Raw genomic sequence first — 56,621 nt, forward strand, 5'->3', positions numbered from 1 at the left:
CCTCTAAACCAGCCGCAACAAAGTCGAATGCTTTTCGGCCGCCGCAAAGAAGTCCGCGGTTTTGCCACACACCACGAGAAATGGCCCCCACAAGTGGCATCGACCTGATACAAGCGGGAGCAAAAAACCCGCTGTAAACACATGGTTTACAGCGGGTTTTTATACCTATGAGCCCCCTGCCGGGATCGAACCAGCGACCTACTGATTACAAGTCAGTTGCTCTACCAGCTGAGCTAAGGAGGCGAAATAGTGGCACAAACCTAATGCATCAGGGCCACATGCACAACCCCGGCGAGGGCATTTTCCCCGAATCCGGGCTTCATACTGGCTTCATGGATTCCGCGGCAGCTTTATGCTAAAGTCGCCGCATCACTCCGCTGTCGGGCTGATGCGGCGGCTCATCTTGCTGACAGATAGCGGTCCGGTCGTTGCGCGACCGGCTTGGCAAGGGCCCGGTTCCGGGTGTGCGCAATGAGGTTGGAACACTAGCGCACGTCGGGCCGGACACCCCAGCGCGGGGTCGGGCTGCACGGGCGTGGCGAAGGTCGTTGAGTGCCAATGACACCGTCGCAACGTCGGCAGCACGGCCCCGCGCGCTTGTCGCGGATGGCCGGATTCATTATCCCTTCACAGCGTCCGCGGGAGGTTTGCGGCGTTAATCCACGCCCTACCCTTCGCATTCCCGCATGGAAGTTCCCAAACCGGATGTACCCGCTGGCGGCCTGCTGGCTGGCCTGCGCAAGCACCTCAGGTCGGACCAGCGCGCCGACCTACTGCCGGGTATCGGCGCCTGCATCGCGGCGAAGGTCGGGTTTCACCTGCTGCGGGGCCTGCCGCTGCGCAGCGTGTTCCGGGCCCGCACCGAGCGCCTGGACCTGCCCGACGGCGGCTCCCTGGTGCGGGTGCAGGACGCGGCCGTGTTCAGCAACTTCGGCAGCCTGAAGCGCCAGCTCGACAGGCTGCCCCGGGGCCGGCACGTGGTCATCGACCTCGCCGACACCCGGCTGGTGGACCACACCGCGTTGGAAAACCTGGAACGCTTCCGCGCCGCTTACGTGCGGGAGGGCGGACAGCTGGAAATAACCGGGCTGGAGCGCCACACGCCCGTATCGGGCTACCCCACGGCGGCCCGGGTGCGCGCCGAAGCCGTGAGCCTGGCCCGCGCGTAGCCGACTTGCCGGGGAGGTGGAATAAGTACGGCAGAACCGCGACCAAGCGCGTTTTTCCGTGCTCATGGTTTGTTCAGGTACGCCGTACTAACTCGCAGCCCGGGCCCCGCCGGGCCTATTTGCTGGTCGGCCCAGCTATTTTCGGCCCGATGGCCGTACTTGCTCATTGTTCACCGCTCACTGTTCATTCTCCCACATGAACGTTCTCATCATTGAAGACGACAAGGCCCTGGCCCGCGAGCTGGGCTTATACCTGCACAACGAACGGTTTCACTGCGACTTTGCCCGCACTGGCCGCGAAGCCTCGGAAAAGCTGTTCGTGAACGAGTACGACTTCGTGCTGCTCGACCTGGGCCTGCCCGACCAGGACGGACTGCAGCTGCTGGCCGAGGCCCGCAAGGAGCGCAACCAGCAGGCCAGCATCATCATCCTGAGCGCCCGCGGCACGGTGGATGACCGCATCAAGGGCCTGGACCTGGGCGCCGACGACTACCTGGCCAAGCCCTACTCGCTGCTGGAGCTGGTGTCGAGGATGCAGGCCATCGTGCGGCGCAAGCACGGCGTGACCCAGGACACGCTCTCGTTTGGGCCGTTCGTGCTCAACGTGAGCGACCGGACGCTGCGCCACGGCGAGCAGGAAGTGCCGCTGACCAAGAAGGAATTCGACCTGCTGCACTACCTGCTGCTGCACCGCCACAAGGTGCTCACCCGCCTGCAGCTCAGCGAGCATATCTGGGGCAGCATGATCAGCGACAGCGACGATCGGGACTCCAATTTCATCGACGTGCACGTGAAGAACATCCGCAAGAAGCTGGCGCCCTACGACCCGGGCGACTGGATTGAGACGGTGCGCGGAGTGGGCTACCGCATCAAAACCGGGCCCGACGCGTGAGGCTGCGGCAGAAACTGGTACTGCTCACCACCCTCTCGAAGGGCCTGATGGCCGGGGTGCTGCTGCTGGCGCTGCCCTGGGCCATCGAGGTGTTTGCCCTGCGCCACACCGAAGCCCGCCTGCGCGGCGAGCTGGTGAAAGTGCGCCAGCGCATCGAGCGGGTGGGCGTCACCTCGTTTCTGCGGGGTCAGGAGGAGGACCAGCGCCTGCACTACGACCTGCTGGAGGACGAGTTCATCGACCTGCGCCGGGGCGGGCAGCTGCACCCGATCAGCCGTGACACCATTGCCACCCTGCCCCGGCGGCAGCAGGGCGAGATGGTCGATTTTCGGGTGCTGCGGGCCAGTTTCGTGCACGACGGGCAGCCCTACACCCTGGAAATCGGCAAGAGTATGGAGTCGGTGGAGGACGTGTACGGGCTGCTGCGCAGCTTCGCGGCCTATGCCCTGGTGTTTGCCGTGCTCAGCACCCTGCTCATCGAGCTGGGCGTCATCAATTACCTGCTGCGGCCCGTCGACCAGATCGTGCAGCGGCTGCGGGCGGTGCAGGGGCCCACGCCCCCGCCGCTGCCCGCGCTGCAAACCAGCACCTGGGACTTCCGCTACCTCGACGACACCATCCAGCAGATGCTGCAGAAGATCCGGACGGTGTTTGAGCAGGAGCGCGAGTTCATTGCCAACGTCTCGCACGAGCTGCTGACGCCCATCAGCATCCTGCAGAACCGCTTCGAGAACATGCTGCAGGCTGAGAACCTGCCCGAGGAAGCCGAAACCCAGCTCGTCACCTCCCAGAAAACCCTACAGCGGCTCACGGCCACGCTGCGCACCCTGCTGCTGATTTCGCGCATCGAAAACGCGCAGTTTGCCCGCCCCGACCGCGTCGACATCCGCGAGCTGCTGGGCGAGGTGGTGGAAGAGCTGGATTACCGCCTGCTCGACCAGCACATCACGCTCCGGCAGCAGCTGGAGGGCACGCCCACCATGGCCCCGGCCAACCGCACGCTGCTCTTCACGCTGTTCTACAACCTGCTCTCCAACGCCATCAAGTACAACCTGCCCGAGGACGGCCGCATTGCCCTCACCGGCGCCCCGCAGGCCGATGGCGCCTACATTCTGGTGATTCACAACACCGGCAAGCCCATTCCGGCCGAGCAGCTGCCCCACCTCTTCGAGCGGTTCCGCCGCTTCGACGACGGCCGGGTGGAGGGCTTCGGGCTGGGCCTGGCGGTGGTGCGCTCGGTAGCGCAGTTTCATTTCATCCGCATCACGGCCGAGTCGGACGAGCACGGCACCTCGTTTACGCTGCGGCTGCCACCGCCGGTTTCATTGAGTGAATGAGCGAATCCAGAACGGCATTCAATCATTCACTCATTGACAAAACGCCCCTTCGGCTGTTGTAGGCCAACATGGTGGCCCGACCGAACCCTCTCGGCCGGGCCGCCTACTTTTTTACGCTTATGCTGGCTGCTGCCCGACGTATTACTATTCCTGCGTTGCCCGCCGTACTGCTGGCCATCATCAGCGTGCAGGGCGGCGCGGCCATTGCCAAGGGGCTGTTTCCCGTGCTCGGTCCGGCCGGCACGGCCAGCGTCCGCATCGGGTTTTCGGCGCTGATTCTGCTGCTGGCGGTGCGCCCCCGGCTGGGCCGGCTGACGGCCCCGCAGTGGCGGGCCGTGGTGCCCTACGGACTGGCGCTGGGCAGCATGAACTTCCTGTTTTACTGCGCCCTGGACCGTATTCCGCTGGGCCTGGCCGTGACGCTGGAGTTCGTGGGCCCGCTGAGCCTGGCGCTGCTGGGCTCCCGCCGCTGGCTCGACGCCGTGTGGGCCGTGCTGGCCGCCGCCGGTATTGCCCTGATTGCGCCCTGGCAGGGCGGCGGCCTCGATTTGCCGGGCATGGGCTTCGCGCTGGCGGCCGGCGCCTGCTGGGCCATCTACATCGTGCTGGGGCGGCGCACGGCGGCGGTGCTGCCGGGGGCCGAGGCCGTGGCCGTCGGGATGCTGTTTGCGGCCCTGCCGGTGGTGCCGTTCGGTGTGGCCAGCGAGCAGCTGCTGGGCCTCACGCCGCTGCTGTGCGGGCTGGGTGCGCTGCTGGCACTGTTTTCCAGCGTGCTGCCCTTTTCGCTGGAAATGCAGGCGCTGCGCACCATGCCCACCCGCACCTTCAGCGTGCTGATGAGCCTGGAGCCGGTGGCCGCCGCGCTGTCGGGCTGGCTGCTGCTGCACGAGCAGCTAACCGCCGGCCAGTGGCTGGCCGTGGCCCTCATCGTGGTAGCCAGCGCGGGCGCTACGCTTACGGTGAAATAGTGAGGTGGTGAACTGGTGAGTTTGATGTTCGAAAATCCGGCACCGCGCAGCTGGCGCAAGTAGAACGACACTCACCACCTCACTATTTCACCATCTCACCAGTTCACCACCTCACGCCACCGGGAGGGTGAAGTGGAAGGTGCTGCCGCAGCCGGGGAAGCTTTCAAGCCAGAGCCGGCCGCCCTGGGCGGCCATGAACTCGCGGCTGATGCTCAGGCCCAGGCCGGTGCTGCCGCGGCGCACTTCGCCTTCGGGGCTCTGGTGAAAGCGCTGAAAGATTCGCTCGTGGTGCTCGGGCGCAATGCCGGGGCCGCAGTCCTGCACGCTGAGGCGCACGCGGGCATCGGCGGTCAGCTCGGCGCGGATGGTCAGCTGGGCCTCGCTGGGCGAGTAGCGGATGGCGTTGGAGAGCAGGTTGATGAGCACCCAGGTGGTTTTTTCCTCGTCGGCGCGCACCGGGGGCAGGTCGGGGGGCAGCTCCAGCCGCAGCGGCAGGCGCTTGTCGTCGAGCTGGGGGCGCACGGTGTCGACGGCGCGCTGCACCACGGCGGCCAGGCTGCTGGGGCGCAGGCTGAGCTGAATGCCGGCTCCCGCGTCGAGCCGGGCCACGGTGAGCAGCTCGCCCACCATGCGCTGCAGGCGCTGGGTTTCCTGCCCGATGCCCTGGGCCAGGCGCTGCCGCTCCTCAGCGTCGGTGCGCTCGTGCTGCAGCAGCTTCAGGCTAAGGCCGATGCTGGCCAGCGGGGTTTTCAGCTCGTGCGAGACGGTGGCGAGGAAATTACTCTTGAGCTGGTCGAGCTTCTTGAACTCCGACACGTTGCGCAGGGCCAGCAGCTGCCCGGCCGAGCGCACGTGCTGCCCGCTCTCGTCGAAGGTGCGCAGCGCGTGGGCGCTGAGGCGGTAGTAGCTGTCGTAGCCGCTGATGCGCACGGTGATGAGCGGGGCGGCTTCCTCGTCGGTGGCGGGGCTGTTGGGTTCGTCGTCGGGGCCTTCGGGCACGAGCTGGCGGGCGGGCGTGAGCGGGCGCAGCATCTGGGCCAGCAGCTCGTGCTGGCGGGCCAGCTCGGTGGCGGGACGGCCCACCAATTCGTTGTCGGCGCGGCCGAGCAGGCGACAGATGGCGGGGTTGGCCAGCAGGATGACGCCGCGCTCATCGAGCAGCAGCAGGCCTTCGTCGAGGCTGCTCACGACGCCTTCGAGGCGGGTGCGCTCGGTCATGATTTCGGTGAGGGCGGTGCGGCGGAACTTCTGCAGCTCCAGCAGCAGGCGGTTGAAGGCCCGGCCGGCGCGGCCCAGTTCGTTGTACTCCCCGGCCGGGATGGTCGACTCGAAGTTGTTTTTGCTGGCGTGCTCCAGGGCCCGAGTCAGTTCCTCGATGGGCACGGCGGCGGCCTCGGCGGTGCCGATAATCAGCCCCAGGGTGATGACCACGGCCAGCGCCGCCAGGGCCAGCATGATGCGAAACGACTCGGCGGCGCGGCGGTCGGCCACCCGGCTCTTGTGCTCCAGCGCATCCACGTTCAGGTCGACCAAACGGTGGGCGAGGCCGCGCAGGTAGCTGCGGTAGGGCGCCAGCGCGGCGGGCACTGCGCCATTCTTCACGCGCTGCTGGTAGGCCGCCGCGGCCTGGGCCAGGCTGTCGATGACGGCCTGTTCGCCGGGCTCGGTCACGTTGGCATTGGCGCGGCTGAGCGCCTGGCCCAGCAGCGGCAGCCCGCCGGGCGCGGCCGGCTGGGTTTCCAGCTGGTCGATGGCGCGCAGCAGCACCTGGCCCACTTCCACGGAGTAGACGTTGGTCTGGCGGATGCGGCGGGTGGTGTTGTCGAGGCGCAGCAGGGCCGTGGTGGCGTAGGCGCCCAGCACCAGCAGCAGGGCCAGTACCACGCCGAAGCCCAGGCTTATTTTCGTGCGGATGTTCATGGAGGAGCCACCGGGGCGGGGGAATCAGGGGGCAAGGTACCTTCAATAGCTAACTTTGATTGTAGTATTGATCTTAACATAGACTGGCATGAACCCTTTATTGGAACATATCATAAATCTTGAAGAAGATCAGAAATACCAAGAAGCTTACGAATTCTACCGAGTTTTATATTCCGCCAACAAGCTGGACTACGATATATGGAAGAATTTTTATATATTCTTATGGCTTGCACTTGAGGAGACTCCAGAATTTTTTCAAGAAAAAATAAATTTACAAAGCCTGCTTCCGACCATGCTTACTGAGGGAAAACAGAATTTCTCGACGCTGGCAGACTTTAATTTCATTGCAGGCTATACTGTATCGATACTGCCTTATGAATTTGGTGAATTTAGTACCATGGAAGATGAAGCCACACGAATGCTACTTAAAGCATTTGAACTTGATCCGTCAAATACAATCTACAGAATGGTTTATTTAGGCAATAATTCCAGTAAAAGCGAGGAATACCTCAAGTCGACAGCTGAGGCAGGCCCTATTGTATTGCATAAATTCGCAGGAGCAGGGATGTTGAATAAATATTTCAGACAAGTATTATTTCGCTTAAATAAAGAATAGGGGTATTGAAAGCATCTACAATGGCATAAGTTCTTTTTATTTCAGTCGACCCCTATTTCCTAGGGAAGCTTTGCTTCTTGGCTTGGGTTCCTTCAACGAAGCGGTAGAGATGCTTCGACTGCGCTCAGCATGACGTTCTGAAAACAACTACGACCGCCGAATCTCTTCCTTCAAATGCTCCACGAAGCGGCCGAACTCGGGCTCAGCTTCCACGTTGGGGTGCCAGGCCAGGCCCATAGCGGCCAGGTCGTATTGGTGCTCTTTGGAGATGGTGGCGCCGGGGATGAGCTGGCCGGCGGCGTCGCGCTCGTAGCCCATGAGCCAGAGCGTATCGGAGAGGGCGGTGGTGGTCGAGAGGTCGTGGGAGACGATGACGACGGTGTTCAGCTCGTCCATGGTGGTGACTTCCACGATGATTTTCTTCAGCTCGTCGATCATAGCCACGTCGAGGCCGGAGAAGGGCTCGTCGAGCAGGATGAGGTGCTCGGAGCAGAGCAGCTGCTGAGCAATGGCGCCGCGCTGGCGCTGGCCGCCGGAGAGCTGGGCGGGGAATTTCTTGCGGTGAGGCGTCAGGCAGAAGCGTTCGAGGAAGGCTTCGACTTCCTGCCGGGCGGCCTCGGGCTGGTGCTTTTGCTGGGCGGCCAGCAGCAGGTTGTCGGCCAGGGTGCGGTGGTTGAACAGGGGGTAGCGCTGCTGCACCAGGCCTACGTCGCCGGGGCGGACGGGATGCTGCTCCTCCCCGACCTGCACGGCGCCGCTACTAGGCGGCGTAAGGCCGGCGATGATGCGGCAGAGCACCGATTTGCCGATGCCGGATCGACCGTAGAAGCCCACGACCTGGCCCTGGCTCATGCCGGGGCGCACCACGTTGCGCACCTGGGCGCTGATGTCGCGCAGCACCAGCTCGCCGTGGAAGGTCATGGAAATGTTGTCGAGAGTGAGCACGGGCTCGTGGTGGCTGTATGGTGACATAGTGAGTTGGTGAAATGGTGAGTTGGATTGACGCCACCCGTGCCGAAGCCTCGGAACGCGGTGGTGGAAGCTTGAATACCTGCGGCCGAGCCTTGGAGCATCGGGGCGAAGCCTTGGTGTACTGCGTCCGCACCTTGGAGCATCGAGGCGCAACCTTGGACGACCGAGGCGAAGCCTTGGACGATTGAGTTCATGCCTTGAAGCGTTGCGGCGAAGCCTTGAACGATTGGGGCTATGCCTTGGAGCATTGCGGCGAAGCTTTTGACGATTGAGGCTATGCCTTGGAGCATTGCGGCGGAGTCTTGGGATTTTCGGTTAAAAACGCCGCAGGTCTGGACTCAGCTTCCTTCCTACCGGCTACCCCTGCCCGGCGGCTGCCAGGGCCGAGTACGGGAAGAACACGCGGCGCAGCAGGCCGAAGAGGTAGTCCTGGGCGGCGCCGGTGGCCAGGATGACCAGCTGGATGGCCAGCACGCCGTCGAGGTGGAGGTAGCGGTTTTGCTTGTAGAGCAGCAGCCCGATGCCGCCTTCCGACTGGTAGAGCGTTTCCACCAGGGTAATCATCGTCCAGATGATGGCGAAGTTCTGGCGGACCACTTCCAGCATCAGGTCCAGCTTGCCCAGCACCACCACTTCCCAGAAGCTGCGCCACTCGCCCAGGCCCAGGGTGCGGGCGTGGTCCATTTCCTCCTGGGTGGTCATCAGGATGACGCTGGTCATGCCGGTGACCAGGTACACGGTGGTGGCGAAGACGAGCACCGACAGCTTTACCTCGTGGCCGGAGCTCATCATCAGGGCCATGAAGAAGGTGAGGCCGGTGAGGGTGAGGTAGCGCATCTTGGTGGCGGCGTAGGCCAGCGGGCGGAAGAAGGGCAGCGCCGTCAGGTAGGAAATCAGCAGGGCCAGCACCGTGCCGATGGCCAGGGCCTGCAAAGCGGTGGTCATGCTGGCCCACAGCTCCTGGATGAGGCCCTGCGTGGTGGTCAGGTCACGCAGGGCGCGTAGGACCTGGCCCAGGCTGGGGAACATTTGCACCGGGTAAAAGGCCCAGAGCAGCACCAGCACTAGCACCTGCAGGGCTACCATCGTGGTGAAGACCGAGCGGCGCGGGGTGGCGTTGGGGGAGAACAGCTCTTTCATAGGGACCGGCCTGGCGTAAGGCGGTTGGGGTGTTTGTTGAGAAGGATAAAGGCCGTCATGTCGAGCGAAGTCGAGACATCTCGCCGGATAGTAATTCCTTCGTTGAACGACGAATCTGCTATCTGACAGCAGCACGCAAGATTCTTCGCTTCGCTCTGAATGACGAGCTGGCTGATTCGAGCTTAACTCAGCAGCCGGCAAACCAGCCAGCCGAGCACGAAGCCGGCCTGGGCCGCTGCTTGCAGGCGCCCCGTTACCGGCGGGGCGCCTGCGGCATCTTGCGGATAATCGGCTAGTAGATCGGGCGTAGGGATAAAGCACGCGGGATACCAGGGCCCGCAAGACCCCTTAGTTGCCGAGGACGATTTCGACGCGGCGGTTTTTGGCGCGGCCGTCCTCGGTGGTGTTGGCGGCCACGGGCTCCAGGGCGCCGTGGGCGTAGACCTGCACGCGGCCGTCGGGAAACGAAGAGCGACTTTTGGCCTCCAGCCAGCTTTTGACGGCCAGGGCACGTTGCTCGGAGAGCTGCTGGTTCTTATCAGCGTTGCCCACGTTGTCGGTGTGGCCGTGCACGGCGACTTTCAGGCGGCCGGCCACCACCAGGTCGTCGAAGAGGCGGTTGAGGTCCTGCTCGGCGGCCGGGGTGAAGGCGCTGCGGCCGGTTTCAAACTCGATGTTCCAGGCCCGCTTGCTCACGCTCTGGCGGATTTCGTCGTCGGCGACAAACTGCTGCTGCTCGGCCGGGGCAATGGTTTTGCCCTTGTACTGCGCCTGTAGCTTCTTCAGGATGCTCAGGTCCAGCATCTGGTCGAGGGGCACGTAGCTGGGCAGCTCCTTGGGGTAGAGCCGGCTTTGCACGTCGCCGAAGGTTTTGTAGACGGAGGCGTAGATGTTGGTGCCGCCGTTGTCGAGGCCGAACAGGGTGAGGTTGTCGGCGAAGTTGAAGGCCTTGCTGCCGCCCAGTTCCACCACTTCGCCGGTTCGGTCGGCTTCGCTTACGCCCTTGTAGTAGCGCAGCCAGTAGCTGCCGGGCTTGTCCTTGTCGCCATACACCTCGCTGGAAATATCCGCGGCGCGCTGCAGAGCTTCCGGGTGGCTTTTCACCTGGTCGCCGGCCACGGCCAGGGCGGTGATGATGCCGGTTACCTCTTTCTCGTGGGCGTCGTACCAGCGCTTCGTGGTGACCATGATGTTGGGCATCTGGTTGCTGTAGTCCTTGGTCGAGACGATGTTCACGAGCCCGCCTTTCTGCTTGGCAATGTTCACGTCGCCGGGCGTCCAGGTGGCTACCGCGTCGGCCACCACGTCGACTTTCACGCCGGTGCTGCGGCCTTTCACCACTTTCAGGCGCTGCTCGGGCTTGCCGAGGATGTATTTCTCGGCGGCCACCAGGAAGTCGGAGGCGGCCATGAAGTTCACCGCTTCGGGGTCGTAGGTCGTCTCGTCGGGGTTGACTTTGAGGCCGTTGTCGGCGCACCACTTCAGGGCAATATTCTGGTCCCCGTCGCGCAGGTAGCAGGCAATGGTCTTGCCCAGGGCCGATTTGGGGTTGTCGAGCCACTCTTTCGGGCCCATCAGCTTGTCTTCGCCGAACGACTTACCGGGGCTGTAGGGCAGAATCTGCAGGCCGGTGCCGGCTTTTTCCAGCTGCTGCTGCACGGCCGAGAAGGCCGGCAATCCGTCGCCCATGATGCTCACGATGAGGCCGGGCGTCTGGGGGTTGTTCTGCAGGTCGAGGGCGTTTTTCACCAGATCGGCCTGCATTTTGGCCACGTCGTCCTGCCGCACAATCTGCATGTCGATGCCGTTGGCAGCCATTGCCGAGCCTTCGGTGCTGCGCGGGCCACCGTTGGCCAGCATGGCGCCCATCTGCGAGTTCCAGGCCATTACTTCCCAGGTCACCGGCGTGCCTTTCTCGGCCGGCGTAGTGGCGGGCAGCGGGGCCAGCGGCACCGCCACGTTGGTGCGGGAGCCCCCCGCCTGGGTGGGCAGCTCGATGCTGTTCAGCAGCACCGACTGCGTTTCGGCTTTCTGGAAGACGGCCCCGCTGCTAATGAGCTTGTTGATGCCGAAGTAAGCGGCCAGCACCAGCAGCAGGCCGATGACGATTTTACCGCGAGTTGTCATGATGGGTAGTGTGAAAAATGTGGTTGGAATGTGCGGAATGTGCGGAATGTGCGGAATGAGGAGAATGTGAGGAATGAGAAAATGTGGTATCTGATCTTTAAGTGGTTCAGCGTAACTGCGTCGACGCACTGTCCTCATTTTTCACATTTTTCACATTTCTCACATTCCCCCACATTCAACTCTAGTCCAGCAGCTTGCTAAAGGCGTCGTTGCTGGCCTGGGCGGTGGCGCGGGGCGTCTGGCCGACGGCTTTTTCGTCGAGCAGGGAGTTGAAGTCGCCCTTCTGGTATTTCTCCAGCAGGCGCTGGCCTTTCTCGCTCATCACCCCGTTCTGGATGTCCATTTCCTTCACAAAGGCCTGGGAGTAGCGCATGGCCTGCTTGATCTGGCCCAGCTTCATGGCCATGTCCTGGGCCACGCGGTCGGTAGCCAGGTCGAAGAAGTACTTCTTGTCCGGGTCGCCGCGCAGGATGTTCATAGCAGCGCGCATGCCGCTGCTGGTGCGCTTCACCAACTCGTACTCGTCTTTCAGCAGGTTCACCTTGAACTTGGAGTTGTCGATCTGGCGCAGGGCGGCTTTCAGGATCTGGCGCATCACCAGGCTCACGTTGGCGGTGGTGGTCAGCATGGGCTGCAGGCGGGCGTTGTAGTCTTCGAGCTGGGCGGCGCGGGAGGCGTACTGCTCGGCGGCGTCCTTTTCGCCCTGGCGCTGGGCCGAGGTGGCCAGGCTCAGGTACTCCTGCATCTGCTGCTTGTTGCCGTCCATCTTGCGCTTCACCAGCTCGTGGGCGCCCTCCACGTGGGCCACTTCGGCGTCCATTTTCTTGGCCTCCTGCTCGGTGTTGCGGATGTAGTCCTGCATGATGCCGATGGGGTCCGTCTCGACGAAAATGCCGGCGGCGGTGCGGAAGATGCGCTGCCCGGCGTACCACAGGCCGGCCTTGATGCGCTTGCTGGTCACGAGCAGAAACATGGCGAACAGCGCGCCCAGCCCGATGCCGAGCTTCACCGTGTCGAACACCATGTCGACCAGGAACGGGACGATGGAGCCCCAGAAGTACACGCCGGTGCCGACGGCGCCCGCGAGGAAAATCCAGCCGGCTACTTTTTCCGGCTTCTGCCACTTGGCGAGTCCAGCTTCGTGGTCAGTGGAAAGCATTGTGTCCATTTGGTGAAAAGGTGAGTTTGTGAAATAGTGAGTTTGATGCGGTGATTCAGAAGCGGCGAAAGGGCGAGGAGTTGTTGAACTGCAACTCACCATTTCACCACCTCTCTATTTCACCGGCAGCGTGAGCAGAAAGCTCTGGGCGGCCTGGAAGTGGGCGTGCAGGTCGGCGGCGGCGCTGGCGTTGGCCAACTCGTAGGAAGCCAGGGCCGCCTGGGCTTTCTGGCGCTCCTCCCCTAGCTGCTGCTGGGCGGCCTGCAGCTCCTGGCTTTTGGATTCCAGCTGCCGGGTCAGCTCGGCCAGGTCGGCCTGCAGCTTCTGCTCCTGGGCCAGCAGCTGCACGATGACGCTGGGGCGGGTGTTGGGAATCTTGATTTCGCCGAGCTTCTCCTTGTGCCGCTCCAGCACCTTGTTGCGGTCCGACTGCAGGGTGCGCTCAAACTGATCGGCCGAGGCCAGCAGCTCCGGCACCGAGAGGCCCGTCACGGCCGCGAAGGCGTGGAAGGCCGTCTGGTAGAGCACCGGGCCCGACAGCCCGCTGGCGGCCATGCTACGCACCATCTTGCAGTAAGCGGCGAAGTCCTTGCCGTCGCCAGCCAGCAAGCCGTTGATGTGGTCAGTGTGGCGCTGCTCGGGCTGCGTCACGGCGGGCGCCGGCGGACTGAAAGCGGCTCCGGCCGCCGCGGGCCCCTGCGGCGCCAGCGGCGCAGCCGGCGCAAAGGCCGGGGCTACCGGCGCCGCACCCGGCAAGGGCCGGGCCTGCGGGGTGCTGGGGGCCGCCGCGTCGTCGCTTTCGACGAAGAAGTCTTTGGCGGCTTTGGCGATGTTGTCGAAGATGGCCATTGGAAAAGGCGGTTAGGGTAACGTCTTGCGGGACGCGGACCCTAAGCCAATCCAGATGCCGATGAGCCGATACCAAATCAGCAACCAATTATAGCAACCTGATTATCAAAGTATAAAAATCAAATTCCACAAATTCAGCCGGGCCATAAAGCAGCCAACCCTTCCGTTTTGGAAGGGTCGGCGTTGTCGAAACGGAGTTCTGAAAGGGCTTACGAGGCCAGGCCGTACTCCTGCAGCTTGCGGTAGAGCGTGGTCAGGCCGATGCCGAGTTGCCGGGCGGCCTCGGTTTTGTTGCCCTCGGTTTCGGCCATCACCTGGCGGATGTGCTGGGCTTCGAGGGCGCGCAGGCTCCGGTCGTCGGGGCTGAAGCCGGCCAGACCGGCCGCGGGGCTGCCGCTGGCGTGAAACTCGTCGGGCAGGTAAGCGGCGGCCAGGGGCTGGTCGGCGGGCGCCAGGATGGCGGCGCGCTCCAGCACGTTCTTCAGCTCGCGCACGTTGCCGGGCCAGTCGTAGCGCTGCAGCAGGCGCAGCGTGTCCGCGTCGAGGCCGGGCAGGCGCTTGCTCATGCGGGCGGCGAAGTAGCGCAGAAAGTACTCGGCCAGCGGGGCCACGTCGTCGGGGCGGGCCTTCAGGGGCGGCACCCCGATGGTGAAGACCGAGAGGCGGTAGTACAGGTCGGGCCGGAACTGCCCGTTGGCGGCTTCCTGCTTAAGGTTGCGGTTGGTGGCCGCCACCAGCCGCACGTCCACCTTGGTAGGCTTGGTGTCGCCGAGCTTGGTGAAGGTCTGCGTTTCGAGCACGCGCAGAAACTTGGCCTGCACCGACAGCTCCAGCTCCCCGATTTCGTCCAGGAACAAGGTGCCGCCCGAGGCTTCTTCCAGCAGACCCTTCTTGTCGCCCAGCGCCCCGGTGAAGGCGCCCTTGCGGTAGCCGAACAGCTCCGATTCCAGCAAGTCCTTGGGGAAGGCCGAGCAGTTCACCGCCACGAAGGGCTTGCCCTTGCGCGGCGAAGCCTGGTGAATGGACTGGGCAAACAGCTCCTTGCCCGAGCCGGTGGGCCCTTCCAGCAGCACGGTAGCATCGGTGGCGGCTACCTGCCGGCCCAGCGTTTTGGCCCGTTCCAGCGCCGGCGAGTGACCAATCATCGACTCAAAGGAATGCTGCTGGCCCACCTGCCGCTCCAGCTCGGCCACGCGGTAGCGCAGGCGGGCTTTTTCGGCGGCGCGCTCCACCAGCACCGGCAGCTGGTCGTTGGAGTCGCCCTTGGTGATGTAGTCGAAGGCGCCGTCCTTCATGGCCTGCACCCCGTCGATAATGGTGCCGTAGGCCGTCATCAGGATGATTTCCGAGAGCGGGGCCTTCTGCTTCAGGCGCGGCAGCAGCTGTACGCCGTGGGCGTCGGGCAGCTTCACGTCGCAGAGCACCACCAGCACCTGCGGGTGCTGCCCGAGCAGCTCCAGGCCCTCGGCGGCATTCACGGCCTGCAGCACGTGGTAGTCTTCCAGCTCCAGCAGGCGGGCCAGCAGCTGGCGCAGGCGGGGTTCGTCGTCGATGATGAGAATGGTGCCTTGGGGCATGGCGGCGAAGGGCGCGGCGAAAGGTGAGGGAGCAAGCCGCGGCGCAAAGGTGCCAAATTCCCCGGCTCGGCGCGGAGCCGCAGATTAACTCCCCGGCAGCTCACATCATCGGGGCCGCGGCCGGACGATTTCCCGGGGCCGCGGCCGGGCAGCCCGGCAAACTCCAATCAACCCCGGATCAGCGCCACATCATCGTGGCATTGAGCTGTACGTCAGCGCACAAGACCTTTGCATTCGTCGCCATCAGACTGATGGGCGACGCTGCTCCTGCCCTTTCTGCGCTATGAAAACCAACTTCGCTACTTCCCTGCTGGCCCTGCTCAGCGCCAGTTTGCTGCTCGGCCCCACGGCGGGCTGCCAGCGCCACGCCTTCAGCGGCCCCACGCCCACCCCGGCCGCCGCCCCCGCCGTGCGCCAGCTGCAGTTCGGCTACGGCAGCCGCTATTCCGGCCACCGCACCACCTACACCCTGCAAGCCGACGGCGTGCTACTCACCCAGGCGGGCATCGGGCTGCGGCCCGGCACGCCGGTAGCGGCGCTGCGCGTAGGCCCCGCTCAGGCCCGGGCCGCGCTGCGCCGCTTCGATGCGCTGCCGGACGACAGCCTGGGCTTTGAGCAGCCGGGTCAGCACTACTACTTTCTGGAAGGCTACACCGAAGCTGGCCAGAGCGTGCACCTGGCCTGGGGCGCCGCCGACACCACCGCCCCGCACTGCGCCCGGGTGCTCTACCGGCAGCTCAACGGCCTGCTCCCGGCGAATCTGTAGCCTGGTCAGCCTTGCACCCGCAGCCTACTCCTCGATGCGGTCGACGTCAGTCAGCTGGCCTTTGTTTTTCATGCTCCGCAAATCCAGCTGCGTGAGCGTGAACGGCTCCTTGCTGAAGTTGCCGGGCAGGTTGAGTTTGCGCAGGGGGTGCGAGTCGTCCGTTTCGTAGGCATTGGCCACCACGCCCACCGTGTTGGCCTGGGCCCGCACCACTTTCAGCAGCGAGTAGTTCTGGGTGGAGTCGTCGCGCACGGTGTAGATGTCGCCCACGCGCGGCGCCGCCAGGAAGGCGTCACTGTTCTGGGCTTTGCGGATGGTGAAGATGGCCGCCCAGGCAATGCCCATGGCCAGCAGCACCGCCCCCGACCACTGCCACCACGGAGCCCGCGTGGCGGCTTTCCGGGCGCGGACGGCCTGCTTCACGGCGTCGGCTTCCGCCGGAATCTTGCCAAATTCCCAAGTGGCCTGACACTGCTGGCACTGCACCACGGCGGGCTTGCTGTAGGGCAGCACCGGAATCCAGTAAAGGTGCACGTAGCGGCTGAAAATGCTTACGCGCAGCTGGTTGGCCGTGTGACAGGCCGGACAGGCCACCCCGGGCAGCGGTTCCGTCCGCACGTGCGAACCGTTCGTACCAAAAAAAATCATTGACGGAAGAATAAGGCGGCCTCATGACACGCTTTCAAAGGTATAGCTGCTCTGGTACTGAGCCGTCGATTGCCTGGCAAAAAATCAGTCATCATTTGCACTGCCGTTGACCGCAGTAGTTTGCCCCTAAACCATAAAAAAGGCCCCGCAGCAAGCTGCGGGGCCTTTTTCTTATTGCGTTACCAGCCTTAGCTACGCACCACGCGCAGCTGGCGCTTGAGCCGCTCGATGCGCACCTTGGCCTCGTCGATGCGGCCCTGGTACTCCTCGCGCAGCTGGCCAGCATTCTTCGAGCGGGCGAAGAAGTCCAGGTTGGTCTGCAGCGTGGCCACGTCGTTTTCCAGCTCGTTGATGTCGCGGCGCAGGTTCTGCTCCTTGCGGTAGAGCAGCTGCTGGGCCTCGGGGTTCGACTTCAGGCGCTGCACCTCCAGTTGGAAGCGCTGCTCGTCGCGCTCCACGTAGGTCAGCCCCGGAATGGTGTCGATGTACTTGCTTATCAGCTCCAGGAATTTCTCCTCGGCCTGGGCGCCGCTGCCGCCGCGGCGGCCCTGCTGCGGCAGTTCGCTCTGGCTCCACTCGGCCACCAGGGCCTGCAGTCCTTCCTGGGTGCCAGGGTTATCCTCCGAGAGCGTCGCGATGTGCGAGGCCACGCTATCGAGGCGGGCGGCCTGGTCCTGAGAGAGCTGCTGCTGGTGCTGCTCGCGCTGGCGCGTTTCGGTCTGCTTCCGCTCGAAGAACGAGTCGCAGGCGGTGCGGAAGCGGTGCCAGATCTTATCCGACTGCTTTTCGGGCACGCGGCCGATATTCTTCCACTCCTTCTGCACCCGGATGACGACCTCGCGGCCTTCCTCCCAGTTCGGGTTTTCCAGCGCGGCCTCGGCCTGCTCGCACAGCGCGATTTTGGCCTTCAGGTTGCGGTTTTTCTCCTCGTCGAGAGCCTTGAAGAACTGGTTCTTGTGCTGGAAGAAGCCTTTGTAGGAAGCCCAGAACTGCTTGTTCATGGTTTCGGCCTGGCTGCGCGGCACCAGACCGGCGGCGTCCCACTGCTCCTTCAGCGTCTGCAGCTCATCGGTCTTGGCGCGCCACTCGTTCACCCGCTCGGTCTTGAAGTCGCCGAAGGGCAGAATCTGGGCCAGCAACTCCTGCTTGCGCTGCAGGTTGGCGTTTTCCTGGGCCGAGCGCGCGTCCACGAAGGCGCGCTTGCGGTTGTGCACCTGCTCCGAAGCCTGCAGGAAGCGCTGCCACAGCGGCTCGCGCATCTCGTTGGGCACCGGGCCCACGCCCTTCCATTCCTCGTGCAGCTGGCGCAGCTCCGTGAGGGCCTTGTTGATGCTCGGTTGCTGCACCAAATCCTCGGCGCGCTTGATCAGCGCCTCCTTGGCTTCGAGGTTGCGGCGGCGGTCCAGCTCCTTCATTTCGAAGAACAAGCCGCGGTTGTTGTAGTAGATGTCGAGTAGGGCGTGGTAGCTGTTCCACAGCTCCTGCGACTGCTGCTGCGGCACCGGGCCGGTGGCCTTCCACTCGGCCTGCAGGGTCTTGATGCGGGCCGACGAGTCCTTGGTTTCGGCCGACTCCACCAACTGGCGCAGCTGCGAGAGGAGGTGCTGCTTGTGGGCCAGGTTCTTGGCGCGCTGCTCGTCCTCGTTGCGAGCGTCGCGCACGCGGGCGTCGCGGTAGTCCTGCATGGCGCGGGTCACCTCGGCGTAGTGCTCGGGGCCGCTGAAGCTGAAGTCCTCGGCGTTGTTGCCGGCTTCGGTGAAGCGCTGACGGGCCGTGCCGCGCTCCGAGCCCACACCCTGCTCGTACTGGCGGTGCAGGTCAAGAATCTGGCGGCGGTTCTGGCGCGCGTCGGGGCGGCGCAGCAGCTCCAGCAGGTAGGCACCCTGGGCGGGCTGGTCGAGCTTGGCGAAGTCCGGGGCCGGGGTTTCGGGCACGTAGTCCTCGTCGTCCTCATGGTGCGGGGCAACGTGCTCGGCGGCGTGAGCCGCCTCGGCGGCCGACTCATTATTGGAAGTTGGCAGGGCGGCCAGCGGAGCGGGGGCATCTTCCAGCGCCTCGGCCGAAGCCAGGGGCTGCGCGGGCAGCGTTACGGCAGCGGGCTCGGTGGCCGGGGCCGGCGTCACGTCGGGCTGAATGGCGGGTACGGGCGGGTTGGTTTCCGAAGCCTGGGCCACGGCGCCGGGGCCTTCGTTGCCGTAGTGCTCTTCGGCACGCTGCTGGGCCGCCGACGGGGAATCAGCCTGGGCAACTTCGACTTGCTGCTGCTCGGCAAACGCCTTATTAGCTGCCGATTGCCCGTAGTCAGCTGCAGCGTCGCTCGAAGCTGCTTCGGCCGTAGCCACGCTGGCTTCAGCCGGTACCACCGGCGTCGGCTCGGTACCGGCCGTGCCGGGCTCCGCCGTCGGGTCGATGGCGGCCGGCGCGCTGTGGTCGGCGTGTTCGGTAATGTCCTCCGCGGCTACGGCCGGGCTGGGAGCGGCGGCCGGCTGGGCCGAGGGCGAAGCAGCCGCTTCCACGTCGGGCCGGGCGGCCGCGGTGGGTACCTCAGGCGCGGCGGCGGCCGGTACTTCGGCTGGCGCGGCGGCAGCCGGCTGGGCCGGGGCGGTGGCGGGTTGGGGTTGCGAGTCAGCAGGGGCATCGGCAGCGGGGCCGCCTTGCTGGCGGGACTGCGCGATTTCGGCCAGCCGGCGCTCCAGGATGCTCATGGGATTATCCTGGTTCGACTCGGGGCGGTTGGGGGTTTCGTTCTCCGGTTGCATGGTTCTCTCTCGACAAACCCACCCGACGGGCCGCAACAGCGGCGGGCCGGGCAGGCTACATAATCAGTTCAGGCGCGGGTCCAGGGGGTAGTTCGACAGCACGCGGTAGCGCCCGCCTTTCTCGCGCAAAATGGCTTGCCAGAAGGCATCGGTGGTCAAAGTAAACACTTTCCCGGCAGCATTCGGGTGCACTATCCAAGTCTTTTCCTGCACTTCGCCGGCCAGCTGGCCCGCCGTCCAGCCCGAATAGCCGACGTACAGGCGCAAGTTGTTCTCCGTCAATTCGCCGGCCGCGATAAGGCCGAGCAGCATCTCAAAGTCGCCGCCCCAGTACACATCTTCGGCCAGGGGCTCGGCGCCGGGCAGGTCGGGGCGCTGGTGCAGGTAGTGCAGGGTATCGGGCTGCACGGGGCCGCCCACGTGCAGGGGCAGCGTGGCGGCCGGGTGCTCGTCGCCGCCGGGCAGGCTCATCGCGTCGCCCAGGCGCACGGTGGTCGGGCGGTTGAGCATCAGCCCAAACGTGCCATCTTCTTCGTCGTGGCGGCACAGCAGCACCACCGACCGCTCGAAGTTCGGGTCGCCCAGGAAAGGCTGCGATATCAGAAGGCTACCGCTGCGCAGATTGGTGGCCATGACGAAGGCGAAATAAGGGTGAACGATAGGACCACTGACGCCCGCAGGCCGCGCAAAGATGCGCGAAGAATCGGGCCCGGCAAGTTGATGGGGGCTTTACCTCTACGTTGGGCACGGCCCCGCAGGTTCCATTCGCGGCGGCCTTGCGTTTGCCAACTACCGCGGGCTCCGCTGGTTTATCGCCCCCGAACCACGGGCAGTGCACGGCAAACGCGTCGGCGCCCCGCAAATTGCGCCTACTTTTGCGCCCGAACCTGTTGCCGCCGCCCGATGCAAGACCAAAACCTCGCCGACCTACGCAAAACCTACGCCCAGCACGAGCTGGACGAAGCCGCCGCCGACCTCGATGCCCTGCGCCAGTTTCGCCGCTGGCTCGACGAAGCCCTGCAGGCTAAGGTGGACGAGCCCACGGCCATGACGCTGAGCACGGTGGCGCCCGACGGGCAGCCCTCGGCCCGCATCGTGCTGCTGAAGGGCCTGCCCGACGAGGCCGGGTTCCTCTTTTTCACCAACTACGACTCGCGCAAGGGCCAGGAGCTGGCCGCCGACCCCAAGGCCGCGCTGACTTTCTTCTGGCCGGCGCTGGAGCGACAGGTGCGGGTGGAAGGCACGGTGGAAAAAGCCGCTGAAACCGTCTCAACGGAGTACTTCCAGAGCCGGCCGCACGGCTCGCAGGTGGGCGCCTGGGCCTCGCCCCAAAGCCAGGTTATCGGCAGCCGGCACGAGCTGGAACGGCGCGAGCAGGACGTGGAGCAGCGCTTCGCGGGGCAGGACCCGCTGCCGCGCCCCCCGCACTGGGGTGGCTACGTGCTGCGCCCCAGCCGCATCGAATTCTGGCAGGGCCGCCCCTCGCGCCTGCACGACCGGCTGGTGTACGACAAAACCGACGACGGCTGGCAGCGCAGCCGGCTGGCGCCGTGAGACTTAATTAATAATTAAGAATGAAGAATTAATAATTGGGAGATTGGCTTACCGACGCCTCCCTAATTCTTTCATTGTTAATTATTAATTCTTCATTGTTAATTATAAAATGGCCGAAATTCAACCCGTGCGCGCCTGGCGCTACAACCCGGAGCTGAGCCAGCGCATCGACGATTACGTGTCGCCCTTGTTCGACGTGGTGTCGGCGAAGCAGCGCGAGGCGCTGTACCGCAACCCGCTCAACAGCATCCACCTCTCGGTGCCGCGGCCCGGGCCCGACCCGGCCGGCGAGGCGCTGCGCCGCCTTACCGAGTGGGAGCAGTCGGGGGTGCTGCTGCAGGACGCGCTGCCGGGCATCTACGCCTACTACCAGTATTTCCGCCTGCCGGGCAGTGCGCGCGAGTACGTGCGCAAGGGCTTCATGTGCCACATCCGGGCCTACGACTGGGCCGAAAACGTGGTACTGCGCCACGAAAACACGCTGCCGGCGGCCGTCAACGACCGGGCCGAGCTGCTGGCGCGCACCCAGTTTCAGACCAGCGCCACCCACGGCCTCTACCGCGACGACGCCCACGAGCTGGAGCGCTACCTCGACGAGGCCATTGAGGACCCGCTGTTTGAAACCGAGGACTACCAGGGTGTGCGCGACGTGCTGGCCGTGATTCAGGACGCCGGGGTGATTCAGCGGTTTCAGCGGCTGCTGGCCGAGCGGCAGGTCATCCTCGCCGACGGGCACCACCGCTACGAAGGCTCCCTGGCGTATCGGCAGGCCCGCATGGCGGCCAACCCGCAGCACACCGGCGCCGAGCCCTGGCATTACCACCTGATGTACCTCACCAACGCGGCCTCGGACGATTTGCGCATCCTGCCCACGCACCGCCTGCTGCTGGAGCTGCCCGGCGGGCTCACGGACGCGGAGTTCCTGGTCCGGCTGGAGCCGTACTTCGTGGTCACGCCCAAGGACGACGCGTTTGATCTGCCCGAGGTCATAGCCGGCAAGCCCTGGGCCTTCGGGCTGTACCTGGGCGGGCTGCCCTACAAGCTGCGCCTGCGCCCCGAAGTGCACCAGCAGCTCGACTGGGACACCACCCCGGAGGTGAAGCAGCTGGATCTGACGGTGCTGCACTACTTCGTGCTGGAGCGCGCCTTGGGCATCGTGGGCATCGATGCGCAGCGGCAATGGCCGGGCGTGACCTACGTACGCAACTTCGCCGAGGGCCTGCAGCGCGTGGATTCGGGCGAGGCCCGCGCCGTGCTCATCACCAACGAGGTGACCATGGACGAGGTGGAGCGCGTGTGCCATTCCGGTGCCGTGATGCCCCCGAAATCAACCTTTTTCTACCCCAAAACCCTCGGCGGCCTGCTCTTCACCAGCATCCGCGACGACGAGCCGGTGGGGCTGCTTTAGGATGAGTAGGTGCTGGCTGAGCAGATGAGTGGATAACGGCCCCTCTGGCTGCGAAAAAATTGCCTGCCACTAATTCCACGGCTTCTGTTTCCTGCCCATCTACTCATTTACTCACCTGACATCTACTCATCTAACGAATATGCGCCTGATTCTCGCCTCCAACTCGCCGCGCCGCCGCCAGTTGCTGACTGACCTCGGCCTGAGCTACGAAGTACGGCTGAAGGAAGTCGATGAGACGTACCCGCCGGAGCTGCAGCGGGCCGCAGTGGCCGAGTACCTGGCCGCCCACAAAGCCAGCGCCTACCGTGCCGATCTGCGGCCCGGTGAGGTGCTGCTGACGGCCGACACCATCGTGTGCCTCGACGAGCAGGTGCTCAACAAGCCGGTGGACGACGAGGACGCCGTGCGCATGCTCACCTTGCTGCAGGGCCGCGCCCACGACGTGTACACCGGCGTGTGCCTGCTCACCGGCGAGGGGCAGCAGGTGGTGTTTTCGGATCAGACGCGGGTGCATTTCCGCCCGCTCACGGAGGCCGAAATCCGCCACTACGTGCAGCATTACCGCCCCCTCGACAAAGCCGGCGCCTACGGCGCCCAGGACTGGATCGGGCTGGTGGCCGTGACGCGGCTGGAAGGCTCCTACTTCAACGTGATGGGCCTGCCGGTGCACCGCGTGTGGGAAGAGCTGCAGCGGCTCACCGGCGGGCAGCTGTTGCCCGGCGCATGAGCCGGCCCGCCGCGTCGCCCCGGCCAGCCTTTTTCCTAGCAATGGGGCTGCTGCTGGTGCTGGCCATCTGCCTTGGCCCCGGCCTGATTTTCGGCCTGAGCCACTACGCCGATGTAGCGCACCTGCGCCACGTGCGCTACCACGACGCGACGTTTCGTTACCTGCCCATCCCGCTCACGCCCGCCGGCTACGCGCAAGCCAAGCTGGCCTGGCTCGGCCTGACGCTGCTAGGCAGCACCGTGCTGCTCTGGCAATGGCGCCGACGCGGCCGTCTGTACCGAGAGCTGGCCGCGCTGCATCGGGAATGGCGCGCGGCCCCGCCCCTGCTGGCGCCCTGGCGGCGGCTGCGCCCGGCCGAGCGCCGCACCGCCCTGCTGCTCTTCGGCGCCCTGCTGCTGGTGCGCAGCTACTACCTGCTGCGCTACCCCCTCTACGGCGACGAAGTGGTGACCTACCTGAGCTTCGTGCGCGCAGGTGGGCTGGCCGCCGTCAGCTTCTACCCTATTCCGAACAACCACATCGGCTACAGCCTGATTTGCTGGCTGTTTAGCCTGGTCAGCCCGAATTTCTACTGGGCGACGCGCCTGCCCACCTTTCTCCTCAGCGCGCTGGGCACGGCCGGGGTGGGCCTGTTGCTGCTGCGCCACGTGAACTTCCGCGTGGCGGCGCTGACGGTTTTCCTGTTCGGCTTCTTCCCCTACGCCCTGTTTCAGTCGGTGGTGGGCCGGGGGTATTTTCTGCTGGCGGTGTGCGCGCAGCTGGGCTTTCTGGCGGTGCTCACGCTGCTGCGGCGCCCGATGCGGCCGCGCCTGGCCTGGGCGCTGCTGGTGGGCAGCAGCGTTGTCGGGCTGTACGCCATGCCCTCGTACCTGCTCGTATTCGGCAGCCTGCTGGCGGGGCTGGCCGCTGACTTCCTGTGGCAGCAACGCCCGGCGCGACTTTGGTCGCTCGGGCTGGCGGGCATGGTCGTGGGCGGCGCGGCGGCGCTGCTCTACGCGCCGGTGCTGCTGGTATCGGGGCCGCGGGCGCTGCTGGCCAATGGCTACGTGGCGCCCGGCGCCGGCTACACGGCCGGCCTGACGGCCCTAGACTTCCTCGCACGCACCGAGGGACAGCTGCTCGGCGCCGGGCCGCTGGGGCTGGCGGTGGTCGGCGGCCTCAGCCTGGCAGGTCTGCTGCTCGGCTACCGGCAGCGGGCGCTGCTGCCGCTGGTACTGTTGGCGCTGGGCCTGCTGTGGCTACCCTACCTGCCGCTGCTGCTGCGGGGCGTGTACCCGCCGGCGCGGGTGCTGTCGTACCGGGTGTTCTTCCTGTTTCTGCTGGCGGCTCTACTTCTCGAAACGGGCCTGCGCTGGCCGCCGCTGGCGGCGCTACGGCGGCGGCCGGTACTGAGCGTAGCGCTGCCGGTGCTGGCCTGGGCCGGCGTGGCCGTACTGCTGTTTCAGCGCCGTGCCACTCAGGAAGCGGCCCGCAACGAGCGGGTGACGCACTCCTACGCCTGGCTGCGGGCCCACGGTGCCCGCCGCGTGCTGGTTGAAGCACCCCACTACCAACTGTACCTGCAGTTTTTCAGCCAGACCAATCATACCGGGCTGCGCATCGATGCCGCCACCGCTGCCGAACCGGGGGCGCGGTACCAGTTTTACCTGCTGGATAAGGAGCAATACCGCAAGTTTCGGATTCCGCTGCCCGTCGTTTTCGAGAACGAGGACATTCGCATCTACCGCTGGCCGACGCCCCGGTAGCAGCGGAGGCCATTAGAAGCCCCTTGCCCCGATTTGCCCGCGTTGATCGGGCAAACTGCCCACTCGTTTCTAGCCACCAGCGGCAACCAGCCCGCGCGCAGCGGCGGCGTGCTCAGTCGCGTAGAGGGCCGGCAGGAACTGCTCGAAATTGCCGACTTCCTCCACGTTGTGCCGCAGCCAGGCGTAGCCCATGCGCGCCGTGAACACCCGGCGCTGCAGCAGCGGATTGAGCACGAACTGGCCCAGGCGGCTTTCGTGACCCACCTGCATGCGCGAGGTGTAGCGCGTGCCCTCCGCCCCTGCCGCAAACCAGTGCTCCAGGCTGAAGACCTCCACGCCCAGCACGCGGCGCACCAAGCGGATACCGGTCGAATCGAGCTTGACCACGTCCTCGGTGCTGTCGACCAGCTGCCGCGCGTCGCCGCCGAAGGCCTCCACGATGCGAAAACGGCTGCCCACGCCGGCCCCGCCGTGGGCGTCGGGCCGGGCCAGGGCCCAGTGAATGTGGTCGACGGGGTGCCAGACGAGGTAGCGCGGGTATTGCTGCCCCTGGTACTGCATCGGCTCCCCGATGTGGCGAAACCACCATTCCAGCATGGCGGGCGTCACCCCACGTACCGTGTCGTGGGCAATGGTCAGCTCGAACGAGCCGCGAGGCAGCCGCCGAAACGTGGTTTGGGCGGAATGCAGGGGTTTCAGGGGCCCGGCCAACGGGCGGGGCGGCAACAGGGACCAGCTCATAGGTAGTGATTTGCAAAGACGGGCAGAGGTGCCCCAACCGCCACCAGCGTTGCCGCTGCGGGCCGCGCCGGCTCGGCGTAGGCCCGCAGCAGCCGGGCCAGCGCCCGAATGGCCGAGGGCCGCGTGGCTGCCGGGCCTCGGCCACCGCGTGCCCGCCAGCAGGCCTCGGTCGACCAGTCGCCGGCCGGGGCGGCGGGCAGCACCACCTGAGCGGCTGCCGGAGCCGCCACCGGGCGCGGGGGCAGTGCCGGGGTAGCGGCGAAGGGAAACAGCAGCAGGAAGGCGAACTTGTTCATGGCGGGGAGGACTGGGCAGTGGCAGGGCGGCGCGCCCACCATCGGGGCAGCGACTGGAACAAAGGACCGCCGAAAAACCACCGGGCACAATCGCATAAATGGGCGTATTGGCGTCAGAACAGCCACTTTTTGATGTGATGCCGCGCTCAATCCGGGGCCTGCAGGCCAGCCGCCCCCGCACCGCCCGGGCCTAGCCGCCAGGTCTTGCTGCTCCGACGCCGGCCAAAGCGGATCGGAGCCCTACTTTTATGCCGCCGCCCCGTATGGGCGGGCGTTAGCAGCCCCGGCCAGCACCTGCCGGGCCCTTTCCGTTTGCCATTCATGCTGCACAGCTTTCTGTTTGCCCCTTTCGACGACGCTGCAGCCGAAGCGCAGTTCGATGCCCTGCACGCCACCCTGCAGCCCCTGGCCGCCGGCGACGAGCCGCTGCTGCTGCTGGGCAACCTGCCGCTGGACGACGCCGGCGCCCTCGATGCGGTGCTGCTGCGGCCGGCGGGCATCGTGCTGCTGCAGTTTATCGGGCGCGGCGGGCCGCTGCACATTCCGGCCCTGAACCAGGGCGCGTGGCAGCTGGCCGGGCAGCCGCTGACGGGGCAGGCGGGCAGCGCAAACCCCTACGCGCAGTTTCAGCGGCAGCGGCGGGCCCTGGCGGCCTGGCTCACCGCCCAGCCCGCCCTCGGCCCCATCCGCACCGAGGCCATTGCCGGCCTGGCTCTCTTCAGCCAGCCCGTCACCTTCGGCTCCGAAGTCGAGCCGCGCCTGAACGCGCAGTCGGGCGCCGATAACTTTCAGCTCCTCAGCAGCCTGCCCCACCTGCCGCGCCGCCTGCAGCGCCTGCACCTGCCGGGCGCGGCCCTGCCCGCCGCGGCGCTGCAGCAGTGGCTGCGGCACCTGCAGGCCGAATCGGCCGGAACCGACTCCGCCGCCGACGACGCCGAAGACCAGCCGACCGATTTCTGGACGCAGAAAGCCCGGCAGCTCTGGCGCTGGCTGGGGGCCGAAGACATTCCGCCCGACACCGGCTACGCCGGCTACCAGCCCGACCCGGCCGCCGTCAGCGCCGCAGAAAAAGCGCGCTTGGAGCAAGTGCGCCAGCAGGTGCGCGCCGAGCTGGACCAGCACACCCAGGCCCTGACGGCCCGCGAAGTGGAGCGCGAAGCCACTATCCGGCAGTTGCAGCAACAGCTGGATCAGGCCGCCGCCGCCGCGCCCACCACGGCCGAGCTGCAGGCCCGCCTGGCGGCCGAGACGCGCGAAAAAGAAGCCCTGCACGAAGCCATGCAGCTGGCCCGCGTCGAGTCGGCGGCCCGCAACCGGGAGCTGGACGCCCGCATTGCCCAGCTCGGCGTGCTCATCCAGCAGATGCAGGTCCGGCCCGTCGCCCCGGCTCCGCCGGCCCCCGTGACCCCGCCTCATCCTGCCCCCACGCCACCGGCCGCCGCGCCGGCTCCCCGGCCGGTGGCCCGGCCCCGGGTGCGGCGCTATTCCACCTGGCAGCTGCAGCCCTGGCGGGCGGTGGCGGTGCTGGTGGTAGTGCTCGGGCTGCTGGTGGGTGGCTGGGGCCTGCTGCAGCTCTATCGGGAGCGGGCCCAACCAGCGCCGGACCGCCGCGAAGCCCGGCAGGTCAGTCCCACGGAAACCACGGACGAGCCCGCCGACCAGGCCGCCGAACCCACCGAAGCCGCCCCTTCGGCGTTGGAAGAACGCCTCAACAACGCCGTCATCGACTCGACCGGCACCCAGACCGGCCCCGCGCCCACCGATTCGGTGCTGGCGCCCAGCCCGGGCTACATCGACCCGGATTCGCTGGAAAACCAGAACTAACAGCGCCCTAACACGCAAAAACCGCTGCCGGCCGGACTTCCTGAGAAGCCCAACCGGCAGCGGATTTATAAAGAGTTGTCAGTTGCGAGTTGTCAGAGTTGATGTAGCCACCCGCCTGACAACTCGCAACTGACAACTAGTACGGCTTGGCCTCGTGGGCTACGGCCTCGGCCTGGGCCACGGCTTCGGCGCCCGCCTTGTGGTGCCCGTTGCCCTGAAACTGCTGGCCGTTGCTGCCTTTGAAGGCTTTCAGGCCCTCGGCCAGGCGGCGGCCGTACTCGGCGTCGCACTGGGTGAAGAGCTCCACCATGCGCTGCTGCACCTCGGGCACGGCGCTGCTGATGGCGTCGACCAGGTTGTTGATCAGGTCATCCTTTTCCACGTCGGAGTGCAGGCGCCACCGCTCCCCGGCTTGCTTGAAGTTGTTCTGCCGGTCGATGGGCTGGCGCAGCAGCTTTGCATTGTAGCTCGGGGTGTGGTCTTCGCCGGGCTTGGCGGCCTCTTTCAGCCCGTTCATGGAGCTGGGCTCGTAGTTGACGTGCTGGTTCTGGCCCGGCGCGGTATCCACGTGGTAGGCCATCTGCCCGTCGCGCTGGTTGGTGGCCACGTGCTTTTTGGGGGCGTTGATGGGCAGCTGCAGGTAGTTAGTCCCCACGCGGTAACGCTGGGTATCGGAGTAGGAGAAGGTGCGGCCCTGCAGCATCTTGTCGTCCGAAAAGTCCAGGCCGTCGACCAGCACGCCGGTCCCGAAGGCCACCTGCTCCACCTCGGCGTAGTAGTTTTCGGGGTTCTTGTTCAGGGTCATCATGCCCACCGGCAGGTGCGGAAACTGGTCCTCGGGCCAGAGCTTGGTGTCGTCGAGCGGGTCGAAGTCCAGCTCCGGGTGCTCGTCGTCACTCATCAGCTGCACGCGCAGCTCCCACTGCGGGAATTCGCCCCGCTCGATGTGGTCGTAGAGGTCCTGGGTGGCGTGGTTGAAGTTCTTGGCCTGAATGGCCTCGGCTTCGGGCTGGGTGAGGTTTTTGACGCCCTGCAGCGGCTCCCAGTGGTACTTCACCAGGTGCGCCACGCCCTCCTTGTTCACCCACTTGTAGGTATTCACGCCCGAGCCCTGCATCTGCCGGTAGTTGGCCGGAATGCCCCAGGGCGAAAACAAGAAGGTGAGCATGTGCACCGATTCGGGCGTGTTGCTCATGAAATCAAAGATGCGGCCGCCGTCCTGCCGGTTGGTCACCGGGTCGGGCTTCAGGGAGTGCACCATGTCGGGGAACTTCATGGCGTCGCGGATGAAGAACACCTTCAAGTTGTTGCCCACCAGGTCCCAGTTGCCATCCTCGGTGTAGAACTTCACCGCGAAGCCGCGCGGGTCGCGCAGCGTCTCGGGCGAGTGGCCGCCGTGAATTACCGTGCTGAAGCGCACGAACACCGGCGTCTGCTTGCCGGCGGTGTTGAACAGCTTGGCGCGGGTGTACTTCTCGATGGGCTCGTTGCCCACTTTGCCGTAGGCTTCGAACACGCCGTGGGCGCCGGCGCCGCGGGCGTGCACCACCCGCTCGGGCACCCGCTCCCGGTCGAAGTGGCTCATCTTCTCCAGGAAGTGGTAGTTTTCCAGCGTCGCGGGGCCGCGGTTGCCCACGGTGCGCAGGTTCTGGTTGTTGGTGACGGGGTGGCCCTGCCGGGTGGTCAGGGTCTGGGCGCCTTCGCCCTCCGCCGTGCGCCGGTCCTGGGAGGTGCCGGCGCCCGTCACGGCCGTACCAGTGCCGTCGACGGGCGAGTGGCCGTTGCCGTTGTGGTGGCCATTATGGCCGTTCTGCGGAGAATTGGGCTGTTCGGGGGTCATGGGCGTTTGGGTTGAGGTTGTAGATGCAATACCTCCAAGATACCCATTCTGTTTTTCTTTCGGAGAATAATTCTCCACTAGCCACCCGGCTTAACCGTAAAATAATCCGGCCCGGGCCCGGAGCAGCGCTGCTTCGGGCCCGGGCCGAAACCCGGTTGGTTACACGGTCTACTTACAATTTGGCCTTCGAGGCTACCGCCGCCACGCACAGCCCCATTACCGCAATCAGCGAGTACGACATGCGCAGCGAGGTAGCCCCCGCTACCAGGCCGATAATGGGCGGCCCGATCAGAAAGCCCAGGAAACCAATGGTGGAAACCGCTGCCAGGGCCATGCCGGCCGACATAACCGTGGACTTGCCCGCCGCGCTGTACACCAGCGGCACCACCGACGAGGTGCCGAAGCCTACCAGCATAAAGCCGAACAGCGCCGGCCCCAGCGTCGGAAACGACACCGCAATCAGCAGGCCCACCGCCGTGAGGCAGCCGCTGAGCTGAATGACGGCCCTCGGCCCAAGGCGGGCCGTGAGCCAGTCGGCGCCGAAGCGGCCCAGGGCCATGGTGCTCATGAAGGCCGTGTAGCCGGCGCCCACCCAGCCCTTGTCGGCCTGCACCACTTTCTTGAAGTACACCCCGCTCCAGTCGAACATGGCGCCCTCGCAGATCAGGGCGCAGAAAGCAATGGCGCCGAGGCTGAGCAGGGTGCGGTCGGGCAGCACGAACAGGGGCTGCTCGGCGGCATCTTCGCTGACCGAGTGCGGCAGCAGGCCATTGAAGCTGAGCATAGCCCCGACCATTATCAGCGCCAGAATGAGCAGGAAGTGAAATTCGGGCAGCACGCCCCAGCCAATCATGGCCGTGCCGATGGCCGCGCCGGTAAAGCCCGCCAAGCTCCACATGCCGTGAAACGAGGCCATAATGGGCTTCGGGTACAGTGCTTCCACGCCCACCGCCTGGGTGTTGATGGAAATGTTCATCAGGTTGCTGGCAAAGCCGAACAGCACCAGGCAGGGCACCAGCAGCCACAAACTCGGCGCCCAGCCCAGGCCCACCAGCGCCGAGCTGTAGATCATGGAGCCGGCCAGGGCCGTGCGGCGGCTGCCGTACTTGTGCACCAGCCAGCCCGTGAGCGGCAGCGAGGGCAGCTGCCCCAGCGGAATGGCCAGCAGCAGCAGGCCCAGGTCGCCTTCGGTCAGGCCCAGGCGCTGCTGAATGGTGGGAATGCGCGAGGCCCAGCTCGCGAAGATGAGTCCTTGCAAAAAGAACCAGGTCGCCACCGCCAGGCGGTGAGTACGCGGGGTTATCTGTCCCGGCAAAGCCAACGTAATCATGAGAGTCCCGGCAAAAAGCGTTCAACCATCACGGCCGACGGGCCGCCTGCTTCTCGGGGTGGGAAATGGATTAGTGCAGTTCGGCAAAGTTACGGGGCGCCGCCGAAAGCGTTGGGGCGCGGAGAAATACAAACGTTTGCGCTCCGATATTTTTTTCTCCCAAACGTTTGCCGGCCTTATTTCTGCCCTACCAGCGGGCCAGAGGCAACCGCCTAAAAAGCGAACAGGCGCCCCGGGGGGCGCCTGTTCCACCTGCATCCGCCGGGCGGCGTTGGGTGTAGCGGAGGGCCGGCTGCCACTCCGGGGCCGCTCCAGCCGGAGCAGCGCCCACCCGCGAGTTAACCATTCCTCGGGCCTCGCGGCGGATGCGGGTATGTCATTTGCGGACAGCAGTTCGGCCTTGGGGCCAAAGTGCATATGCAATAAACAACATCTTTGGCTAATGTCACAATCACATGAACATGTGAAAAGCAAAACACCCTGGGCAGCGATACGCCAGGCCCTTCGTCGCCTGGAATCCGGGCTAGTGCCCGCGCGCCAGCAGCGCGATGCCGCCCACGATGAGCAGCAGCCCCAGCGCCTGCGGCAACGTCAACGCCTCGCGCAGCACCACCAGCCCGAGCACGGCCGTCAGCAGCACCGAACCACCCACGATTACCGGCGTGCCTACCGACGAGGGCACGCCGCGGCTGAACACGACGAAGGTCAGGATTTCGCCCAGGCCCACGCTCAGCCCGGCCAGTGCCGCCAGCCATAGGCCCTTGCTCGTGACGGGCAGCGGCTGGCCCTGCAGCTTCAGGCGCAGCAGCCACGCGGCCCCCAGCGCGGCGGCCACCAGCTGCAGCACCACCGCGCCCACGGCGGCCGGCAGGTGGTCGGCGGCGAGCTTGATGAAGAAGTTGTACGAGGCCAGCGCCAGGGCCGTGAGCAGGGCCAGTACGAGCCAGGGCATGGTTATTCGTCGTCCAGCTTCAGTCGTTCCAGCAGGTTCTGCTGCAGCGCCTGCCAATTGGCATAGTCCGCCGATTCAGCCCACCGCTGCTGCAGCTCCGAGCCCTTGAGCACCGCTTCTACGGCTTCAATGGCCAGCTCCTGCAGGTCTTCCTGCCCGTCGGCGTCGAGCTGGGTGGTAGCGGGCAGCAAACCCACCGGCATGTCGGCGGCGGGCTTGCCGATAATGGCTGCGACCAGCTCGGCCGCGGCCAGGGCCTGGCTGGCTTCGTCGGTTTCGAGGGTGCCTTCTTCCTCGGCGGCAGTGGCCAGGGCCTCGTAGAGCACGGCCTCGTTCGGGCTTTTGCGGAAATCCTCGGCGAAGTCAGCCGCCGCGTCGTTGTCGAAGTTGTGGTAGTCCCAGGTGGCCATAGAGAAAGAGAAAAGCGGTCATTTGATTGAAAAGAAGCCGTGCCGGGTTGCTAGCGGCGCGGCGCATTAGCAGTAAGCTGGAGGTAGCTACGGATTCTTTTCGCTGGAGTAGTAACGCCGAGGCGTTCCGTTCTGCTGCGTCCTTTGCTGCACGGCCCGCTCAACAGTTCGGTAACTGCCGATGAAGCACAGAACAGCTACTCCAACCGGGAGCATCTTACGCCACACGGCCGGCCCAGCAACGGAGGCACGAAATACAGCCACCATGACCAGCGTGACGCCTAAGAATAACACCCCGGCTATTGCCGGCGCCAGCCCTGTAACCAGACTGAAGTGCAGCACCGGCAGCAGGAGCAGCCAGGCCACCACGAGCAGCAGGCCGTTGCCGATGTTGACCAAGCCCCGCATTGGCCTACCGAAACTTCTCCTTCAGCAGCTCAATCTCCACGGCCGGCGCAATCTTCTCATACAGAATGTGGTAGGCGGCGGAGGTAATCGGCATGTTCACCCGCAGGTCCTTGTTGACCTCGTAGATGCTTTTGACGGCGTAGTAGCCCTCGGCCACCATGTTCATCTCCATCTGCGCCGACTTCACCGAGTAGCCGCGGCCCACCATGTTGCCGAAGGTGCGGTTGCGCGAAAACTGCGAGTAGGCCGTCACCAGCAGGTCGCCCAGGTAGGCGGAGGCCGACAGGTCGCGGGGCTGGGGATTGAGGGCGTAGAGGAAGCGGCGGATTTCCTGCACGGCGTTGGCCACCATCACGGCCTGAAAATTGTCGCCGTAGCCCAGGCCGTGCGCGATGCCGCAGGTCAGGGCAATGATGTTTTTCATCACGGCGCAGTACTCGATGCCGTCGAGGTCGGCGGCGGCGTGGGCCTTCACGTAGCGGTTGCGCAGCAGCTGGGCGAAGTCCTCGGCCAAAGCCAGGTCGGGCGAGCCGATGGTCAGGTAGCTCTGCTTTTCCAAGGCCACTTCCTCGGCGTGGCAGGGCCCGGCTACGCAGCCCATTTTCTCGCGGTTCATGCGGAAGCGCTCCGACACGTAATCCGTCACCAGCTCGTTGCGGCCCGGAATCATGCCCTTGATGGCCGAAATAACGCGCTTGTTCTTGAGTGCGTCGCGGTCGAGCTTGTCCAGGGTTTCCTTCACGAAGGCGGCGGGCACGGCCAGCACCACCCAATCGGCCTCCTTCACCACTTCCTCCACGTCGATGGAAGGCGCGATGCGCGTCAGGTCGAACTGCACCGAGGAAAGGTAGCGCGGGTTGTGGCGCGTGGTGCGCAGGTGCTGCACGTCGTCCTTGTGGCGCAGCCACCAGCCCACGCGGGCGCCGTTTTCGGAGAGGATTTTGGCTAGTGCGGTGGCCCAGGAGCCGCCGCCAATCATGGCAATTTTTTCCAAGGGGAATGCGGGGAAATGTAGCGCGAACCTTCAGTTCGCGTAACCCAGCACGAAAGCCTTCCGGCGAAATCGTGCTGGGTTACGCGAACTGAAGGTTCGCGCTACAAGCGTACGAATGGCCGATTTTAGCTAAAAAAAGCGAGAGGCCGGCCCGAACGTTCGTTCGGGCCGGCCTCTCATCGGCGGCGGTTCGGCCGCGGTCTATTCTTTGTCGTCGCCTTCGCCTTCCTTCAAGGCGGCGCGGTCCAGGGACTTAGCGTCCTTCACCTGCACCACGGCGCCGTCCTTCAGCGTCTTCGATACGGCCCGGAACGGCCCGCTCACCACTTCGTCGCCGGCCTGCACGCCCGAGAGAATTTCGATGTGGTCGAAGTCGCTGATGCCAGTCTTGACGGGCGTGAGCACCGCCTTGCCGCCGCGCACCACGAACACCACTTCCTCGATGTCGCCCTTGGGCTTGACCTCGTCGCCGGAGCTGTTGCCCCCGCGGCCACGGCCCACCTTGATGCCGCTGCCTTCCGACTTATCGTTTTTGGCAAAGGCGCTGTCCGAGCGGGTTGTCACGGCGGCCAGGGGCACGGCCAGGGCGCCGCTCTTGCGGTCGGTAATCACGTCGACGGAGGCCGTCATGCCGGGGCGGAAGGGCACCACGGTGCGGCCGCCCACGGTACGCACCAGCTGCCGGTACGACTCGGGCAGCAGGCGCACGCGCACCTCAAACTCGGTCACGGCTTCGGCCGTCAGCGCGTCCTTGGCCGTGTTGGCAATGCTGGTCACGATGCCGCGAAACTTGAGGTTGCGGGCCGCGTAGGCGTCCACTTCCACGTCGGCCGAGTCGCCCAGGTCCACGTTGCTCACGTCGTTTTCGTTCACGTTCACGCGCACCTCCATCGAGTTCAGATTGGCAATGCGCATGATTTCGGTGCCGGCCATCTGCGAGGTGCCCAGCACCCGCTCGCCCTTCTCCACGTTGAGCTTGCTGACGGTGCCGCTCACCGGGGCGTAGATGGTGGTTTTGTTGAGGTTCTTGCGGGCTTCGTCGAGGCCGGCCTGGGCCGAGCGCACCGAGCTTTGAGCCGCCCGGATGCTGGCGCGGGCCGAGTTGATTTCCTCCTGCGAGGCGTCGTAGGCGGCTTTGGCCTGCTCGTACTCGGCCTGCGAAATCACCTTCTGCTTGAACAGCGAGGCGTTGCGGCGGTAGGTCAGCTCGGTCTGCTTGGCGTTGGCCATCAGCTGCTGCATGCGGGCCTGCGACTGGCCCACGTTGGCCTGCTGGGTGCCCACCATGGCCGACTGCTGGTTCACCATGGCCTGGTAGTTATCGGGCCGAATGCGCAGCAGGAGCTGGCCTTTGCGCACGGAGTCGCCCTCGTGCACGTACAGCTCCACGATTTCACCCGACACGTCGGAGGAAATCTTCACTTCCGTTTCGGGCTGCACCTTGCCCGAGGCGCTGACTTTCTCCACGATGTCGGCCGGGGCGGCTTTGGCCGTCAGCACCTCGGTGCCGGCAGGCTTGCCAATCCAGCCCTTTTTCTTGGCCACGATGCCTCCGCCAATCACGACCACCAACAGGCCGAGCAGGATGAACAACAAGCGGTTGTTTCGCATATATCAATGTTTGGAATGTGCAGAAGGGGGTTTGTTAATGAGCTGATGTGGGAATGTGCTGAGGTGCTAATGGTCGTTCTGTTACGCATTAGCTCTTCAGCACATTCCTACACCTCAGCTCATTACAAGTCGAGCGGTTTGCCCTGGTAGAAGTCGAGCACCTTGCGGCGGAAGATGTACTCGTATTTGGCCTGAATCATCGACGACTCGGCGCCGGCCAGGTTGTTCTTGGCCTGGTTGAAGTCGGTGCCGTTGAGCAGGCCGTTGTTGAAGCGGATTTCCGCGTTGCGGTAGGCCGTGGTCAGCGCCTCCACCTGGCGCTTGTTCGAGGCGTAGCGGCGCTGGGCAGCCAGGGCGTCGGCGTAGGCCTGCTGAATGGTCTGGCGCAGGGTCAGGCGCGTCTGCTCGGCGCGCAGTTCGGCCTGCTTGGTGCCGATGACGGAGCGCTGCACGTTGGTGCGCGCCTGCCAGCCGTTGAGAATGGGAATCGTCAGGTTGAAGCTCAGCTGCTTGCCGATGTTGTTTTTCACCTGCGAGCCGAAGCCCTCGGGCAAGGTCTGGAAACGCGGCTGCCGGATGCCGGCAAACACGCCCGGCACCAGCACCGGCTGCCCGGTAGCCGGGTTCAGCTGGTAGATGAAGCCCGACGGGACGATGGTGGAGTCGCCGGACAGCTTGCGGGCAATGCGGGCCGAAGAGTAGCCCGAAAAGATGCTGGCCCCGAACGAAAGGCGCGGGTAATAGGCCCCGCGGGCCACTTCCACCCCGCGCAGGGCGCTCTGCACGCGCAAATCGGCGGCGCGTACCTGCGGCTGGGTGGTCTGGGCAATCTGGTAAGTGCCGTCGGCGTCAGTGTCCATGGCCGGCATCTCGTCGGGGTCGGGCAGCTGCGGCACCACCAGGGCCAGCGAGTTGGTACGGGCCTGGTCGAGGTTGAGCAACTGGGCCACCTGCAGGCGGGCCAGGTCGCGCTGGTTCTGGGCCGTCACCACGCTCACTTCGTCGGAAGCCAACTGGGCCTGGGCGTCGAGCAGGTTGCTTTCGGCCACGGCCCCGGCGCGCAGCAGCTTCTGCGTGCGGTCGATCTGGGACTGGTCGGTGTTGATGCGCAGCTGGCTGGCGCGCAGCAGCTCCTCGCCCAACAGATACTGCAGATAAGCCGAGGCCACGTTCAGCGAGAGGTCGTTGCGGGCCTGGTCGATGTCGAGCAAAGCGGCCTGGTAATCGAGGGCGTAGCGCTTGATGTTGTTGCGCACCTGAAAGCCCGAGAAGACGTTCAGGCCCGCGGTGGCCGAGAAGTTATTGGCCCGCGTGGTCTGGCTCTGGAAGGTGTAGGTGAGCGGGTCCACGTTGGTGCCGTAGTTCCAGGTCTGCGAGGCGTTGGCGTTGGCCGTGGGCAGCTGGCTCAGGCGGGTCTGGCGCAGCGTGGCCTCGCTCAGCTCGGCCTGCAGCTGCGACTGGCGCACCGTCAGGTTGTTCTGGATGGCGTATTCCACGGCCTGCATCAGCGTGAACGGGCCGGAAGGAGCGGCCTGAGGCACGGCGGCGGCCGGCGGCGCGACGGGCGGCGTCACCTGAGCGGCGGCGGGCAGGGCCAGGGTGGCGGCCACCAGCACCGCACCGGTGCGCAGGCCGCGTGGCAGAAGCGTAGCAGTTTGTTTCATCGGGCAGGCAGTTTCGGGGAGCGAACTAGGACGAACAATGGTATCGGGACAGTCGGGAACCGGCTCGAACGCCCAATATCCGGACAATGATATATAAGTGGCGGCGCGGCCACAAGCTTAATCGATGCTGGGAATGTAGCGCACCTGGTGCACCCAGCGCAGGTGGCGCAGGTACTGCAGGGAAATGTCGTTCAGGGGCGAGTCCATTTCGATGAACTGCCGGGCCACCTGGTTTTTGCCCTTGCGCGACACGTTCATGGTGGCAATGTTGCAGTCGTCGTGGGCAATGATGTCGGCAATGAAGGCAATGGAGCCTTTCACGTCGTCGGCATCGATGATGAGCGTGTGCAGCGCGGCCGAAAAGTCGCAGGGAAACCCGTCGACCTCCACGATGCGAATCACCCCGCCGCCCCGGCTCTGGCCCACCACGTCGACCGAAGTACCGGCCTGCTCGTCGCGCAGCTGCAGCCGGATGGTGTTCGGGTGCATCGTGGACGCATTGCCCACGCCCTGAAACGTGTACTGTAGCCCGGCCGCCTGGGCGTGCTCGAAGGCCTCGCGGATGCGCTTGTCGTCGGTGGGGTAGTCCAGCAGCCCGGCCACGATGGCGCGGTCGGAGCCGTGGCCCTCGTAGGTGCGGGCGAAGGAGTTGTAGAAGGTAATGGTGGCGTGGGTAGGCAGCGAGCCGAGCACCCGAATGGCGGCGCGGGCAATGCGCACCACCCCGGCCGTGTGCGAGGAGCTGGGCCCGATCATCACCGGCCCGATCATATCAAAAATGGAGCTTTTCTCAGCCATGAAAATTGCATGAAAGCGGGCTAAAGGTACTGCCCTGCCCCACAAAACCAACGGCATATTCGACCAACCCGCCAGCCGCGCGCCGGTTCCCGGCAATCCGCCATACCAAACCCGCGCCCGCTGCGGCATCGGCGCGCGGCCCAACCTGCTGGTTCCGGGCAATACTCTGCACAAAACCCGGCTCCAAGCTGGCATTTTCTGTTCTTTTTCGTTCTTTGTGACTTCCCTCACCCACCCCCACCACCCCCTACCTGCTTCCTCCCTCCCCCTCCATGCCAAACCAGGAAGAGTTTTCGCCCGCGGTCCTCACCCAACTGCGGCGCTTACAGGAGAAGTATGCCGCTGATGGTCAAGACCTGGCTGGTTACCTCGAAGGCCTCTACCACGCTGATTACGTCAATTACTGGGACTACATCGAGCTGGACACGCTGCTTTCGCTCCAACGGCCCCTCACCAAGATTCCCGACGAGCGAATCTTCATCATGTACCACCAGATTACGGAGCTGTACTTCAAGCTCTGCCTGGAAGAATACGAACAGATCGGCAACCTGCAGCAGCCCGCCCTGGGCGAACTGGTGCTGCGCCTGGGCCGCATCAACCGCTACTTCGAGAACCTGATCGACTCGTTCGACGTGATGGTCGACGGCATGGACCGGCAGCAGTTTCTGCAGTTTCGCATGGCGCTGATGCCGGCCTCCGGGTTTCAGTCGGTGCAGTATCGCCTGATCGAAATCAGCTCCACTGACCTGAATAACCTCGTCGACAAGGAGCAGCAGCGCCTGCTCGGCGAATCGGACAACCACGAGGAGCTGATGGGCTGCATCTACTGGAAAGCCGGCGCCACCCTGGAAACCGACGGCGCCAAGACGCTGACCCTGAAGCAGTTCGAGGCCAAGTACCACCAGACCCTGCTCGACCACGCCGCCCGCTTCCGCCACCGCAACGTGTGGGCCGTGGTGCAGCGCCTGCCCGAGGAGGACCGCCGCCACCCGCGCCTGCTGCGCCAGCTCAAGCAGCTCGACGTGAACGTGAACATCAACTGGCCGCTGATGCACTACAAATCGGCGGTGCGCTACCTGGAGCGCCAGGCTGGCGACGCGGTGCCCGCCACCGGCGGCACCAACTGGCGCAAGTACCTGCCCCCGAAGTTTCAGAAGCGCATTTTCTACCCCCAGCTCTGGACCGGGCAGGAGTTTGAGGACTGGGGCAAGAGCTGGGTGGATAAAGTGCTGGAAGAAACGGCCATTGCCAGCTCCCACTAATTTTTTGCACTACGCAGGCGCCCGGGCATACCACTGCCCGGGCGCTTTCGTTATATTGCACCCGATAGCCGCCGCCCGCCGTTCTGCCTGCCTATGAAACGCTTGCTTATCGCCCTGCCCCTGGCCGCATTTACGCTGACTGTTTCGCTGGCCGGCGGCACCCAAAGCGGCCCGGCGCCGCTGAACACCCTGCCCCGCTACGGCGGCGCCAGCAAATCCAAGGCCCTGCGCAAGCTCGACCAGGAGTTTATCAGCCAGTCGTTGAAGCAGTACCGGCAGGACCGCCGCGCGGCCTCCGAAAGCTCGGTGTCGGAAGGCTGGAGCCACTTCTACGCCAGCGACGTGGCCACCAGCATCAAGCGCTTCAACCAGGCCTGGCTGCTCGATTCGACCAACGCCAACGTGTATTACGGCTTCAGCGCCTGCCTCACCGAGCAGGGCGAAGCGGCCGCCGCGCACCGCTACTTCCAGCTCGCCCAGCGCTACGACGTGCAGAACCAGGGCGCCAACAAGTACTACGAGCGGCTCACGCTGTATTACCAGAGCCGCAAGCAGACGGCCTCGCGCAACGCGGGAGCAGTGTAAACGCTGCTAAACTTATCTTTGAAGGTCTACGCAAGCTCATCTGCGTAGACCTTCCTTTTTTTCCTAGACCGCTTAGCGAATCAGCTTAGAGTATGGGTATTGCTTATTCCTACGAAGTCTTCGTTCAGTTTCGGAACGACAGCGCCTGCACGATTGGAATGGTGAATGGGGCTTTTGCCGAATTTCTGTCCAACTACACGGGCGCCGATAAAGTATATATTGAAAAGCAAGTACTTAGCAGTGTTAGTTTTGATTATTACAGCACCCGTTATGACATTAGCACTTTTGGGGTGAGGGAGGACGACAGTGACGAAGGTTATTCCCTATCCGTGCGCTATGAAACATCTGAGACCGGGAAAGTGAAATACCTGGGCTTTAATGATGCTATGTCCTGGACCACCATACAGTTCCGGGACCATCAATTTGTAGAACGGGTGCTTGAGGATTTGTCCATCTGCGGAATAGCCAAAGCAATTTGGGCTTCACGGGTTCCTGATGATTCTTTTGACGTGGTTTTTACCTACGACATAAATACCCCTGGCATCATGAAAATTTACGAATTCTGATGAGGCTAAAGGTCGGATGGCCGCGGCACCTCCTGCCTCCGGAACCATTCGCCGTATCTTTGCCGTCTGACCCATTACCCTACCGGCTTGCGGGCCCAGCTCCCCGCCGCCTTACCTAGATGCAAAAACGCGAAGTTGAAATCGTCCTCTCGCCCGCCGAGGCGTACGACGAGCTGGCCCGCTACCGGGCCCTATTGGATGCCGCCGGCCTGAAACCTGGCGAAGCTGATTTTGTCCACCTGCTGCGCCGCAGCATCGACGCGCGCGGGCGCAACGTGGGCGTGCGCCTGCGCGCCGACGTGTACCAGACACCCCCGCCCCGGGAGCTGTTTGGGCCCTGGGTGCAGTACCAGGACGTGAGTCAGGCCGCTAAACGTGTCGTTATCGTCGGGGCCGGGCCGGCCGGCTTGTTTGCGGCCCTGCGCTGCATCGAGCTGGGCATGAAGCCCGTGGTGCTGGAGCGCGGCAAGGACGTGCGCACCCGCCGCCGCGACCTGGCGGCGCTTAACAAGGAGCACGTCGTCAACCCCGATTCCAACTACTGCTTCGGCGAGGGCGGCGCGGGCACTTACTCCGACGGCAAGCTCTACACCCGCTCCAAGAAGCGCGGCGACGTGCAGCGGGTGCTGCGCCTGCTGGTGCAGCACGGCGCCACCCCGGAAATCCTGGTCGACGCGCACCCGCACATCGGCACCAACAAGCTGCCCTACGTGGTGCAGGCCCTGCGCCAGAGCATCCTCGACCACGGCGGCGAGGTGTTGTTCGACACGCGGGTAGACGATTTGATTCTCGCCGACGGCCGCATCCGCGGCGTGGTGACCGGGCAGGGCCAGGAAATCCTCGGCGACGCGGTGATTCTGGCCACCGGGCACTCGGCGCGGGATATGTACGAGCTGCTGCTGCGCCGCCGGGTGCGCATTGAGGCCAAGCCCTTTGCCCTGGGCGTGCGCGTGGAGCACCAGCAAAGCCTGATCGATCAGGCCCAGTACCACCGCGCCGACCGCGGGCAGCTGCCGGCCGCTTCGTACGCGCTGGTGCAGCAGTCGGACGGGCCCGGGGGGCAGCGTGGGGTGTTTTCGTTCTGCATGTGCCCGGGCGGCTTCATCGTGCCGGCGGCCACGGCGCCGGGCGAAGTGGTGGTCAACGGCATGAGCCCTTCGCGCCGCGACTCGCGCTTTGCCAATTCGGGCATCGTGGTGGCCATCGAGCCGGCCGACATGAACCTGAAGCGCGACGGCGTGCTGGCCGGCCTGCGCCTGCAGCAGGAAATCGAGCAGCGGGCCTGCCAGCTGGCGGGCGGCACCCAGCTGGCCCCGGCCCAGCTGCTGGGCGACTTCGTGCAGAATAAGACTTCGCGCAGCCTGCTCGAAACCTCCTACCAGCCCGGCCTGGTGTCGGTGGCCATGGACGAGGTGCTGGGAGCCGGCCTGGCCGACCGGCTGCGGCAGGGCTTCCGGGCTTTCGGGCGCAAGATTCCGGGCTTCACCACCAACAACGCGCAGATTGTGGGGGTGGAAAGCCGCACTTCCGCCCCGGTACGCATCCCGCGCGACGCGGCCACGCTGGAGCACCCGGAGGTGCGCGGGCTGTTTCCGTGCGGCGAGGGTGCGGGCTTCGCGGGCGGCATCGTGTCGGCGGCCATGGACGGCGAGCGGTGCGCCGAGGCGGCGCTGGCGCTGTTTAGTGCTTAGTGCTTAGTGCTTAGTGCTTAGTGCTTAGTGCTTAGGCTGATCTGCGGGCTGCTTGTGGCGTTGCACCTATCTTGGCAGTTGCGCGTATTTCCTTTACTCATCCACCCATTCTGCTTGGGTTAACCCAGGCACCAGGCACTCAGCACTATGAACAAGAAAACCGTCGTCATCGGCGCTTCCGATAATCCCGCCCGCTACTCGTTTCAGGCCGTCAACCGACTGAAAAGCTACGGGCACGAAGTGGTGCCAGTGGGCATCCGCAAGGGTCAGGTGGCCGGCCTCGATATCCACGTCGACAAGCCCGACGTGAACAGCGTGGATACCGTCACGCTGTACGTGGGCCCGCAAAACCAGCCCGCTTGGTACGACTACATCCTGGATCTGAAGCCCAAGCGCATCATCTTCAACCCCGGCACCGAGAACTACGAGCTGGAGCGCCGGGCCCGCGAGCAGGGCATTCAGACCATTGAAGCCTGCACGCTGGTGATGCTGTCGGTGGGCAATTATTAAGGTAGCCTGCTTATAAGTAGCCCGTCATGTTACGACAAGCTCGACATGACATGCCCAAAGCCTGTTCGCCTCCCCAGAACGTCATGCTGAGCCTGTCGAAGCATCTCTACCGAACGATACAACGAAGCGGTAGAGATGCTTCGACAGGCTCAGCATGACGGCCTTTCTTGCCCCGAAATAGGCCCCAAACAGATCATCCCGTCAGCTACAAAAAAGCCTCCGTGCCAAGCGCACGGAGGCTTTTTTCGTGTCGGCGCGGCCTTACTCGGCGTTGCCGTACATGTTGGATTCGCCGCCGTCGATGGCAATGGTCTGGCCGCTGACGTAGGAGGCGTCGTCGCTGAGCAGGAAGGCCACCAGCTTGGCTACCTCTTCGGGCTGGCCGAGGCGGCGCGTGGGGTTGTGGCTGGCGTACTGGGCTTCGGCCTGCTTGGGGTCGGCGGGGTTCACCTGCTTGAAGGCCTCGGCCACCATGGGCGTGAGGATGGCGCCCGGGGCAATGGCGTTGGTGGTGATGCCGTAGCGGCCGTATTCCAGGGCCGCGTTCTTGGTCATGCCCGACACGGCGTGCTTGCTGGCCACGTAGGGCATCTGGTTGAGCACCCCGCGGATGCCGCCCACCGAGGCCACGTTGACGATGCGGCCGTACTGCTGCTTTTGCATCACGGGCAGCACGTAGCGCAGGCCGTAGTACACGCCCATCAGGTTGATGTCGATAACCTTTTTGAACACCGCAAGGTCGTACTCGGTGATGCTGGCCTGCTTGCCCTCGATGCCGGCGTTGTTGTAAAACCCGTCGATGCGGCCGAACCGCTCCACCGTTTTGTCGACGTAGTTGCGCACGGCGGCTTCGTCGGATACGTCGGCGACGATGGTCAGCACCTCGGCTTCGGCAAACGCCTGCCCGATGGCCTGCTGCGCCTCCTGCAGGCTCTGCTCGTTGTAGTCGACCAGGGCCAGGCGGGCGCCCTGACGGGCCAATTCCTGGGCGGCGGCCAGGCCGAGGCCCATGGCCGCGCCCGTTATCAGCACGACTTTTCCTTGCATGTTGCTCATGGTATTCTAAATCAATGTTGGTACATATAATACCGCTGGCAGCGGCATTTGTTCGGAAAACCAGCATTGTACCTTGTACGGACATGCGCCTTCATCGACCCGAAACCAGCCTACTAGGCGCGGAGGGCCGTCTGAGCAGCGCCGAAGTTGCACCTTGCGAAAAATTTTCCACCCGGCGGGCAACCCTGCTCCGGGCTTCTCCATCTAGCGCTTCAAACACCCCGCTCCTGCCCTACTCCTACTTTCTGAGCCGTGAACGAAGTCGAACTCATCAGTGCCTGCCGGCAAGGTAGCGTCCGGGCGCAGAAGCAGCTCTATGAGCGCTTCGCCGGGCTGATGCTGACGGTGTGCCTGCGCTACCTGCGCCAGCGCGCCGACGCCGAGGAGGCCATGCTCACGGGTTTCGTGAAGGTGTTCCGGGCCCTGGAGCAGTACCGTCACGAAGGCTCGTTCGAGGGCTGGATCCGGCGCATCATGGTCAACGAAGCCCTCGGGCAGCTGCGCAAAAAGGAGCCGCTGCACCTGGCCATCGACGACATGGTGACCGACGTGCCCTCGACCCAGGCCACGGCCGAAAGCGACATGGCGGCGGCCGACCTGATGCAGCTGCTGAGCGAGCTGCCGGCCGGCTACCGCACGGTGTTCAACCTGTACGCCATCGAAGGCTACACCCACCCCGAAATTGGCGAGATGCTGGGCATTTCGGAGGGCACCAGCAAGTCCCAGCTCAGCAAGGCCCGCGCCATGCTGCAGCGCCGCCTCGAAGCCGCCTCGGCTTCGGCTATTCCATCCACCTCAACCTCGACGCACCATGCAACCGGAAGATATTGATAAGCTGTTTCGCGCCAAGCTCGAGCAGCACGCCACCCCGCCCCCGCCCTCCTTGTGGTACGACCTGCAGGAGCAGTTGGAGCCCGAAGAGAAAAAACGCCGCGGCGGCTTCTGGATGGCCATAGCCGCGGCCATCACCCTGCTGCTGGTAGCCGGCGGCGGCTGGCTGGTGTGGCAGCATCAGCCGCTGGGCCCCGGCAACGCCGGCCCGCTGGCTTCGGGCACCACCGGCGGCCCCGGCCAGCCGCGCCCCGCCGAAGCCCCCGCCACCACTGCCCCGACGGCCCCGAGCACGCCCGCTGACGCTGATTTTGGCGTCGACAGCACGGTGCGCATGCCCCTCGACCCGGCCACCATTGCCGCCCGCACTAACGCGGCCCCGACGAGCGAGGAAGCCGCGAAAAATTCTGCGAATTCGGCCGCTTCCCAGGCAACGGTCACCAACCGCTCCGCATCTACCCATCAACAGCAGCAACTACTGGCCCGCACCGAGCGCGCTGCAGCGCCCCGGACCTCGGACCGGCCGGAAAAACCGGTTTTCCAGCCCGCCGACGAGCCTTCAGTAGCTGATGTACGCCAGGCCGTAGCCGCGCAACCGGCGCCGCAGCCGGCCCCCGCGCAAACCACCGCTTCGCTGACGCCGGCCGCCCCAGCCGGGGCCCCGGGCCTGCCGGCCGGCGCCATTGAAGTGGAAGTGCGCCAGCACCCGGAACAAGCCGTGGCTATGGCCCCGGCGGCCGCCGACGAAGCCCCGGGCCGGACGCGGCCCAGCGTGCGGGGCGTGCTGCGCCAGATGCGGCGCGTGGCCCAGGGCGAAAAGCCCAACCTGGCCGAAGTCGGCCTGCCCGCCAACCCCGCTCTTACCCTGCAGGCCCGCGTGGCCGGCCACACCCTCACCAAGACGATTTCCCTCTAATTGCCCGCGCCGCCCCGGCGCCCCGCCCCTTCCCTCTCCCCTGACTTTCTGCTTCCTCTTACTATGAAACCTGCTTCCTTCTTCGCTGCACTTTCCGGCCTGCTGCTTTCCAGCTCCTTCGCCTCGGCCGGCAGCCTGGCCCGCGTGCCCGGCAACGACGACACCATCATGGTGAAACTGCCCAACCAGGTGTCGATGACCATCGTGGCCCGCAACAAGCAGCAGCTGCGCGAGATGAAAAACTACAAGCTCGACTCGCTGATGACCCTGCTCGACGCCTACATCACCCAGGCCGAAGCGGCCGGGCGCAAGGGCAGCAACGGGCAGGTGACCATGGAATTCTACCCCGCCAAGGACAAGCCCGGCAGCACCGCTGCCCCCGAGCAGGTGCGCGTGACGGTGCGCGGCTCCAAGCCCAACGCCGACCGCGTGGAGGTATTCATGAACAAGAAGCTGGGCGTGACGGTGGAAAACAGCGAAGACGCCAATGGCGACAACGTGAAGGTGACCATCAACAGCGACGCCAAGTCCGACTCGGTGAAGCACGCCAAGCGCGAGTCCAAGCGTAACAAGCTCACCGGCACCGACTTCGGCGTGGACCTGGGCCTGAACGCGCTGGTCAACAAGAAAACCTACGCCCCCGCCGGCGTAGCGCAGCCCTACGACCTGCGCACCTGGGGCTCCCGCTACGTGGCGCTGAACTGGAAGTTCTGGGCCCGCACCGGCCGCAACAGCCCGCTGTACTTCCACCTCGGCCCGGAAGTGGCTTTCAACAACTACATGCTGGAAGGCAGCCGCTACTTCGCCGCCAACGACGCGGCGGGCCGCACCGACATCGTGAAGGACGACGTGCGCAACCTGGAGAAGAGCAAGCTGGCCGTGACCACGCTGAACCTGCCGGTGGGCTTCACCCTCAAGTTCCGCGACAAGGACAACGACGAGGTGTTCCGCATCGGGGCGGGCGGCTTTGCCGGCTACCGCATCGGGGCGCATACCAAGCTGAAGTACGAGCAGGAGGGCCGCACCCACAAGGACAAGGACCGCGGCAGCTACAACCTGGAAGACTTCCAGTACGGCCTCTCCGGCAGCCTCGGCGTGAAGGGCTTCGACCTCTTCGTGAAGTACAACCTGAACGACGTGTTCAAGGCCGACCGCGGCCCCAAAGCCCAGAACGTGAGCTTCGGCATCACCTTCAGCGACATCTAGGCTGGATTGTCGGATTGCTGAATTGTTAAATGGCTGGTCGTTCTGGATTCACAGAGCGGCCAGCCATTTTTAAATGCTCAAACGGTTAAATGGCTGACTGTTCTGATGAACCCTGAACGACCAGTCATTTAGCCATTTCTGAAGAAGTTATCCAGCAATATCGCCGCCGAAATGGCCACGTTCAGGCTTTCGGCCTGGCCGCGGCCGGGAATGTGCAGGCGCTGGGTGAGGCAGGCCTCCACCGGCGGGGTGAGGCCGTGCGACTCGCTGCCCATCACCAGCACGCCGGAGGGGCGCAGCTGCAGGCGGTGCACGTTGTCGCCGTGCAGGTCGGCGCCGTAGACGGGCAGCTCCTGGGGCAGCTCCTGCAGCCAGGCGGGCAGGTCGCGCTGCCACACGGGCACGCGGGTGAACGAGCCCATGGTGGCCGAAACGGTTTTGGGGTTCCAGGCGTCGGCGCAGGTATCAGACAACACCACGCCCTGCAAGCCGTACCAATCGGCCAAGCGAATGAGCGTGCCCACGTTGCCGGGGTCGCGCACCTGGTCGAGGGCCAGCAGCAGCTGGCCGGGCTGCGGGCGCAGCGGCAGCTCGGCGGGGGTACGCACTACGGCGAGGCCCGCGTCGTTGGTTTGCAGCGTGCCCAGGCGCGTGAGTTCTTCGGCCGAAACCACGTCGACGGGCACGCCCGGGGGCAGGCGCAGGCCGGGGTCGGCGGCAAATTCGGCCGTGAGCAGCAGCCGTTCGGGCTGCAGTTCGGAACTTAGCAGCTCGCGCAGGCTTTTGGCGCCTTCCACCAGGAAGGTGCCGAGGCGCTGGCGGTATTTTTTCTGGTGCAATTGCTGCACGTATTTAGCAACGGCTTTCGAAACCATTTTTCAGTGATACGACCCTTCGGCTGGGCGCCGCGGCGCGGAGTTACTTGGTTAGCGGGAATGGCGGTGGCGGCGCAGCTGGCCGCGGGCTGCTCGCCCTTGCACCTGCTGGGCCCGAAGCAGCGCCTGCTCAGCACCGTACGCATCGAGGGCGCGCGGCAGCTGGAAAAAGACCAGCTCGACGCCCTGCTGCGCCAGCGGCCCAACCGGCGCTTTCCGGTTCCGCAGCTCGCAATTTACAACCTCGGCTACACCTTCTACCATCCGCAGCGGCTGCAGGCCAAGCTGGACACCACCCAGCACGTGTACGCGGCGCGCATCGCGGCGGCCGGCACCGACTCGGTGGCCGTGGGCAAGCTGCTGCAAAAGCGCGAGCGGCGCATTCAGCGCCTGCAGCGCAAGCTCGACAAGGGCAACGCCATCATGCGCATCGGCGAGCCGCCGGTGATTTACGACTCGACGCTGACGGCGCTGACCACCGAGCAGATGGGCATTTACCTGCGCAGCAAGGGTTTCTTTCGCACCCGGGTGGCGTACACCGACAACCCGCCGGAGCCACTGGGCTATTTCTCGCGGTTGTTTGGCCAGGCCGACTCGGTGAAAGCGCCGGCGCCGGGCACGCCGCGCAGCCGCCGCGTGACGGTGGAGTACCAAGTGCACGAAGGGCCGCGCTTCCTCGTCAAGCAGCTGCGCTACGACATTCCCGACACGGCCGTGGCCCGCCTCATCCGCGGCGACACCACCCAGCAGCTGCTGCACGTGGGCCAGCCCTACGACGAGGCCCTGATCGGGCAGGAACGCGCCCGGCTGGAAACCCTGCTGAAAAACCACGGCTACTACGACTTCCAGGCCCGCTACATCACGCTGGAGGCCGACACGAGCTTTGCGCCGACCACCGTGCGCCTGCTGGTGCAGGTGGCCAACCCGGAAAACGCCGCCCACCACCAGGTGTACCGGGTGCGCCGGGTGAGCTTCGTGGCCGACGCGGGCGTAAACCGCTTCGGGCTGCAGCGCGACACCGTGCGGCGCAACGGCATCGACTACCTGGCCTACAACCACCGCTTCAGCACCCGCATCCTGGACCGCAAGCTGCTGGTGCGCCCCGGCGAGCAGTACAGCCTGACGAATACCATCCAGACCCAGCGTCAGCTCTCCAACCTCGACGTGTTCCGCTACACGTCCATCAACTACCAGAAGCCGCCGGTGGCCGACTCGCTCCAAGGCGTGCTCGACGCGACGGTGAGCACCACCCCGCAGAAACGGGCGCAGTACTCCTCCGAAATCGGGGGCACCTACGTAGCGACCCTGCCCGGGCCGTTCGGCAACTTCCGGGTGCGCATCCGCAATGTGTTTGGGGGCGCCGAGGTGCTCGACCTGGGCCTGCGGGCAGGCCTGGAAGGGCAGTTTCCGCTAACCGGCAACACCAACAGCAAGCCGGACCAGCCCCAACTGACCACGCAGCTCGGGGCCAACGTCAACCTGATCCTGCCGCAGTTTCTGGTGCCCTGGCGCACCAACCACTACTTCACCAACTACAGCCCGCGCACGCGCCTGACGGCCAGCGCCACCTACGTGGGGCGGCCGGAATACAAGCGCACCAACCTGGAAGCCTCGTACGACTACATCTGGGAGCGAAACGCCTACCACCAGTTCATCTTCACCCCGCTCGACGTGAGCCTGGTGTTCACCAATAATTTCGACCCTGGGTTCCGCAAGACGCTGGAAAGATTACCCAACGGGGCGTCGCTGCTACGCTCGTTTCAGTCGGTGCTGGTACCGAGCATCAACGCTACTTCGCTCTACAACGACAACGACTTCACCCAGACCCGCGACGCACGCTACCTGCGCCTGTTTGCCGAACTGGGCGGCCCCTTCCGCGGCCTCTACACCGTCAACGGTGACTCCACCGACCACGACGTGGGCGGGAGCAACATCGCGGTTTATGACTTTGTCCGCCTTAGTGCAGATTACCGCCGCTACCACAAGCTCAGTGCCCACCAGTTTCTGGTGTGGCGCCTCAACGGCGGCCTGGCCACGGCCCTGACCAATACCCGGCTCAACGGGCGCGCCGGTCAGCCGACGGCGTTTATCATTCCTTACGACCGGTACGTGTTTGCCGGCGGGGGCTCCAGCGTGCGGGCCTGGTACCCACGCCGCCTGGGCACCGGCGGCTACATCCCCCGCGACAAGGACGGCAACCCCACCGACGCCGAAACCTTTGAACAACCCGGCGAAGTGCTGCTGGAGGGCAGCGTCGAATACCGCTTTCCGCTCTATGACTTCATCAACGGGGCCGTCTTCACTGATTTCGGCAACGTGTGGGCCTTGCGCGGCGGCGCCGGGCGCCCGGGCTCGACGTTCGAGTTCAACCGCTTTTACCGCGAATTTGCCGTGGGCTCGGGCCTGGGCCTGCGCTTCGACTTCACTTTCCTCATCGTGCGCCTCGACTTCGCCGCCAAGGTCTACAACCCCGTGGTGACGCAGGGCAGCAAGTTCGTGTTGCCCAACGTGAGCGTGTTCAACCTCAACAAGCAGGATGGTTCCGAAGCCAACCCGGTACGCCTGAACATCGGCATCGGGTATCCATTTTGAGGAGTGCAATGGCGTGATGGGGAACCGGTGAGTTGAGGCTCACGCGGCATTCCCGCCAAACCCAATCAAGCAAACGGCCCCGGCAACACCAGTTGCCGGGGCCGTTTGTTCGTTTCGTGCGGTCAGAACGCTAAACTCACCATTTCACTATTTCACCACCTCGCCTAATACCCCAGCAGCTCCTGCAGGGCGGCCAGCGTCTTGTCGGCGTTGGGCAGCATCTGCCGCTCCAGCTCCACGTTCAGGGCAATGGCGGGCAGGTTGGCGGCGCCAAGGGTGAAGACGGGCGCGTCGAGCTGCTGGAAGCAGTGGCGCTGGATGCGGCCGGCCAGGCTTTCGGCGAAGCTGTTCATCAGCGGCTCCTCCGTCAGCACCAGCACCTTGCCGTGGCGCAGCGTGGCGGCCTGCACGGCCTCCCAGTCGAGCGGGTTCAGGGTGCGCAGATCCAGGATTTCGACCTGCCCGGGCAGCTGCTTGCTGGCGGCTTTGGCCCAGTACACGCCCATGCCGTAGGTGATGACCACGCAGGTGTCGCCCTGGGCCAGCTTGTCGGCGGCTGCTTCCTGCACCACGTGGGCCTTGCCCAGCGGGATGACGTAGCCGGCCTCTGGCTCCACGGTTTTGGCGTCTTCGGTGCCGGGCACCTTGCTCCAATAGAGGCCCTTGTGCTCCAGCATCACCACCGGGTTCGGGTCGAGGAAGGCGGCGCGCATCAGGCCCTTCATGTCGGCCGCGTTCGAAGGATACACCACCTTGATGCCGCGGATGGTAAGCAGGGTGCTTTCGATGGAGCCGGAGTGGTAGGGTCCGCCCCCGCCGTAGGCCCCGATGGGCACCCGGATCAGGCTCTGCACCGGGAACTTGCCCATCGACAGGTAGCAGGACTTCGACAGCTCCTCCACCAGCTGGTTCAGGGCCGGCCAGATGTAGTCGGCAAACTGGATTTCCACAATCGGCTTGGCGCCCACGGCCGACATGCCGGCCGTCGAGCCGACGATGTAGGCCTCCTGAATGGGCGTGTTGAACACCCGGGCGTCGCCGTACTTCTTGGCCAGCAGGGCTGCCTCGCGGAACACGCCGCCCAGCTCCCCGCCCACGTCCTGGCCGTAGAACAGGGCCTCCGGAAACTCGCGCAGAATGTCGTCCACCGCGTGCAGGGCCGCATCCACCATGATGGCTTTGTCGGCGCCGGCGGGGGCCCGTTCGCCGGCTTCCTCGGTCACCGCGGGCGGGGCAAACTCGTGGTCGGCGAAGGTGGCCGGGTCGGGGTTCGGGGCTTGCAGGGCGCGCTGGTAGTCTTCCTGCACGGTGGCCTGCGCGGCGGCGGCGGCGTAGCCCAGCTCGCCTTCCGAGAAGCCCTCGGTGAGCAGCTGCTGGTGAAAGCGCGGCAGCGGGTCGTTTTGCTGGTGCTCGGTGAGGTCGTCGCCGCGGTACCACTCGCGGCGCACGCCGCTGGTGTGGTGGCCAAGCAGCGGGCATTTGGCGTGCACCAGCACCGGGCCGCGGCGCTGCCGCACGTACTCGGTGGCGGCCTGCATGGTGGCGTAGCTGTCGACGAAGTCGGCCCCGTCGCACTGCAGGCGGTGCAGGCCCTTGAAGCCGGCGGCAAACTCGTAGGCGTTCATGGAGCGCATTTCGCGGCCGGTAGCCGAAATGCCCCACTCGTTGTCCTGCACCAGGTAAATCATCGGCAGCTGGTGCAGCGCGGCCATCTGCAGGGCCTCGGCCACCTCGCCCTCGGTCATGGCCCCGTCGCCGATGGAACAAAGCACGACCGGCTGCTCGGCCGCGGTCGGCAGTTGCTGCTGGCTTTCCAAATACTTCACCGCGTGGGCCATGCCCGTCGCCGGAATGGCCTGCATGCCGGTGGCCGAGCTTTGGTGCGGAATGACCGGGATGCCCGGGCGGCGCAGCGAGGGGTGCGAGTAGTAGGTGCGCCCGCCCGAAAACGGGTCGTCGCGCTTGGCCATGAGCTGCAGCATCAGCTCGTAGGGCTGCAGGCCCAGGCCGAGCATGAACGCGTCGTCGCGGTAGTAGAGGGCGCAGTAGTCGGTTTCGCGCAGTTGGAAGGCCGCCGCCAGCTGAATGGCCTCGTGGCCGCGGGCCGTGGCGTGCACGTACTTGGCCGTCACGGCCTTATTCTCTTCGTAGAGGCGGGCCATTTCGGCCGAGGTCTGCATCAGGCGGTAGGCCCGCAGCAGGGTGGCGCGGTCCGGGTGGGCGGCGCCGGCGGCAAAGTCGGTTTCGGAGGCTTCCAGGGCGGAGGTGGTTTGCATGCTGGGAAACAAGCGGTGGCGAAGGCCCGAAATTACGGGTTCGGGGGCAGATGCGCGGGGCCGGGCTCAAACGCCTGTTAGTTTTTTGGCTCCCTGGGCTTTTCCGGCGGGCTGCACCCCCAAAACTTCCTACTCAGGCTCAGCCCCGTCCTACCGCTCTGGGGGCCGCCGTACCGCTTCAGCGCGCCTTTGATAGCCCTACGGGCCGCCTGCTCCTGGGGGCAGCTGGTGGCCGAGGTCTTTCACTAGGAAACTCCCAAGGGCTACGGGCACTTCGCCATGACCTTCTCGCTGGTGGTGGAGCTGCCGAACCTGCGCCTGCGCAAAAAACGCCGAGCCGGTGCAGCTGCGCCGTTCCCACCTGCGCGACCAAGCCCGCCGGGGCGCACCAAAGCCGAAAATCCGCCACCTTTGCGGCTGACAACAAACACCCGGCGGGGCTGATTTTCGTCAGTCCGGCCGGCGGCGGCGGCTCCTTGTTTTGCGGCGTCTTCACCCCAAAATCCGCTGCCCCGCATGGACGCCCCGCTGTTTTCCTCCGCCTTAGCTCCCCTCATGACGACTGATTCTGACCCGACGCTGACGCCCTTCCGCCACACCGTGGAGCAGTGGATGCGCCAGTTCCAGCACTGGCTCTCCACCGAGCTGGAAACCACCGACGGCGCGGCCACCTTCCAGCCCGACGTGTGGCAGCACCACTCGGGCGGCGGCGGCGAGTCGCGCGTGATTCAGCACGGGCGCATCCTGGAGAAAGGCGGGGTGAACTTCTCGGCCGTGCAGGGCCAGATGAGCGAGCAGGCCGCCCGCGTGCTGCTCATGCCCGACCCGAACTACTTCGCCACCGGCGTGTCGGTGGTGCAGCACCCGCGCAGCCCCATGGTGCCTATTTCGCACATGAACGTGCGCTACTTCGAGGCCGGCAACGGCGAGGCCTGGTTTGGCGGCGGGCTGGATCTGACCCCGATTTACGTCGACGTGCGGCAGGCGCGCTGGTTCCACGAGCAGATTGCCGAAGTCTGCGCCGAGCACGACCCCACGTACTACGAGCGGTTTAAAACCTGGGCCGACGACTACTTCTACCTGCCCCACCGCCAGGAAACCCGCGGCGTGGGCGGCATCTTCTTCGACCGCCTCACCGTGGGCAAGGACGGCGACCGGGACCAGCTCTTTGCCTTCGTCAAGGCCGTGGGCGAGGTGTACGGCCGCACCTACTGCGAGCTGATGCGCCGCAACGCCGACCGGCCCTACACCGAGCGCGAGGTGCGGTGGCACATGCTGCGCCGGGCCCGCTACGCCGAGTTCAACTTGGCTTTCGACCGCGGCACCCGCTTCGGGCTGGAAACCGGCGGCCGCACCGAGAGCATCCTGATGAGCCTGCCCCCGCGCTGCGAGTGGCACTACAACCAGCAGCCCGAGCCGGGCTCTGCGGAGGACGAAACCCAGCAGTGGCTGAAAAAGGGCGTAAATTGGCTGGCCCATTCGCCTACTTCGCTTGATTGACCACCTGCAGGCGCTGGACCGCTGGCTACTGGTGACGGCCAACACCGCCGCCACCCCCGGCCTCGACCGGCTCATGATTTTCTTTTCCGACCGCCTCGTGTGGTTCCCGGCGTACCTGGTTATCGTCGTGGCCCTGAGCTACTACTTTGGCCGGCGCGCCACCCTGCTGCTGCCCCTGCTGGGCCTGAGCGTGGCCCTGGCCGACAGCATCAGCAGCCGCTTTTTCAAGCCCTACTTCGCCCGCCTGCGCCCCTGCCACGACCCGGACCTCTCGGCCACGCTGAACTTGGCCAACGGCTGCGGCGGGCAGTTCGGATTCATTTCCTCGCACGCGGCCAACGCCTTCGCCCTGGCCGTGTTTCTGAGCCTGGCCCTGCCCCCGCGCTTCCGTTTCGTGAAAGCCATGCTGCTCGTCTGGGCCCTGCTGGTGAGCTTCAGCCGCATCTACCTGGCCGCTCACTACCCCTCCGACGTGCTGGCCGGCGCCACGCTGGGAAGCCTGCTGGCCTGGGGCTGCTACGGGCTATACCGCAAAGGCACCCAGCGCTGGTACCCGGCCCCGCCCACGGCGTGAGTTGTCAGTTGTCAGTTGTCAGTTGTCAGTTGTCAGTTGTCAGTTGTCAGTTGTCAGTTGACGTACCCAAAAAAGCCCTTCTGCGTTGGCGGAAGGGCTTTTTTATGCGTGATTCCGCTTAGCGGGCTGGTTCCGTCACGCCGACGATGACGCCAAAGTCTCAGTCGGTCTGCGCCCAGCCCTGCCCGGCCAGCCAGCTGCTCAGGCGCCCCAGGCTGCGCAGAGGCTGCTGGTGCTCGTCGCGCCAGTACAGAGCCAGCGGCTGGCAGCGCGGGTCCACGCGGTACGTGACGAACCGGACGTCCGCTGCGGATGGCGTCTGCCGGGCCGATTCCGGCTGACAGGCTACGGCTGCCCAGCTTAAAAATAACCAGCTGACCATCGGGCGGCTAATTCTCAGCAGTTGCCGCGGGTCTGACACTATCGTTTTGCGCAAGCCGTATTGGGGGCAGGTTAGGGTCATTGCTTCAGCCACACTACGCCGCGACGCCGAAAGGCCAGCAGGCCCTGGCCTTTTTTCACCCACACCGTTTCCACCCCGGCTGTTGCCGTGTCCAGCACCGTTAGTTCCAGCACATCGGCGACGGGGGTGGTCAGCAGCGTCACCGTCGTTCGACGACGCACGGTGAACCGCTGGGGCAAATAGTCGCTCACGTATTCCTCCAAGGTGGAGTCGCGGCTGCCAAACGAGCTGTAGCCCCGTTCAGAGGAGGCCAGCGGGTTTACGCCGTAGTACACACTGCCGCCGTTTTCATCGGGCCCAGCCAAGCCTTCGTACTCCACATTGCACTGAAAAAGCGTGTTCAGCGCCGCGCAGGTATAATCGGTTTGCAGTTCGGTGTAGCAAGCGCACATGTGGCACCAACGCTTTTCAGCAGCGGCCCGGTCGTACTCGGTTCGCACGAGCTGCACGCTCCCGCCCTGGGCATTAACGTAGGTGTAACCGGGCTGCAGGTCGGCAAACCAGTGCCAGCCCATCAGCGGGTGGTCGAGCTGGAACTCCGCGCACTCGATGCGCTGACAACCTGCCATAAGGCTGGCCACGCTTACCGCTAGCCCCCCCCAGGCGCCTCGTTGAATACCTAGAGCTCATCGTATCATCATTGCTCAACTTTTACATGAGCAACGCCCTCCCTCTGTAGTTGCAGCTCGGCGCCATTTATTTGCCCACAGTGGGGCCGGGCGCCTTACCGCCCCAGCAGCTTGGCCACGTACTTGCCCACGATGTCAAACTCCAGGTTCACCCGGTCGCCGGGTTGCAGGTGCTGGAAGGTGGTGTGCTCGTGGGTGTAGGGAATGATGGCGACGCTGAACCCGTCGTCGGTGCTGTTGAAGCAGGTCAGGCTCACGCCGTTGACGCAGATGGAGCCTTTCTCCACCGTCACGCGGCCGGGGCCGGTGGCGTGACGGAAGCGGTACAGCCAGGAGCCGTTCTGGTCCTCCACCGATTCGCAGACGGCCGTCAGATCCACGTGGCCCTGCACGATGTGGCCGTCGAAGCGGCCGTTGGCGGCCAGGCAGCGCTCCAGGTTCACCTGCCGGCCCTCGGCCCAGCTGCCCAGGTTGGTTTTCTGCAACGTCTCGTCGATGGCCGTGACGGTGTGCGTGCCGGCCATAGCGTCCAGGGCCACCACGGTCAGGCACACCCCGTCGTGGGCCACGCTCTGGTCGATCTGCAGCTCGCTGAAAAAGGGCGAAGCGACGGTAAAATGGCGGTTGGTGCCCTCAGTACGCACCGCGGTGATGGTGCCGAGGCCTTCGATGATGCCGGTGAACATCTTTGTTAATGTGCGGAATGTGATGAATGTGCATAATGTGGTTGAATGCCCAAATGTTTGACGTAGCAATTCCTTGGCAAGTAGGAACAGCCACATTCAATCACATTTTCCACATTCCCGCACATTACTTACCCCTGCCCTCCACGATGATTTTCAGCGTGTAGAGCATCACGCGAAAGTCCATGGCCAGGGACATGTTTTCGATGTAAAGGATGTCGTACTTCAGGCGCTGCACCATCTGCTCCACCGTTTCGGCGTAGCCGTACTTCACCTGGCCCAGCGAGGTGATGCCCGGGCGCACGCGGTGCAGGTGGCGGTAGTGCGGGGCCACTTTGGTTATCTGGTCGATGAAGAACTGCCGCTCGGGGCGCGGGCCCACCAGGCTCATGTCGCCCTTGATGACGTTCCAGAACTGCGGCAGCTCGTCGAGGCGCACCTTGCGCATGAAGCGGCCCCAGGGCGTGATGCGCGGGTCGTTCTTGCTCGACAGCGCCGGCCCTAGCCGCTCCGCGTCCACGTACATCGAGCGAAACTTGTAGATTTTGAAGGGCTTGCCGTGGATGCCGATGCGCTCCTGGGCAAAGAAAATCGGGCCCTGCGAGGACAGGCGCACCATTACGGCGGTGAAGGCGTACACCGGCCAGGCCAGCAGCAGAAACAGGGCCGAGCCGGCCACGTCGATGATGCGCTTGACGACTTCCTGCCACACCGGCAGCAAATCGTGCTTGATTTCGATCAGCGGGGTACCGAACAGGTGGTTGACCTTCACCGAGCCCAGCAGAATCTGGTACACGTCGGGCAGTACGCTCACGCGGGCGGGCGTGCCCTCCAGCTGGGCCAGCACCTGCTGAATCATGCGGTGCTCGGAGGGCTCCAGGGCCACCACCACCTGCTCGATGTGCAGGGCCCGGATCAGGGCCGGCAGCCGCTCGTAGCTGCCGCGCCGGGGCAGCTCAAGGGCCAGCTGCGGGTCGACGGCGTCGCCCACGGGCACGAAGCCGATGATGTTCAGGCCCAGGTGCGAGTTGGAGCGGTCCAGCTCGCGGAAGGTTTCCAGGGCCAGTGGGCTGGAGCCCACCAGCAGGGAGTTGAAGGAAATGACGCGGCGGCGCACCAGGCGCTGAATGCTGGTAATGGCCCAGGTACGGAGCACGGCCGTGATGCTGAAGTGCAGCAGGAAATAGGCCGATATGGTCTTGTAG

At 65.0% G+C, this 56,621-nt stretch carries 50 protein-coding genes and 1 tRNA gene (2 of these 51 running past the window's edge); 23 read left to right on the top strand and 28 right to left on the bottom strand.

The window, feature by feature from the left end; all coding sequences use genetic code 11:
- Positions 1-7 carry the final stretch of a hypothetical protein gene (locus FDY95_RS26965; protein WP_262710185.1) on the top strand. Its footprint begins 119 nt before the window's first position, so only the last 7 of its 126 coding nucleotides appear in the window; the start codon falls outside the window, past its left edge; its stop codon occupies positions 5-7.
- A gap of 163 nt (positions 8-170) precedes the next feature.
- Here the strand turns inward: FDY95_RS26965 and FDY95_RS14010 are convergent.
- Positions 171-243 (bottom strand) — tRNA-Thr (locus FDY95_RS14010).
- A gap of 443 nt (positions 244-686) precedes the next feature.
- On the opposite strand from FDY95_RS14010, the gene FDY95_RS14015 reads away from it, so the two are divergent.
- From FDY95_RS14015 to FDY95_RS14030, 4 genes are all read left to right on the top strand, one after another.
- The gene (locus FDY95_RS14015; RefSeq protein WP_138078528.1) at positions 687-1,169 is read left to right on the top strand and encodes an STAS domain-containing protein; all 483 of its coding nucleotides are present in this window, start codon (positions 687-689) and stop codon (positions 1,167-1,169) included.
- A gap of 196 nt (positions 1,170-1,365) precedes the next feature.
- Positions 1,366-2,061 (top strand): response regulator transcription factor, encoded by a 696-nt coding sequence (locus FDY95_RS14020; protein ID WP_138078530.1) that lies wholly within the window; start codon positions 1,366-1,368, stop codon positions 2,059-2,061.
- Complete coding sequence (locus tag FDY95_RS14025; RefSeq protein WP_138078532.1) at positions 2,058-3,398, top strand: sensor histidine kinase; 1,341 nt, start codon at positions 2,058-2,060, stop codon at positions 3,396-3,398. The genes FDY95_RS14020 and FDY95_RS14025 overlap by 4 nt, the downstream gene beginning before the upstream one ends.
- A gap of 155 nt (positions 3,399-3,553) precedes the next feature.
- Positions 3,554-4,366 (top strand): EamA family transporter, encoded by an 813-nt coding sequence (locus FDY95_RS14030; protein ID WP_212744903.1) that lies wholly within the window; start codon positions 3,554-3,556, stop codon positions 4,364-4,366.
- 111 nt (positions 4,367-4,477) lie between these two features.
- Here FDY95_RS14030 and FDY95_RS14035 read toward each other — a convergent pair whose 3' ends face one another.
- Complete coding sequence (locus FDY95_RS14035; protein ID WP_138078536.1) at positions 4,478-6,286, bottom strand: sensor histidine kinase; 1,809 nt, start codon at positions 6,284-6,286, stop codon at positions 4,478-4,480.
- Between the two features lie 88 nt (positions 6,287-6,374).
- Between FDY95_RS14035 and FDY95_RS14040 the strand changes: the two genes are divergently transcribed.
- Positions 6,375-6,902 (top strand): hypothetical protein, encoded by a 528-nt coding sequence (locus FDY95_RS14040; protein WP_138078538.1) that lies wholly within the window; start codon positions 6,375-6,377, stop codon positions 6,900-6,902.
- 147 nt (positions 6,903-7,049) lie between these two features.
- Here the strand turns inward: FDY95_RS14040 and FDY95_RS14045 are convergent, their stop codons facing one another.
- The 6 genes from FDY95_RS14045 to FDY95_RS14070 form a co-directional block, all read right to left on the bottom strand.
- Complete coding sequence (locus FDY95_RS14045) at positions 7,050-7,874, bottom strand: ATP-binding cassette domain-containing protein (protein ID WP_138078540.1); 825 nt, start codon at positions 7,872-7,874, stop codon at positions 7,050-7,052.
- A 357-nt stretch (positions 7,875-8,231) separates the two neighbouring features.
- Positions 8,232-9,014 carry an ABC transporter permease gene (locus FDY95_RS14050; RefSeq protein WP_138078542.1) on the bottom strand — a complete coding sequence of 261 codons (783 nt, stop codon included), beginning with the start codon at positions 9,012-9,014 and terminating at the stop codon, positions 8,232-8,234.
- Between the two features lie 348 nt (positions 9,015-9,362).
- On the bottom strand, positions 9,363-11,141 hold the full coding sequence (locus FDY95_RS14055; RefSeq protein ID WP_171025681.1) for an OmpA family protein: 1,779 nt from the start codon (positions 11,139-11,141) through the stop codon (positions 9,363-9,365).
- Positions 11,142-11,322: 181 nt separating this feature from the next.
- Positions 11,323-12,300, bottom strand: coding sequence for a PspA/IM30 family protein (locus FDY95_RS14060; RefSeq protein WP_171025682.1), 978 nt, complete (start codon positions 12,298-12,300; stop codon positions 11,323-11,325).
- Positions 12,301-12,414: 114 nt separating this feature from the next.
- A complete protein-coding gene (locus FDY95_RS14065; RefSeq protein ID WP_138078548.1) occupies positions 12,415-13,149 on the bottom strand; it encodes a hypothetical protein in 735 nt (244 codons plus the stop codon).
- 209 nt (positions 13,150-13,358) lie between these two features.
- Entirely contained in the window at positions 13,359-14,726 is a 1,368-nt protein-coding gene (locus FDY95_RS14070; protein ID WP_138078550.1) for a sigma-54-dependent transcriptional regulator, read from the bottom strand.
- Between the two features lie 283 nt (positions 14,727-15,009).
- Here FDY95_RS14070 and FDY95_RS14075 point away from each other — a divergent pair, with 283 nt between their 5' ends.
- On the top strand, positions 15,010-15,492 hold the full coding sequence (locus FDY95_RS14075) for a hypothetical protein (RefSeq protein ID WP_138078552.1): 483 nt from the start codon (positions 15,010-15,012) through the stop codon (positions 15,490-15,492).
- 24 nt (positions 15,493-15,516) lie between these two features.
- Here FDY95_RS14075 and FDY95_RS14080 read toward each other — a convergent pair whose 3' ends face one another.
- From FDY95_RS14080 to FDY95_RS14090, 3 genes are all read right to left on the bottom strand, one after another.
- Positions 15,517-16,140, bottom strand: a complete 624-nt coding sequence (locus tag FDY95_RS14080; RefSeq protein WP_138078554.1) for a hypothetical protein — start codon at positions 16,138-16,140, stop codon at positions 15,517-15,519.
- Positions 16,141-16,328: 188 nt separating this feature from the next.
- A complete protein-coding gene (locus FDY95_RS26970; RefSeq protein ID WP_138078556.1) occupies positions 16,329-18,899 on the bottom strand; it encodes a DUF349 domain-containing protein in 2,571 nt (856 codons plus the stop codon).
- A 63-nt stretch (positions 18,900-18,962) separates the two neighbouring features.
- The gene (locus FDY95_RS14090) at positions 18,963-19,532 is read right to left on the bottom strand and encodes a YqgE/AlgH family protein (protein ID WP_138078558.1); all 570 of its coding nucleotides are present in this window, start codon (positions 19,530-19,532) and stop codon (positions 18,963-18,965) included.
- Between the two features lie 270 nt (positions 19,533-19,802).
- On the opposite strand from FDY95_RS14090, the gene pdxH reads away from it, so the two are divergent.
- From pdxH to FDY95_RS14110, 4 genes are all read left to right on the top strand, one after another.
- Positions 19,803-20,453, top strand: coding sequence for a pyridoxamine 5'-phosphate oxidase (gene pdxH, locus FDY95_RS14095; RefSeq protein ID WP_138078560.1), 651 nt, complete (start codon positions 19,803-19,805; stop codon positions 20,451-20,453).
- Between the two features lie 109 nt (positions 20,454-20,562).
- A complete protein-coding gene (locus FDY95_RS14100) occupies positions 20,563-21,861 on the top strand; it encodes a DUF1015 domain-containing protein (RefSeq protein ID WP_138078562.1) in 1,299 nt (432 codons plus the stop codon).
- A 139-nt stretch (positions 21,862-22,000) separates the two neighbouring features.
- Positions 22,001-22,588, top strand: a complete 588-nt coding sequence (locus FDY95_RS14105; protein ID WP_138078564.1) for a Maf family nucleotide pyrophosphatase — start codon at positions 22,001-22,003, stop codon at positions 22,586-22,588.
- Positions 22,589-22,629: 41 nt separating this feature from the next.
- Positions 22,630-24,333, top strand: coding sequence for a hypothetical protein (locus FDY95_RS14110; protein WP_138078566.1), 1,704 nt, complete (start codon positions 22,630-22,632; stop codon positions 24,331-24,333).
- Positions 24,334-24,402: 69 nt separating this feature from the next.
- On the opposite strand, the gene FDY95_RS14115 is transcribed toward FDY95_RS14110, so the two are convergent.
- Both FDY95_RS14115 and FDY95_RS14120 read right to left on the bottom strand, forming a co-directional pair.
- A complete protein-coding gene (locus tag FDY95_RS14115) occupies positions 24,403-25,074 on the bottom strand; it encodes a DAPG hydrolase family protein (protein ID WP_138078568.1) in 672 nt (223 codons plus the stop codon).
- Positions 25,071-25,370, bottom strand: a complete 300-nt coding sequence (locus FDY95_RS14120; protein WP_138078570.1) for a hypothetical protein — start codon at positions 25,368-25,370, stop codon at positions 25,071-25,073. Before FDY95_RS14120 ends, FDY95_RS14115 begins: the two co-directional genes overlap by 4 nt.
- Before the next feature lie 321 nt (positions 25,371-25,691).
- On the opposite strand from FDY95_RS14120, the gene FDY95_RS14125 reads away from it, so the two are divergent.
- Positions 25,692-27,194, top strand: coding sequence for a hypothetical protein (locus FDY95_RS14125; RefSeq protein WP_138078572.1), 1,503 nt, complete (start codon positions 25,692-25,694; stop codon positions 27,192-27,194).
- 136 nt (positions 27,195-27,330) lie between these two features.
- On the opposite strand, the gene FDY95_RS14130 is transcribed toward FDY95_RS14125, so the two are convergent.
- From FDY95_RS14130 to sdaAB, 9 genes are all read right to left on the bottom strand, one after another.
- The gene (locus FDY95_RS14130; RefSeq protein ID WP_138078574.1) at positions 27,331-29,034 is read right to left on the bottom strand and encodes a catalase; all 1,704 of its coding nucleotides are present in this window, start codon (positions 29,032-29,034) and stop codon (positions 27,331-27,333) included.
- A gap of 172 nt (positions 29,035-29,206) precedes the next feature.
- A complete protein-coding gene (locus tag FDY95_RS14135; protein WP_138078576.1) occupies positions 29,207-30,364 on the bottom strand; it encodes an MFS transporter in 1,158 nt (385 codons plus the stop codon).
- 523 nt (positions 30,365-30,887) lie between these two features.
- Entirely contained in the window at positions 30,888-31,316 is a 429-nt protein-coding gene (locus FDY95_RS14140; RefSeq protein WP_138078578.1) for an EamA family transporter, read from the bottom strand.
- Between the two features lie 2 nt (positions 31,317-31,318).
- The gene (locus FDY95_RS14145; protein ID WP_138078580.1) at positions 31,319-31,726 is read right to left on the bottom strand and encodes a DUF4259 domain-containing protein; all 408 of its coding nucleotides are present in this window, start codon (positions 31,724-31,726) and stop codon (positions 31,319-31,321) included.
- 87 nt (positions 31,727-31,813) lie between these two features.
- Entirely contained in the window at positions 31,814-32,125 is a 312-nt protein-coding gene (locus tag FDY95_RS14150; RefSeq protein ID WP_138078582.1) for a hypothetical protein, read from the bottom strand.
- A gap of 13 nt (positions 32,126-32,138) precedes the next feature.
- Positions 32,139-33,128 (bottom strand): NAD(P)H-dependent glycerol-3-phosphate dehydrogenase, encoded by a 990-nt coding sequence (locus FDY95_RS14155; RefSeq protein WP_246074036.1) that lies wholly within the window; start codon positions 33,126-33,128, stop codon positions 32,139-32,141.
- A gap of 201 nt (positions 33,129-33,329) precedes the next feature.
- The gene (locus FDY95_RS14160) at positions 33,330-34,739 is read right to left on the bottom strand and encodes an efflux RND transporter periplasmic adaptor subunit (RefSeq protein WP_138078584.1); all 1,410 of its coding nucleotides are present in this window, start codon (positions 34,737-34,739) and stop codon (positions 33,330-33,332) included.
- A gap of 122 nt (positions 34,740-34,861) precedes the next feature.
- Positions 34,862-36,403: a TolC family protein gene (locus FDY95_RS14165; protein WP_138078586.1), complete on the bottom strand. Its 1,542-nt coding sequence runs from the start codon at positions 36,401-36,403 to the stop codon at positions 34,862-34,864.
- Positions 36,404-36,520: 117 nt separating this feature from the next.
- The gene (gene sdaAB / locus FDY95_RS14170) at positions 36,521-37,201 is read right to left on the bottom strand and encodes an L-serine ammonia-lyase, iron-sulfur-dependent subunit beta (RefSeq protein ID WP_138078588.1); all 681 of its coding nucleotides are present in this window, start codon (positions 37,199-37,201) and stop codon (positions 36,521-36,523) included.
- 272 nt (positions 37,202-37,473) lie between these two features.
- On the opposite strand from sdaAB, the gene FDY95_RS14175 reads away from it, so the two are divergent.
- From FDY95_RS14175 to FDY95_RS14195, 5 genes are all read left to right on the top strand, one after another.
- Positions 37,474-38,463 carry a tryptophan 2,3-dioxygenase family protein gene (locus FDY95_RS14175; protein WP_138078590.1) on the top strand — a complete coding sequence of 330 codons (990 nt, stop codon included), beginning with the start codon at positions 37,474-37,476 and terminating at the stop codon, positions 38,461-38,463.
- 93 nt (positions 38,464-38,556) lie between these two features.
- Positions 38,557-39,048, top strand: a complete 492-nt coding sequence (locus tag FDY95_RS14180) for a hypothetical protein (RefSeq protein ID WP_138078591.1) — start codon at positions 38,557-38,559, stop codon at positions 39,046-39,048.
- A 92-nt stretch (positions 39,049-39,140) separates the two neighbouring features.
- Positions 39,141-39,614 carry a hypothetical protein gene (locus tag FDY95_RS14185; protein ID WP_138078593.1) on the top strand — a complete coding sequence of 158 codons (474 nt, stop codon included), beginning with the start codon at positions 39,141-39,143 and terminating at the stop codon, positions 39,612-39,614.
- Between the two features lie 119 nt (positions 39,615-39,733).
- On the top strand, positions 39,734-41,305 hold the full coding sequence (locus FDY95_RS14190) for an NAD(P)/FAD-dependent oxidoreductase (RefSeq protein ID WP_138078595.1): 1,572 nt from the start codon (positions 39,734-39,736) through the stop codon (positions 41,303-41,305).
- 147 nt (positions 41,306-41,452) lie between these two features.
- Complete coding sequence (locus FDY95_RS14195) at positions 41,453-41,815, top strand: CoA-binding protein (RefSeq protein ID WP_138078597.1); 363 nt, start codon at positions 41,453-41,455, stop codon at positions 41,813-41,815.
- A gap of 261 nt (positions 41,816-42,076) precedes the next feature.
- Here FDY95_RS14195 and FDY95_RS14200 read toward each other — a convergent pair whose 3' ends face one another.
- Complete coding sequence (locus FDY95_RS14200; protein ID WP_246074037.1) at positions 42,077-42,862, bottom strand: glucose 1-dehydrogenase; 786 nt, start codon at positions 42,860-42,862, stop codon at positions 42,077-42,079.
- 261 nt (positions 42,863-43,123) lie between these two features.
- Here FDY95_RS14200 and FDY95_RS14205 point away from each other — a divergent pair, with 261 nt between their 5' ends.
- The 3 genes from FDY95_RS14205 to FDY95_RS14215 all read left to right on the top strand — a co-directional run bounded on the left by FDY95_RS14205 (position 43,124) and on the right by FDY95_RS14215 (position 45,824).
- The gene (locus tag FDY95_RS14205; protein ID WP_111476861.1) at positions 43,124-43,702 is read left to right on the top strand and encodes an RNA polymerase sigma factor; all 579 of its coding nucleotides are present in this window, start codon (positions 43,124-43,126) and stop codon (positions 43,700-43,702) included.
- Positions 43,683-44,618, top strand: coding sequence for a FecR family protein (locus FDY95_RS14210; RefSeq protein WP_138078601.1), 936 nt, complete (start codon positions 43,683-43,685; stop codon positions 44,616-44,618). Before FDY95_RS14205 ends, FDY95_RS14210 begins: the two co-directional genes overlap by 20 nt.
- Before the next feature lie 63 nt (positions 44,619-44,681).
- Complete coding sequence (locus tag FDY95_RS14215) at positions 44,682-45,824, top strand: outer membrane beta-barrel protein (RefSeq protein WP_138078603.1); 1,143 nt, start codon at positions 44,682-44,684, stop codon at positions 45,822-45,824.
- 128 nt (positions 45,825-45,952) lie between these two features.
- Here FDY95_RS14215 and FDY95_RS14220 read toward each other — a convergent pair whose 3' ends face one another.
- Positions 45,953-46,672 (bottom strand): RNA methyltransferase, encoded by a 720-nt coding sequence (locus FDY95_RS14220; RefSeq protein ID WP_317129491.1) that lies wholly within the window; start codon positions 46,670-46,672, stop codon positions 45,953-45,955.
- A gap of 33 nt (positions 46,673-46,705) precedes the next feature.
- Here FDY95_RS14220 and tamL point away from each other — a divergent pair, with 33 nt between their 5' ends.
- The gene (gene tamL, locus FDY95_RS14225; protein WP_138078607.1) at positions 46,706-49,291 is read left to right on the top strand and encodes a translocation and assembly module lipoprotein TamL; all 2,586 of its coding nucleotides are present in this window, start codon (positions 46,706-46,708) and stop codon (positions 49,289-49,291) included.
- A 164-nt stretch (positions 49,292-49,455) separates the two neighbouring features.
- Here the strand turns inward: tamL and FDY95_RS14230 are convergent, their stop codons facing one another.
- Complete coding sequence (locus FDY95_RS14230) at positions 49,456-51,567, bottom strand: alpha-ketoacid dehydrogenase subunit alpha/beta (protein ID WP_138078609.1); 2,112 nt, start codon at positions 51,565-51,567, stop codon at positions 49,456-49,458.
- 555 nt (positions 51,568-52,122) lie between these two features.
- Between FDY95_RS14230 and hemF the strand changes: the two genes are divergently transcribed.
- Positions 52,123-53,067 carry an oxygen-dependent coproporphyrinogen oxidase gene (hemF, locus tag FDY95_RS14240; protein ID WP_138078611.1) on the top strand — a complete coding sequence of 315 codons (945 nt, stop codon included), beginning with the start codon at positions 52,123-52,125 and terminating at the stop codon, positions 53,065-53,067.
- Complete coding sequence (locus tag FDY95_RS14245; RefSeq protein ID WP_138078613.1) at positions 53,060-53,641, top strand: phosphatase PAP2 family protein; 582 nt, start codon at positions 53,060-53,062, stop codon at positions 53,639-53,641. Before hemF ends, FDY95_RS14245 begins: the two co-directional genes overlap by 8 nt.
- Before the next feature lie 459 nt (positions 53,642-54,100).
- On the opposite strand, the gene FDY95_RS14250 is transcribed toward FDY95_RS14245, so the two are convergent.
- The 3 genes from FDY95_RS14250 to FDY95_RS14260 form a co-directional block, all read right to left on the bottom strand.
- On the bottom strand, positions 54,101-54,673 hold the full coding sequence (locus FDY95_RS14250) for a hypothetical protein (RefSeq protein WP_138078615.1): 573 nt from the start codon (positions 54,671-54,673) through the stop codon (positions 54,101-54,103).
- A 155-nt stretch (positions 54,674-54,828) separates the two neighbouring features.
- Positions 54,829-55,419 (bottom strand): riboflavin synthase, encoded by a 591-nt coding sequence (locus tag FDY95_RS14255; protein ID WP_138078617.1) that lies wholly within the window; start codon positions 55,417-55,419, stop codon positions 54,829-54,831.
- 124 nt (positions 55,420-55,543) lie between these two features.
- Positions 55,544-56,621: the 3' portion of a sugar transferase gene (locus tag FDY95_RS14260; RefSeq protein ID WP_111476871.1), read on the bottom strand. 341 nt of this gene lie beyond the right edge of the window; only the last 1,078 of its 1,419 coding nucleotides appear in the window; the start codon falls outside the window, past its right edge; the stop codon is at positions 55,544-55,546.

Source organism: Hymenobacter jeollabukensis (assembly GCF_005771675.1).
GTDB lineage: Bacteria > Bacteroidota > Bacteroidia > Cytophagales > Hymenobacteraceae > Solirubrum > Solirubrum jeollabukense.

What these genes read in the sequence shown, in the direction of transcription:
- FDY95_RS14015 (WP_138078528.1), top strand. Translation starts at nt 687, where the DNA reads ATGGAAGTTCCCAAACCGGATGTACCCGCTGGCGGCCTGCTGGCTGGC.
- FDY95_RS14020 (WP_138078530.1), top strand. Translation starts at nt 1,366, where the DNA reads ATGAACGTTCTCATCATTGAAGACGACAAGGCCCTGGCCCGCGAGCTG.
- FDY95_RS14035 (WP_138078536.1), bottom strand. Translation starts at nt 6,286, where the DNA reads ATGAACATCCGCACGAAAATAAGCCTGGGCTTCGGCGTGGTACTGGCC.
- FDY95_RS14040 (WP_138078538.1), top strand. Translation starts at nt 6,375, where the DNA reads ATGAACCCTTTATTGGAACATATCATAAATCTTGAAGAAGATCAGAAA.
- FDY95_RS14045 (WP_138078540.1), bottom strand. Translation starts at nt 7,874, where the DNA reads ATGTCACCATACAGCCACCACGAGCCCGTGCTCACTCTCGACAACATT.
- FDY95_RS14050 (WP_138078542.1), bottom strand. Translation starts at nt 9,014, where the DNA reads ATGAAAGAGCTGTTCTCCCCCAACGCCACCCCGCGCCGCTCGGTCTTC.
- FDY95_RS14055 (WP_171025681.1), bottom strand. Translation starts at nt 11,141, where the DNA reads ATGACAACTCGCGGTAAAATCGTCATCGGCCTGCTGCTGGTGCTGGCC.
- FDY95_RS14060 (WP_171025682.1), bottom strand. Translation starts at nt 12,300, where the DNA reads ATGCTTTCCACTGACCACGAAGCTGGACTCGCCAAGTGGCAGAAGCCG.
- FDY95_RS14065 (WP_138078548.1), bottom strand. Translation starts at nt 13,149, where the DNA reads ATGGCCATCTTCGACAACATCGCCAAAGCCGCCAAAGACTTCTTCGTC.
- FDY95_RS14070 (WP_138078550.1), bottom strand. Translation starts at nt 14,726, where the DNA reads ATGCCCCAAGGCACCATTCTCATCATCGACGACGAACCCCGCCTGCGC.
- FDY95_RS14075 (WP_138078552.1), top strand. Translation starts at nt 15,010, where the DNA reads ATGAAAACCAACTTCGCTACTTCCCTGCTGGCCCTGCTCAGCGCCAGT.
- FDY95_RS14080 (WP_138078554.1), bottom strand. Translation starts at nt 16,140, where the DNA reads ATGATTTTTTTTGGTACGAACGGTTCGCACGTGCGGACGGAACCGCTG.
- FDY95_RS26970 (WP_138078556.1), bottom strand. Translation starts at nt 18,899, where the DNA reads ATGCAACCGGAGAACGAAACCCCCAACCGCCCCGAGTCGAACCAGGAT.
- FDY95_RS14090 (WP_138078558.1), bottom strand. Translation starts at nt 19,532, where the DNA reads ATGGCCACCAATCTGCGCAGCGGTAGCCTTCTGATATCGCAGCCTTTC.
- pdxH (WP_138078560.1), top strand. Translation starts at nt 19,803, where the DNA reads ATGCAAGACCAAAACCTCGCCGACCTACGCAAAACCTACGCCCAGCAC.
- FDY95_RS14100 (WP_138078562.1), top strand. Translation starts at nt 20,563, where the DNA reads ATGGCCGAAATTCAACCCGTGCGCGCCTGGCGCTACAACCCGGAGCTG.
- FDY95_RS14105 (WP_138078564.1), top strand. Translation starts at nt 22,001, where the DNA reads ATGCGCCTGATTCTCGCCTCCAACTCGCCGCGCCGCCGCCAGTTGCTG.
- FDY95_RS14110 (WP_138078566.1), top strand. Translation starts at nt 22,630, where the DNA reads ATGGGGCTGCTGCTGGTGCTGGCCATCTGCCTTGGCCCCGGCCTGATT.
- FDY95_RS14115 (WP_138078568.1), bottom strand. Translation starts at nt 25,074, where the DNA reads ATGAGCTGGTCCCTGTTGCCGCCCCGCCCGTTGGCCGGGCCCCTGAAA.
- FDY95_RS14120 (WP_138078570.1), bottom strand. Translation starts at nt 25,370, where the DNA reads ATGAACAAGTTCGCCTTCCTGCTGCTGTTTCCCTTCGCCGCTACCCCG.
- FDY95_RS14125 (WP_138078572.1), top strand. Translation starts at nt 25,692, where the DNA reads ATGCTGCACAGCTTTCTGTTTGCCCCTTTCGACGACGCTGCAGCCGAA.
- FDY95_RS14130 (WP_138078574.1), bottom strand. Translation starts at nt 29,034, where the DNA reads ATGACCCCCGAACAGCCCAATTCTCCGCAGAACGGCCATAATGGCCAC.
- FDY95_RS14135 (WP_138078576.1), bottom strand. Translation starts at nt 30,364, where the DNA reads ATGATTACGTTGGCTTTGCCGGGACAGATAACCCCGCGTACTCACCGC.
- FDY95_RS14140 (WP_138078578.1), bottom strand. Translation starts at nt 31,316, where the DNA reads ATGCCCTGGCTCGTACTGGCCCTGCTCACGGCCCTGGCGCTGGCCTCG.
- FDY95_RS14145 (WP_138078580.1), bottom strand. Translation starts at nt 31,726, where the DNA reads ATGGCCACCTGGGACTACCACAACTTCGACAACGACGCGGCGGCTGAC.
- FDY95_RS14160 (WP_138078584.1), bottom strand. Translation starts at nt 34,739, where the DNA reads ATGCGAAACAACCGCTTGTTGTTCATCCTGCTCGGCCTGTTGGTGGTC.
- FDY95_RS14165 (WP_138078586.1), bottom strand. Translation starts at nt 36,403, where the DNA reads ATGAAACAAACTGCTACGCTTCTGCCACGCGGCCTGCGCACCGGTGCG.
- sdaAB (WP_138078588.1), bottom strand. Translation starts at nt 37,201, where the DNA reads ATGGCTGAGAAAAGCTCCATTTTTGATATGATCGGGCCGGTGATGATC.
- FDY95_RS14175 (WP_138078590.1), top strand. Translation starts at nt 37,474, where the DNA reads ATGCCAAACCAGGAAGAGTTTTCGCCCGCGGTCCTCACCCAACTGCGG.
- FDY95_RS14180 (WP_138078591.1), top strand. Translation starts at nt 38,557, where the DNA reads ATGAAACGCTTGCTTATCGCCCTGCCCCTGGCCGCATTTACGCTGACT.
- FDY95_RS14185 (WP_138078593.1), top strand. Translation starts at nt 39,141, where the DNA reads ATGGGTATTGCTTATTCCTACGAAGTCTTCGTTCAGTTTCGGAACGAC.
- FDY95_RS14190 (WP_138078595.1), top strand. Translation starts at nt 39,734, where the DNA reads ATGCAAAAACGCGAAGTTGAAATCGTCCTCTCGCCCGCCGAGGCGTAC.
- FDY95_RS14195 (WP_138078597.1), top strand. Translation starts at nt 41,453, where the DNA reads ATGAACAAGAAAACCGTCGTCATCGGCGCTTCCGATAATCCCGCCCGC.
- FDY95_RS14200 (WP_246074037.1), bottom strand. Translation starts at nt 42,862, where the DNA reads ATGCAAGGAAAAGTCGTGCTGATAACGGGCGCGGCCATGGGCCTCGGC.
- FDY95_RS14210 (WP_138078601.1), top strand. Translation starts at nt 43,683, where the DNA reads ATGCAACCGGAAGATATTGATAAGCTGTTTCGCGCCAAGCTCGAGCAG.
- FDY95_RS14215 (WP_138078603.1), top strand. Translation starts at nt 44,682, where the DNA reads ATGAAACCTGCTTCCTTCTTCGCTGCACTTTCCGGCCTGCTGCTTTCC.
- FDY95_RS14230 (WP_138078609.1), bottom strand. Translation starts at nt 51,567, where the DNA reads ATGCAAACCACCTCCGCCCTGGAAGCCTCCGAAACCGACTTTGCCGCC.
- hemF (WP_138078611.1), top strand. Translation starts at nt 52,123, where the DNA reads ATGACGACTGATTCTGACCCGACGCTGACGCCCTTCCGCCACACCGTG.
- FDY95_RS14250 (WP_138078615.1), bottom strand. Translation starts at nt 54,673, where the DNA reads ATGGCAGGTTGTCAGCGCATCGAGTGCGCGGAGTTCCAGCTCGACCAC.
- FDY95_RS14255 (WP_138078617.1), bottom strand. Translation starts at nt 55,419, where the DNA reads ATGTTCACCGGCATCATCGAAGGCCTCGGCACCATCACCGCGGTGCGT.